Here is a 40,645-nt window from a genome sequence, read left to right on the forward strand (position 1 = left end):
GGCGCAAAGAGGTGAGCGAGCGCGACTCGCTGGATCAGCCCGACTTTGACCGCCTCGCCATCCAGAGCTCACGGGTCGAGCCCATGGGCTCCCAAGAGCAGTACCGCATCGGCAAGAGCCTGCGCAAGAAGGGGGTCAACAGCGAGGCGCTGCTGGCGGAGCTGGCGCAGATAGAAGAGAGGATCAACCAGCAGCTGGCCGACTGGCTGGCAGCCGGTGGCGAGATCCGCCGCAGCCGGACCGGCGAGGCCATCATAGATTCGCGCTACTGGCACTGCATGCTGGCAGGAGCGGAGGTCACCATCCCCTGCGGCGGCACCCACGTCAGCAACTTGGCAGAACTGGGCCAGGTTCGGGTGCAACTGGCCCCCTGCGAGGAAGGCTTCACCCTGGTCACCCGGGTCACTCCTTAAGTCAAACGTCAGGCCGGACGTGTCCCGGCCTGACGTCGTCACCAATCAGCCGAGGCGGATCAGCAGGATACCGCAGAGGATCACCAGCGCGGCCCACAGCCGCACCCGCCCCAACGGCTCCCCCAGCCAGCACCAGGAGAGCAGCACAGCAAACAGCACGCTGCTCTCGCGCAGCGCCGCCACCAGCCCGATGGGCGCCTGGGTCATGGCCCAGATGACGATGCCGTAGGCAAGCAGTGACAGGGCGCCGCCGAGCGCACCGGTTCGCCATGCCGCGAGATCGTGCGCGTGCCAGGCGGTGCGACTCTGCCAGCGCATCAGCAACGGCATCATCAAGGCCGTCAGGGCAAACAACCAGAGGGTGTAGCGCACAGGCGCCCCGGCCGAACGGGCGCCAGCGCCATCGGATAGGGTATAGGCGGCGGTGAACAGCGCCGTGATCAGCACGGCACGCAGAGCTGCAGGCACCAGCCTGATGCCGCCACGCCAGGCCATCAGCAACACCCCGCTGACCAGCACCACAGCACCCGCTACCGCCACTCCACCTGGCACCTCCCCCAGTAGTAGCACCCCGAGCAAGAGGGTCACCAGGGGGGCACTGCCACGGGCCAGCGGATAGATCTGGCCGAACTCCCCCAGCCGATAGGCCCGACCGAGAAACAGGCAATAACCGCAATGTAGCAGGATGGATAGCGCCAGCCAGGGATATTCGGCAGGCACAGGCAGTCCCACCAGCGGCAAGAAGGGGGCGGCAAACAGCCCGGAGCAGAGGGAGACCAGCAATACGCTGACGCGCCCCTCGGCTTGGCGCTTGGCCAGCGCATTCCAGAGGGCGTGCAACAGCGCGGCCAGCAGGATGGCCGCAAAGAGGGTGGGTGTCACGACGGGTTCCTGTCACTAAGAGCGGGACAGACTACCCTACTTTCGGTGCAACAACCGAGATCGGCTTCATAAGATGCTCATCTGACAAACCGGCCAACAGCCGGTTTGTCAGAGGGAGGAGAGCAGAGTGACCTAGCTCAGGCGACGCTGCCAATGGATGGCCAGCAGGATAAAGCCCATCCCGACCCAGAGGTTCCAGACCGGGATCTCGCCAAACAGCCAGATCCCCAGCAACACCACGAACATCAGGCCTGAATATTCGGTTGCCGCAATACGGTTGGCCTCCACCTGCCGATAGGCGTAGATGCAGCTGGCATGGTAGAGCAGTTGCATCACCGCGCTGCCACCGATCAGCGCCAGCAGACGCCAGTCCACCGGCTGCCATTGATTCACCGCTAACCCCGCCGTCAACGGCAACGCCAGCAGGTTGGCCCAGAACAGGGTTGCCACCACAGAGATACCCGCTGGCAACTTGCGGCCGGTCACGTTGAACAGCGCCAGGGTGAAGGCGGTCACCAGAGCACCCAGTCCCGCCAGATGAAAATCCCCCGGCTTGAGCACGAACACGACCCCGAGCAGGCCTATGCCCCCCAACAGCCAGACCCGGGAGTGGATCTTCTCCTTGAGCAACCAGGCCGCCAGCGGCAGGGTCAGCAGCGGAGAGACATAGAAGATGGCGTTGGCCGTGGCCAGCGGCAGCTGGGTCAGGGCCAGCATCATGCCGCCCCCGCCGAGCAGACAGAGGTGACCGCGCAGCAGGTGCCATTTCCAGGCACCCAGTCCCCAAGCCGCTCTCGGCACCCGCAGCATGAAGGGCAGCAGCACCAGCAGGGTCAGCAGCTGGCGCAGGACCATGTATTGGAAGGGGCTGAAACCGGGGCCGATCAGCTTGACCAGCACATCGGAGAAGGCCTGGGCCAGATTGCCCAGCACCAGAGTGATGATGGCGAAGGTTTGCAGGTCCAGAGCGAACCGCTTGCGCAACAGCTCCATCAGCGACAGCCACTCGTGTGGCGAACGCAGATAAAATGGCTCAACGGCTCAATCGCTGAATCTTGTTCAGTATTAATGGGGTAAAAAACCATTTTTAAACATATCCATCAACAGTTGCCGATTAATCATTCAGAGGGTACCCAGTAATATGGCGGCGAGCACCCGTTTTCTTTACTACCTCAAGACATAATAATTTCATTGTTATGCCTAAAAGATATTAAAAGGAGGTCATACCGATGTGGGGAATGTCATCTTCCAGATAGGGCTCGCCCACGGCGGTGAAGCCATGACGACCATAGAAACCCTGCAGGTGCGCCTGAGCGCCCAGATAGATGCTGATCCCGGGCCACAGCAGTTCGCATTCTTGCAGCGCCTGTTGCATCAGCTGGTGACCCAGACCGTCGCCTCTGGCCTCGGGTGCCGTCACCACCCGGCCGATCACCACCTGATGCGACTTGGCCACGCCGGGCGCCATCAGTCTGGCGTAGGCCACCAGCACGCCATTCTGCCAGCCGAGCAGGTGCTGCACGTCGGGACGCTTGTCGACCCCGTCCATATCGAGGAAGACACAAGTCTGCTCCACCACGAAGACGCGGGATCTCAGGGTGAGCAGTTCATACAGTTCGTTGACGTCGAGTTGTTCAAAAGACTTGAGGGACCAGTTCATGGAAGTTCCTTGCTCATGATGAGAAGGGCAGCATAGCCAGCCGCGCAGGCGCAGGCATTAACTTTTGTTAAGATCCTTCAACCGTTTGCGAATACGGCTCAGGCTGATGGGGGTGATGCCAAGATAAGCGGCGATCTGGTGATCCGGCACCCTGGCGTCCAGCTCGGGAAAGCGTTGCAGGAAGTGCTGATAACGGGCCTGAGGGCTCGCGGTCAGCAAGAGCAACTCCTTCTCCTCTTTGATCCGCAACTGCACCGCCAGCAGGTGGTGATACCAGGCAGGCCAGCAAGAGAGCTGACGCAAGTCGCCAAGGTTGAAAAGTTGCAAACGGCAGGGCTCCAGCGCTTCCACGCTGTAGCGGGCAGGTTCACCACTGAGCAGATGGTGGAAATCGATAAACTCGTCCCCCTCCCAGTAGAACTCCTTGATGTACTCACGGCCATCCGCCAGCACCACCTTGGCCCGCAGCAGCCCCTGCTCCACCCTGACCAGCAGGTCGGGCCTGTCGCCCGCATGCCAGAGACAGGTGCGGGGGGTTAATGTCAGCGGACGGGCAAAAGAGAGGAGGCGCGCGGCCTCCTGCTCATTCATGACCCGATCCCGGCTAAATGGGGGTCTGTCCATCCCGTTCGCCTCAGGCGCGACGCTGACGCACGGCTTCAAACAGGCAGACGCCCGTTGCCACCGACACGTTGAGGCTGGAGACGGCCCCGGCCATCGGGATGCTCACCAGCTCGTCGCAATGCTCGCGAGTCAGACGGCGCATACCCTTGCCTTCGGCACCCATCACCAGTGCCATGGGGCCGGTCAGTTTGGCCTGATAGAGATCGTGATCGGCCTCACCGGCGGTGCCAACCAGCCAGACGCCGCGCTCCTGCAGCTCGCGCAGGGTGCGGGCCAGGTTGGTGACCTGGATGAGCGGCACCACTTCGGCGGCGCCACAGGCGACCTTGCGCACCACTGAGGTCAGGCCGCTGGCCTTGTCCCGCGGCACTATCACCGCATGCACGCCAGCTGCATCGGCGCTGCGCAGGCAGGCGCCGAGGTTGTGCGGGTCAGTCACCCCGTCCAGCACCAGCAGGAAGGGCTGGCTCTGTTGTGCCACCAGCTCGTCCAGCAGGCTGGCCAGATCGTGCTCGGCCAGCTTGGGCGCCTCTATCACCTTGGCCATGATGCCCTGGTGATTGTTGCCTTCCGCTTTGTCATCAAGGGTCTTGCGGTTCACGCTCTGCACCTTGAGGCCGAGCGACTCCAGCTCGGTCAGCAGGGGTTGCAGCCGGTCGTCATCCCGCCCCTTGAGGGCCCACACTTCGATGAAGCGCTCGGGAGTGCGCTCCAGCAGCGCGGATACAGCGTGAATGCCGTAGATCAGTTCAGTACTCATGTTCAAGATCCGTGGTGTCGGGTCGCATGAATGCACCCCGAAGAAAAATGGCCGTACCGGCAGCCTGACCACCATGATGCAGGTCTCGTCACCGGTCGCTAAATGATGACGCATCATACCAGAGAGACCTGCATCTAGGGAGGAGGAAGCTGCTCGGCCAATCGCCTGTCGCTATCTCAAGCCCTTCGGCGGCACGTGGCGACAAGCCAATCATGGCGTGTTAGCCGCTATGCTGCGCTCAAAACGATGGGTGTCCCAACTTCACTACCTGACATCGTGAAAGCGATAAATCCGCCCATTCTCGTTCACCTCCGCCACCTTTCTCAAAGCCTCCGCTGGCGACAAACCGAACTTTCGGGTTAACACAACGAACAGATGGTAGAACTCGGATTTCAAATCCGCTGCGAAGATCCCCGGATCATCAGATCCCAGACAAATAGACATAGGCACATCACCTTCAATCACCTCACCCGGCAAACCCATCCAGCGAAAGATATGATGCTCGCTGACATCTCGATACTGGCTGATACGGGTATTGCTGGTCGGAGGGCACTCAATCGCAATGTTTCGGTCTGCCATTTTTGCCATCATCGCCTGTTGCAACGAAACTAACGCCTCATCCGGCAAATATTCCAGGGTGACATCAATGTATTCATTTCGCTGCTTTCGCACGTTGTCATCTGTCAACCATTGCCGATACAACTTCAGCGGCCTTTTCATGCCCGCCACTTTAGCCAACTCTCTAGCGCGCTCGTACTCTTCCAACCAAAGGGATTCGGGCTTTAATGGCCCATCCAATTCACCCAGCAGACCTTCCGATTCAGCCAACACGCCTCGCAAATCAAACACCTGCTCAAGGGTGGTAATCGAGATCTCGTCTTCCAGCGAAAACACCTTATGGGCCAAACGAACCGCTTCAATCGCTGCATCACTGGCGTAACGAAGTAACTGTGGATGATTGCGAAGTTCCCGCCAGATAAATACCAAATCGAGCAATCGCGTCTCTTTGGTCATGGACAGAGACGATGGCAAAGAGCGTTTCCAGATGTTAGGCGTGATGCCAATGGCGGTGCAGTGACCAAGACGGTCACCATTACGCAACGGCAAAAACCTCAAGGCATCATCAATGGAGCGAATACCACTGATCAGATGCGGGAAGTCCTCGCCAACATGATAGGTAAAATGAGCAATACCGGATTTTGCCAGCACCCGAAACAAGGGGCCAAACAATTCCGGTGGCGCGTGCATCTCATTGGCTGCGGCATCCACACCTCGAATCCAGCGGGTCAAGCGTGGCTCATGATTCAGGATCTCCATCAGGATAGCTGCCTGATTTTTTACATCCTTGAACAGCAACGCGTAGGGATAGACTTCATCCTTTTGGGGCTTTTTCTTGATGAAGTGCGGCACCAGCGCTAGCTCGGCACATATACTGTCAGGCTTAACCTGCTCAAGATTATCGAGCACTTGGGTGATATTGAGCGGCTGGGGATGTTCCCAGTCTACGGTCATGTGACCTTTAAGGTATTCCCAATACCCACGCAAAACACTGAAGATCAGTTTTTGCATTTTGTTGGGGTCGCTCTTCGGAGCAAAACGCCCTTCCAGATAACGGACCTGAGAATACACACCAGCCCCATGTGCATGTTTGAAACGAGACAAATAAGATTTCTCGGTCTCTTCCCTCAGCTCCGTCATGGTGTATTTCTGGAACTGATCAAACCCGAAAAAATCGTCTCGCTGAACCAGCAGGGTCAAATACTGATTCTGAATTAGCAGGTAAATCCAAAGCAGTCGTTCCAATCCTTCTGGCGCACCATGCCGCCATTTTTCCAACAACCCGGTTAGCAAGCGAAACTCAGACTCCTGGCTGTATTTGTCATCTGTTGGCCAAACCGTCGTAAACCCGTACTCCAGGTCATTATGCAGAATGGTGCTGTCCGCCAACTGCTGCGGGTGCTGCAATGACACCATCCAATCAGGCAACACCATGCCCTGAGCTACCCGGCAAAGAATTTCACGAATATTACAGGCGATCTGCAAACGATCCCTGAAGATCTCCGGCGTCAAGGAGGGATCAATCTGGGCACAGAGTTGTTTCATCTCTTGATAGCCCCAGCCCTTTTCGAAATCTCTGACAGTCACTCCAGGGTGTTTGAGCGCATCCAGCCAACACTCTTCCGCACTGGTACTGCCATTCAGATGTTGGTGAGTTTCGTGCAGGCGTTCACGGGTAATGTAGTCCTCAACTGTCGGGTGATAAGGGTACAAAGGCCAGCGAAAGCGATATTCCGGACTGGCTGAACCTGAGTTAAATACCTGATGACATGCCATAACTGGCAGGCACGATACCCGGCTCATCAGTGTTTGCCACTCCGAAAACAAAGCAAGATCGGTTTTGGGGCCACCTTTCTCGTTTTTAACAAATTTTTCAGCGATAAAACGCAAAGCCGCAATTGGGCCAAGTTTCATATTTCGCTGTTTGAGTTGTTGTGCCAAGGATGACCAAGCCGATTTGGCTATATGATCAGGCAAGCTACGCGTCTGCTCGTATTGAGCAAGGAACACAGATGACTCCACCCTGTCATCAAGTGATACCTCATCCAACGAGATGTTACTCAGCCGATGCAATAGTACTGTCGAGTTAAGAAGAAACCTTTCCATACCCAATCCTTAAACAATTACCAGCATTATTTATCTGCCACTGGATTAGCTGGGGCATTCTCACTTTCATTCTTCTTCTTTGATTCATATGGTGCAGCAGCAATACCTGAAACATTCAGAAACCTAAATCCCAATACAGGTTTTGAAGAATTTAAAGACTCCACAGCACTAAACTTAACCTTATCATTAAATCCATCGCCAATAATTTCATCTAACAGAGCAAGAAGATTTTTTTCCTGTTGAGAGAGCAAATGATCTGCCGAATTAATACTACCCAAAGGGAAAATAAATGGATGCACTAATGGACACTTCAAAATAGAGTAGAAGATCGGATGAGTGCTGCTTATATTCGAGAGTTCCCCCATCGATTTCAATTTAGTCACTAACTGACCAACTGATGTAATCGGGTTCTGCTTAAAATTCACAGAAATACGCGAAACAGAACTATCGCAAACTCTATGATATGCATCCTCTTCCACTAAAACAGCATGAAGAAAAGCCAATACATTGAAGCGCATAATTTTTGCAGCATTAGTGTGCTTCGCATATTTACCCTCAAACGCCAAGGGATCATTACCCAACAAAGACTTATGTTTTTCTGCAACGTTTGATAGATTGAAAAATAGCCGAGTCCAAATCTTACCTATGAGCATGGATGATGGTTTTATTTTGGAGGATATTCGTCTAACAAGGCGATTCCATTTTATTAGCTGAACTATGGATTCATTGACATCCTGCTCATCAACAACATCCAGCTCCTCAACCTCTTCGCCAGCTCCTTTTTCAGCATATTTAGACCACAACGGAGCAACACAAGTCGGTTTTGCAAGAACCTTTATAACGGCCTTTCTAAATTGTTCATTTTCAAAAATTATTTTTTTATATATATCAGGGAGCTTTGAAGCATCTGTATCAGCTATTTCAATTTCAGAAACACCAGTGTCGACATCTGCAAGGTCAGCAATTGCACCAATGAGATTAAAGACGGACAGAAAATCAGTCGGAGACGGCGTCAAGGCGGAACTCAAAGATGCGGCAAGTGCAACCTTTGCAAGCCCACTCTCTGCATTAATATCAAGCGCACGGTAGTCTGCTTTTTTTTTCTTACTCATGTGAATCATACCAAGATACACACCGGGAGACGTATTCGGACTTCCATCATCAGAAATAACAGCGCAACTTCTATTAGCCCAATTTGTTACGCTTTCACGCCGCCCAATGGACATATATGATTTGAATTCAATATCCGGAGGTTGTCGATAGCGCCCCCCTGATTTCCAACTGATTTTTGAACACTATCAAAAAGACTAACACTACCACAACCGACCAACATTAACTGAAGAAGCTGGGAAAGCCCCCCATCACATAGAGCACTCACTTGGGATGCTAGATATACAGAGCAATTTCTAAGAGCTTCATTACTCGATTGAGGGCGAAGATAAAATCCAGTATTAACCTCCTGATCTTGGAGAGAATATCTAAAAACATCATCACACAACGAATCCATCCCAATACGATGCTGCTCATAGTTCAACCCTGCTCGATATATACTACTAAGCATGGCACCATACAACGAATCCCGCAGGAGCATACTTTTAGAAAGCGTTGAAGCTTGCAACCGAGAATAGTAATCCTGCATAACTTGCATCAACAACCTGACAGGCTGCTTCAAAAGCTCATCAACATACATATCAAGATCGGAGCCAATTCGTATGTTTAGACCATTCGAGACAATATTCTCTAAAGCACTCCGAACCGAATTAACCTTTACTCCATCCTCGCCTTTACCGTATACAACGCTAATGTTTTCGCAGCCTTTCTCTCGCCCTTTTTCGCCAACCAGTTGCAACATAGTTTTGAGCTGTATTCGTTTCTGCACAGGAAACAGCTTCAACAAATACTGCTGTTCAAGATGCTCCACCATATATCCCCGCTCGGCTAGGCGGGCACTCTCTTTTTCCTGATCGAGCAAGGTTTTACTGTAATTTTCGTATTGCTTACCGCGGATCAACTGGGAATACAAACGCAAATCGCCAGTCGCCACCACCACCAACTTCTGACTATTAAAAAACCTGCGAATGGATTCAAGCACATCCCAACCCGTATCAAACTGGGTATCGATATCATCGAACGAGATCAAAATAGCCTTGCAGCCGAGGATCTTACACGCGCATTCAACAAGCCGGTCAAAAATCTCGGCTAAATCCTGACCACCGATGGAGTAGTCAAGCTGGGCATCCAGCTTCAAAGCGTCACTGAAATATTCTGGCTTGTATTCCTTGTCGGTCAGCAAATGCAACCCGCGCTTCAGTTGCCCCAGATGATTCTGCCAACGCTCTTTATGCTCTTTATGGTTATTAGATGACCAGCTCTCTTTTAACTTGTCTGATACCATCTTATTCAAGCGGGCTGTCACCGTGACCAGAATAGGTTCATGACGCGGCAACTTGGTTGGGTCGATGGTCGGCAGACACTTGATGCTCACGCTGGCACCACTTGTGTCACCATTTAGTGATTTGACCACGCTATTGATAAAAGTGGTTTTACCTGCACCACGAGTACCATCAACAAAGAACACATTACGGCCAGACTCATCAATAACCCGTGTTACATTCGTAGGCTTATCAGCATCTGCCGGGGTAACCGAATCTCGAATGCTCTCAACCAACTGATCACGCAGCGCTTTCTGGATCAGATCTCCGTCTTTGGTACTGCCAGGAAGATTGGAGGCGAACAAGTCGATGATGATGTCGTAATTTTCTTGATTTTCAGCCTGCTTGGTATCAGTCATATCGGTATCGATCCAGTCATTTTGTTTTTTTGGCCAGTCTGTACATCAGAACTGGCGCTTTAAATTTAAACAGCATTGACTGCTGCAATGCTCAAGATGGAAAAATGGGGCACCCGCCTTGCTGAGCACCTCGTAGCAGCCCACAGACCAGCAACCTGTCACTCCAGTCACTCCAGTCACTCCAGTCACAGGTGGGCATGGTATTTCCCCCTGTAAATCGCCGAGGCGGGTTGAGCGGGTCAGTAGTAATTAACATGGACACCCATCGTTGTTCGGCAATCAAATCGGGAGGGTTACATTTTGATGAGATGTAATGGGCATTAATCGCTTATCAATTCAATTTGATCTGCGTGACAGCCTCCAGCCTGCTGCTTTGAACCTGCGATGTGGCGCTGGCCTGGCTCATGTTGCCAAACGGCTATGTTAGCGGGCAAAGCGGTGGAGGGAAGAGGGAGATGATGGTTTCCTGAGCAAGATCAATAAATTAATCGGCTAGGGGAGTACCGGAGTAGAGCAGCAATACCGAAGGGGTAAAATGAAAAATGGGACACCCACCTTTCTGAGCGCCGCGTAGCGACCTATAGAATGGCAATCGCGCAGGGATTGTGCTCCTAGCCATAGGCACGGAGCTTAGCCGAGCTCCGCCGAAGGGCTGAGCCCCTCCCCTTTCGCTGACCATAAAAAATCCGAACCCCGGTAACAGGGTTCGGATTTTTTTTGTCTCCGGCACTATCGGGCTCTGGAGGAGATAACCCGGGGCCATCAGCCCCTTACGACCTCAGCCCAGGTCGCTGGACCCAGGCCATGGCCGAAGGGCTTATCCCTTGGCCTTGTCACGAGCCTTTTTGCTCGGTCGTCTGTTGCTGGGCTTGGCGCGGCCACCCTTGTCGGATTTGCCGGTCTCCTTGCCCTCTTTGCGTTTATCGTGACGCAGGCCCCCCTTGGCAGGCTTGCGCACCACCTCTTTGCCATCCTTGCCGGTGAGTGGCGCTTCCACCATCACGAAGTCGATCTTGCGATCGTCCAGATTCACGCCCATCACCTTGACCCGTACCTTGTCACCCAGACGGTAGCGACGGCGGAAGTTCTCGCCGATCAGCTGCATGTGCAGGGGATCAAACTGGTAGTAGTCGTTGGTGAGGGTGCTGACGTGCACCAGACCGTCGATGTGGATCTCCGCCAGACGGACGAAGAAACCAAAGCCGGTGACGCTTGCGATGACGCCGTCGAACTCGTCACCCACGTGATCCAGCATGTACTCGCACTTGAGCCAGTCGGCCACGTCGCGGGTCGCATCGTCGGCACGGCGCTCTGTCATGGAGCAGTGCTCGCCCATCGGGTCCACTTCTTCCAGCTGGTAGTGATAACCACCGCTCGGGGTCCACTTGTGGCGCAGATTGCCCTGCTGCTCCTTGGCCGTCTGGTACTTGATGGCGCGGTGCAGGATAAGGTCAGGGTAACGACGGATCGGCGAGGTGAAGTGGGCGTAGGACTTCAATGCCAGACCGAAGTGGCCGATATTGTCGGCCTGATAGACGGCCTGGCGCATGGAACGCAGCAGCATGGTGGATAGCAGCTCCGCATCGGGGCGCCCTTCAAACTTGGCAGCCAGCTCGGCAAAGTCTTTCGGCTCGGGTTCAAGGCCACCCTTGAGCTCCAGACCCAGCTCGGCCAGGAAATCGCGGAAACCAGTCAGACGCTCTTCGCCCGGACGGTCATGCACCCGGAACAGGGCAAAGGCTTCGTTCTTCTCGATGTAACGGGCTGCGGCCACGTTGGCCTGGATCATGCACTCTTCAATGATCTTGTGGGCATCGTTGCGCACCAGCGGCACTATCTGGTCGATCTTGCGCTGGGCGTTGAAGATGAAACGGGTCTCTTCGCTCTCGAACTCCACCGCACCGCGCTGGTGACGGGCATGTTTGAGCGCCTTGTAGAGGTTGTTGAGCTCCTCGATATGGCCCACCAGCGGCTCGTACTGCTGACGCAGCTTGGGCTCGCCATCCAGGATCGCCGCCACCTTGCTGTAGGTCATGCGCGCGTGGGAGTTCATCACGGCTTCGTAGAACTTGTAACCGGACATGCGGCCGGCGGCTGAGATGGTCATCTCGCACACCATGCACAGGCGGTCGACCTGCGGGTTCAGGGAGCAGAGACCGTTGGAGAGCACCTCCGGCAGCATGGGCACCACGAACTCGGGGAAGTAGACTGAGTTGCCGCGCTGATACGCTTCGGCATCCAGCGCTGTGCCGGGCTTAACATAGGAGGAGACATCCGCGATGGCCACCCACAAGCGCCAGCCGCCACCGCGCTTGGCTTCACAGAAGACAGCGTCATCGAAGTCGCGGGCATCTTCTCCGTCTATGGTGACCAACGGCAGGGCGCGCAGGTCGATACGACCCTCTTTGGCCTTCTCTGGTACCTGTTCGCCCAGACCGGCAACCTCCTTGGTCACCTCTTCCGGCCAGGTATGTGGAATACCGTGGGTACGCAGGGCGATCTCAATCTCCATGCCTGGCGCCATGTTCTCGCCCAGCACGTCCAGCACGGTACCGACCGCGTTGATGCGGGAGGTGGCACGCTGATTGATGCGCACAACCACCACCTGGCTCTGGCGGGCACCCTTGTTTTCCCCTTCGGGGATGATGATGTCCTGGCCGATGCGGCTGTCATCCGGCACCACGAAACCGACGCCATTCTCGACGAAGTAACGGCCGACGATATCCGCCTCGCGGGACTTGAGCAGACGTACCAGACGAGCTTCCTGACGACCCTTGCGGTCAATCTCGGTCGGCTGCACCAGCACGTAGTCGCCATGCATCAGACGCTGCATCTCGCGGTTGTTCAAATAGAGATCCGGTCCACCACCTTCCGGGCGCAGAAAACCGAAACCATCTTTGTGGCCGAGTACATACCCCTTCACCAGATTCAGACGATCCGGCAGGGCATAACATTGGTTGCGAGTGAATACCAGTTGCCCATCACGCTCCATGGCGCGCAGACGACGGCGCAATGCTTCCAACGGCTCTTCGTCGGTCAGCTTGAGTGCCTTGGCCAGCTCTTCCCGGGACATGGGTTTTTCATGGCCCTTGATGAGCTCCAGCAGCATCTCGCGACTGGCGATGGGGTTTTCGTATTTTTCGGCCTCGCGTTGGAGGAAAGGATCTTTTTGAGACATAAGCAGGCCTTAGGGTAGGTAATAACGCAGACATTATATCGAAGGGGGGAGCTAATGGCATCCATCGGCTGCCTTTTGGCCAATCTCTCTGTCATACTATGCAAAGTTTGCAGTCATGATGAGACACGGAACTCATGAGCAAGGACTCGTTTGCCCAATCTGCCGCCTATCTGAAGCAGGCGGTCCCCCTGATGATCAAGTATCAAATTCCCACGACACCGGATAATTACACCCTTTGGTATAACTATGTGGCCGCCAGCATGCCCGAGCTCAATCAGGCTATCGAACAGGCCATCAAGCTACAGGGCACCTGCTCTCTCATCACCTGTGAACGGCTCTATCACCAGCATCTCGCCGCCCAGGACGAGCAGCAGATGGAAGCGATGAAACTCAGTCTGGCCGCCATGGCCAACGAGCTCGGCCATACCATGCAGGACGCCATCTCCGACACCGGCATGTTCCAGGAGATACTCGACAAGAGCTTCGATCGACTAAGCCTCATCGACGATGAGGGGCTTAGCCTGGAGGATACCATGGGTATCTTGCGGGATCTGGTACGCGAGTCGCGAGATATTCGCATGTCGACCATGCATTTTCGCAATCAGCTCAGTAACGCCGAGAAGGAGATCAAGGAGCTGCGTGAGACACTGAATGAGACCCGCAAGCTGGCTAACGAGGATGCCCTCACCTCACTGCTCAATCGGCGCGCCTTCGATCTGGAGATAGACGGCCTGATCCGTAGCAAGCGGCCCTTCTCGCTCATTTTGTCAGACATAGACCGCTTCAAGAGCTTCAACGACGAATATGGCCACCTGCTGGGGGATCAGGTATTGCGCGCCTTCAGCAAGCGACTGCGGGAAACCTGCAAGGAGGGTGTCACCGCCTACCGGCTCGGTGGCGAGGAGTTTGCCCTGCTGGTACCCATGCGTAGCCTGGCCCTGAGCCGCCAAATGGCCGAGAGCCTGCGCCGGGCCATCGAGAAAATGTCCATTCTGGATCGCAAGTCCGGCCGCCGCATCGACCATATCACGGCCTCGTTCGGGGTAGGCGAGTATAATGGCCAGGAGACGGGCGATGCCCTGGTCGAACGTACCGACAAGCTGCTCTACAAGGCCAAGGAGCTGGGCCGCAACCGCGTGATGCCACTGCCCTCCTGATCCTTCCTGGCAACAAAAAGGCCGGTCAATGACCGGCCTTTTTCATCGTTGCAACACTAACCTCAGAGGCTTTTCAACTTCTCTTCCGGCAGGGCCAACTCGTCATTGTGGTTGACGCCAACGCCGCGCTCCAGTACATGACGGGCAATGGCGTGAGCCTCTTCCAGTGAGTGCATGCTGTAGGTGCCGCACTGATACTCGTTCAGCTCGGGGATCTTGGCCTGATCCTGCACAGTAAGCACGTCGCTCATGGCGGCCTGCCAGGCTGCGCCGACACGAGCTTCGTCCGGTGCACCAATCAGGCTCATGTAGAAACCGGTACGGCAACCCATGGGGGAGATGTCGATGATCTCCACGCCGTTGCCATTCAGGTGATCTCGCATAAAACCGGCGAACAGGTGCTCCAGAGTATGGATACCGCGCTCGGAGAGGATCTCCTGGTTCGGCACGCAGAAACGCAGATCGAACACGGTAATGGTGTCCTTGTTCGGGGTCTGCATGGTCTTGGCCACACGTACCGCAGGGGCTTCCATGCGGGTGTGGTCAACGGTAAAACTGTCCAATAACGGCATTTCTGACTCCTGATTTGGTTACCAGAACCAGCCCCCGCTGGAGAGCTGATCCTTGCATTGTCGATACTGGGCGCCGTAGCGCTGGGCACGAGCCTCTACCTTGCGGGAGGTCTTCATCAACCACCCCTTGCTGCGGTAGCTGCCGCGCCGGTAGCCACCCCACCCTTCGTGATAGTTGAGGTACTGGCCATAGGCATCCCACTTGGAGGTGCCGTTCAGCCGCTGGGCCTTGTTAGTGTACCAGCCCATGAAATCGATGGCGTCAGCAAAGTCGTCGCGGCTGCTCCAGCTATTGCCGGTTTCCCGCTGGTAATCGTCCCATGTTTCATCTTTCACCTGGGCATAACCATACGCGGAACTGGCCCGCCCGGTCGGGATGAAGAGGAAATACCCCATCGGCGGCTGGGCGTCATGCACGAAGGAGGACTCCTGATACATCATGGCCATCACCACCGGGATCGGTGTGCCCCACGTCTCGTTCATCTTGAGCGCCGCCTTGTGCCACTCGGGTTTTTCCCGAAAGATCTGGCACAGGTTCTCTGGCTGGGCCGGCGGCCGGGTACTGCAGGCGGTCAGGCTAATCAACAGGCCCGCAGCCACGAAGAGGCGCATCCATGACATCTGAAGGCTTGTATCTTCGTTCTCTTGATCGTTACGAGGCACATGCATCACATCAAATCGCGTCTTCGTTCTCTTCGCCGGTACGAATACGAATGACCCGTTCAACCTCGCAGACGAAGATTTTGCCATCACCAATTTTGCCGGTGCGGGCTGTGTTCTGGATGGCTTCCAGACAGGCATCGAGATCCTCGTCCTGCACCACTAGCTCCACCTTCACTTTCGGCAGGAAGTCGACCATATATTCGGCGCCACGATAGAGTTCGGTGTGCCCCTTCTGGCGACCGAAGCCTTTGACTTCGGATACTGTCATGCCGTTGATGCCGATCTCGGCCAGGGCCTCGCGCACATCGTCCAGCTTGAACGGTTTGATGATGGCTTCAATCTTCTTCATGGTGACTCCTTACCAGTTCTGTTTGCCAAACCCCGACGTAATGGGGTAACGGCGATCCTTACCAAAGTTGCGGGCCGTGATACGGGGCCCGACGGCGGCCTGACGGCGCTTGTATTCGTTGAGATCCACCAGCCGGATCACCTTGCGCACCACAGCCTCCTCGAAGCCTTCCGCCACCAGATCGGCGACCGAAGCATCCTCTTCCACGTAACGCTTGAGGATGGCATCCAGGATGTCATAGGGGGGAAGGCTGTCTTGATCCACTTGGTCTGGCGCAAGTTCTGCCGAAGGGGGACGATCGATGACCCGCTGCGGGATCACATAATCGACCGAGTTGCGATATTCGCACAATTTGAAGACCAGCGTCTTGGGTACATCTTTCAGCACGTCGAAACCGCCCGCCATGTCACCGTACAGAGTGGCATAACCGACCGCCATTTCGCTCTTGTTGCCGGTAGTCAGCACGATACGACGACGCTTGTTGGAGAGCGCCATCAACAGCACACCGCGGCAGCGCGCCTGCAGGTTCTCTTCGGTAGTGTCGCGGGCGGTGCCTTCAAACAGCGGCGCCAGCTGGGTCATAAAGCCTTCGAACATGGGCTCGATGGAGATGATGTTGAACTCCACCCCCATTCGCTCGGCCTGCTCCTTGGCATCTTCCACACTCATCTGGGCGGTGTAGCGAAACGGCATCATCACTGCCTGTACCTTGTCGGCCCCGATGGCGTCGGCCGCGATGGCCAGCGTCAAGGCGGAATCGATCCCGCCGGAGAGACCCAGCACTGCGCCCTGGAAGCCGTTCTTGGTGATGTAGTCACGCACCGCCAGCACCAGCGCCTGATAGGTCTCGGCCAAAGGATCGAGCGGGGCAGCCGGCTCACACTCTTTCACCGGTTCACCATTGGCAAAGCGCACTAGCGCCAGCTCTTCGGCGAAGGGGGCCAACTTGTGGGTCAGCTCGCCCTGACCGTTGAACACCTTGGAACAACCGTCGAAGATCAGCTCGTCCTGGCCACACACCTGATTGAGATACACCAGCGGCAAACCTGTCTGCTGACAACGTGTCGTCATCAGCTCATGGCGGATCCAGGGTTTCTCCTGATCGTAGGGCGAGGCATTGATGGTGAGCAGCAGCTCGGCTCCCGCTGCCTTGGCGGCCAGCACCGGGCCCGGTTGCCACAAATCTTCACAGATGAGCAGCCCCAGCTTGTGACCACGGAACGGCACCACGTGGGTCTCAGTGGCAGCGGTGAAGTAGCGCTTCTCGTCAAACACACCGTAGTTGGGCAAGTCCTGCTTGAAGTAACGAGCAATCAGCTTGCCGTGCTCATAGAGGGAAGCCGCATTGTAGAGAGCCTCTCCTTCACGCCAGGGATGTCCCACCAAAATGGCACAGTTTCCCTGCCATTCGGCAATACGAGCCAGTGCGGAATCGACCCGTATCATCAGATCGGCACGCAGCAGCAGATCTTCCGGTGGATAGCCGGTCAGGGCCAGCTCGGGGCAGACCAGCAGATCAGCGCCTTGCTGCTCGGCCTGAGCAGCCGCAGCGAGCACTTTGTCAGTGTTATCTTCGATGGCGCCTACCGTCAGATTCAACTGGGCAAGCATCAGAGAGAGGGCTTTTGCCATGGCAATGCATCTTAAAATCAAAAATGATGGGGAATGATAAAGAAAAGGGGGGCAATCTGCCAGTTCAAGTCAGGAGTTCTGTGTGACAGCAGGCCCCAAGGGGGATAAGCTGTAGAGATTCATGGAACGACATATTCAGGTTCATATGAAAAATAACGGATTTACCCTGTTAGAACTGATGATCACGATTTCATTACTGGTTATTCTTCTTGGGATAGGTATCCCCTCCCTCAAGAGCCTGCTCAGTGAGAATAGCCTGTCATTTCAATCACAAATGCTGTTAAAGCATATGAGATTTGCCCGCTCACAAGCGATTGACAATCAGCAAACGGTAACCGCTTGTTTAGCCGATGCATCAAATAAATGTGTGCAAAATAATCCGACCTACTATCTCGTCTTCGTAGACAGTAATAATAACAATGAACTTAATTCAGGAGAAATATTACTATCAAGTAGCCAGCAGTTGGCTGACGGGATCACTGCGACAGCAAATAGAATTTCCACTACTTACAGCTTGGATGGCACGAGTATAGGCACTAATGCAACCCTTTCCTTATGTGAAACAGGACAAATAAAAATAAACATTGTCACAGCCCAATCAGGTCGCAGCTCCAGCGCACCTCAAGCTACTGTATGCCCATGAACATCAACGAGGCTGAATTTTTTCTTGGTGTAAAGCTGCATCCAAACTAAATGGACTACTTACAGCCACACATTCCAAGACCTCCTTCACCTTGCTTATCTTACCATTATATTCAAACCCTTTCTTTTTAAAATTCTGATAAATCTCTGATTGATTACTACCTTTCACTGGACTCTGCAACACCACTTTTTTCCCATTATCCAATTCTACATAGCACTTTATATCCGCGGCCATGACAGAAAAGGACAAATGAAGTACGAACAGTCCATATACAGCGTTCATTATTGTACTCCTTCATATATATATATTTTCTTGGGTGCCATGTCCATTTCAGCCTCATCAGCACCTTGAGAACATTCTCCCTCAGCAGTACAACGCTCAGGCTCACCGTTGCCTTCATCCTTCAGGATAACCTCTTCACCTGGCGCACCACCAATAATGCGAACTTTGGAATCATCACCAGCATGAACAACAAGGTCGTCTGCAACTTTATTGTTAACTTCTACATAACGGACTGGGGTTTCATTTCCATCTTGGTCAATAATGTACCTAAATGTAGTACCATAATGCATATCAATCATATATTGACGCATGGCCCCTATCGATTGGATTGTACACTCTTGAAATGACTGAACCTGAGGCAGGAATGAAGTAAAGTAAAGCTTTCCTTGCAATACAACACCAGCACCCATCGATTTCTCCCCAGATTCATTTAACCAGTAAACCCATCCCTTTTTACTAGTTATTGCAGCTCTCATATTTAATATTTCTGAATCAGTGTCCTTCCCAACAAAAGGATCGTTGGTCACATCATAGAGATCAGAAACAACTAATGCAGTCGGGGTATTGGTTTTATAATTCTTGGCCACCACATTATAATCTCGCAGCATGAAGTAGGCATTCTGAACAGTAGACTCAGAGGATGGCCTGTTACGATCTCCACTACCAATCAGTACGGCATCAAATGGGCGTTCCTTATAAGTATATTGATCCTTCCCATTTACTATCGTTCGGGTCACTTCCTTGTTAAGGGTACGAACAATGACTGGTTGAGTAAAGAACCGGCGATCCGCCCCCTGCACAGAATCAGAGCCTAAGCTAGCAAACTTGAAAGCACTCCAGTCAGCCTTGTTGGCAGAAGGAAGATCTACCCGCCAGATATTACCACCAGTATCACCAGCATAAATTCTATCTGTTTTTCCATCACCATCACTATCCAACGTAGCAACAGTACCAGGCATGCTATCTGCCATCTCAGGCATGCTCAGATTAATTATGGAACCTGACGCAGGGGTTACACTGAAAATCAAAGCACCAGTATTGGCATTTACCATATAGATGCCTGCACCGGAGCCATCACTCACTCCCAAACCGATACTGCTTTTGTTAAGATCATAACCCCCAGCAAAGATCAGAACAGGATCAGTAATACCAGGTAAAAAAGCGACTTCTGGTACCGACCAAGTCTGCCCTAACTGGCTAAAACCAGTAGTCTGACTATTGATACTCCACTTCAAAGCTGGCACATCTGGGTTTGATATATTAAATGCGTAGTAACTCTTCCCTCCCCCTCGCAACCCCATAAACAACCAAGCAAAGTCCCCCTCAGAAGACTTAATCACGCCGTTATTATTTGCATCCTTAATTAATGCGACGGGTGAAGAATCAACTCCATAGATGTGGCTTGACGATTCCACATTTTTTCTAAGATCTTGCTGATTCCCCATGAATTCATATGGAATGATAGCCCAACTTTCATCAATACTAACTCCTGAGTCTTTGAACATATGCAAGAAACCAGCATTGGTCCCCATAATAATCCTCAAGTCAGGGCTATCATTTAAATTACCAGAGGGTGGGCCATAGTTAATAACGAGTGGTCGGGAATGCAACGGATCACCAAGAATAAAACGGCGAGTCGTAGTCGTTGTATCAAAATCCTCATCGTCAACATCAACCCCACGAGTCCAGTTAATCAATGTATCTGCCTCCGTTGAGTCAGCCACTTTCAGATGAGTGTTCAATACAGAGGCACTACCTGCAATACTTTCCAGACTTGTTCGATTAAGAGTATCCAATCTTACTTGGGAACGATTGACAACATATAAATTTCTTGAGGGTTTATCTGCCAACATAGCTTGCGCCCCCCCTTTAACCACAACATTCCCATCACGTTCATTTGACCAATAGGTCTGCGCACTCTCAATGATTGAACCATCGGCTTTAATTGCGGGCAGATCATTGACGTCTACAACATATCCTTTATTTGAAAACATAAGCTTTTTGAGATTGCCTTTCCAGCGCGGTCCTGAATCAGGCTCAAACATGGCATAGTAAATATTGTTCAGACTACGTGTGCGATCAAAATTATTGGTTGCAATAGCTGGAGAAACTAGCGATGTGTTAATCCGCAAAATAGCTAATAAAGATGACTTCAAAGCCTGGGTTAATGCAGTTGAATCTGTCGCCGGATAATAAGTTCCACCACCACGGCGGGCTGTCTCAGCCAACAGGTTTCCAGCTCCGCTGACAGCATCATCACCAAACCCTACAGTAAAGGTAGTCACGGTTTGTACGCCAGGTGAACCACTATTAACATCCTTGTGTTTCATATACCCAGCAAGAGCAGCCAAATAGCTTTTACTCCCACTAGAACCATAACCAACTGTCGTACCATAAGCAGCTTTCTCGTCACTACTAAGGGTATTTATAAGACCCTGTACTAATGTATTTGCTGCTGTATCTTGTGTTGGTTCACCATCAGTAATATAAATAACATATCCATTATTAGAGCACTTGTCATAAGGTGACTTATAGGTTCCTAGAGGATTTTCCGCTAACGTATCTCTTTCCGGTTTACGTGAACTATCATCGTCACCATAAAAAACGCTCTGACCACCAAATAAACGGTATGCTTCATATAATGTCTCACACAATGGGGTGTTTGTTTCAGCGCCAAGATTGTCTATTGTTGATAATAGGTTTTGCTCAGCTGTCACCCCTCCTCCCATATCTTCCTCATTACTCAGTATTCGTCTAACTACACGCCCACCGTTCTTGCCACCATTACTATCATTGAAGTTATATACAGCCAATCCAAAATCAACGCCTGGAGTTGATGAGATAATTCCCTTTACCGCATCCTTGGCAATTTTAAGGCGAGATTGAATACTATAACCTGTAGGGCCATAATACCAGCGAAGGTAGTTAGCAGAGTAAAGCGTCACACTAGTATTACTACCCGAAGCAGCATTGGCAACATTAGCTGTATAGTACCAAACACCTGAGTTATTAGCTGTTTTATTTATAGGGTAGCCTGTGGTAATACTGCCTACTGGTAAAGTTCCAGTAAATGGATTTGCTGTATTTCTAACTGTAATATCCTGCTTGCAGTCAACCAAATAAATTTCATTTTCAACATAAGGGGAAACTGAAACCCAGGAGCCTTGCCGTGGCACCTTACTATTATTAAAACTTGAAAATAAATAACTCCAAACCTGAGATTGAAAATACCCTATATTGCTCAGTGGAGTTTTTGAAGAATCACAGGCATTTATTTTATCAGAGAATCGCTTTGTACTGGTAATAACGGGGACAGTACCATCAGTAGAGTAATATATGTATTTTTTAGTATTGGCGCTATCAGGGTCCAGGTTTAATGCAGCATAATTTGTCAGAGGATTATACTCTTCTTTCACTACCTCCATTGTTTGACTCATACTACCAGAATTATCAAAAATAATAAGTATCTTTGGCCTAAAATCACCCGCCTTTGAGAAGTCATAGATAAAAAGTTCAGTATCATCAGAGTAACTATTTGTTGCGATAGCCGGCATGACCGCTATCAGGCAAAAAAATAATGATGTACATATATATTTAAGCATATCCTATGCTCCTTATTCAGATTTGAGCAGTGGTTGCTCAACACCTGCAATCCAATTCAAAGGACGGGCATTTTTCCCATAATTAACCCCCGCCTGCATCTCTATATAACGACAGGAAGGGATAACATTCTGACTACTCGCATTAAATTTACGCTTGCATACTGTTTCTGCACGCCGCGTCATATTAACGGTTGTAGATATATTGTTGCCGTATACACTCAAGGCTGCACTGGCACCCATTGTGGAAATGCGAGTAGATAGACCATTCTGCTGCAAAGCATTCTCAATTATTCCTTCCACTTGATGCTCTGCTTGCTGAACGCTGGCAGAAGCCCCTGCCATTCTTAAATCAATACCACTAGATTGCATTACAACGACAGCAATCAGTGTTAATGGTACTAAAATAACCAGCGCTACAATCAATGCAATTCCATGGATTGCCTTCATTTTCCGCCTCCCGCGATCACCGCCGGATTACGGATAGCTACACTACTTTCCAAAAGTAATCGGCGAAAACCATCATTCCCCCCAGACACTGATATATTACCGACTTGATAAGTATTGTTATTCTTATATTTACTGGAAGCCTGTAGAGAACGAACCAAAATGGATACCCTGGCAGAAATAACACGCCCTTCATTCCATTCTTGTGCCGATACATTGGTAGTCCCAACATATTTATCAATCTGACCATCTTGTACAAGACCGGTGTCTACACCATACAAAACAACAATATATTCAATACCTTCTGCCATTGGACCTGTGATCAAAAAGGAACCGCCATTTGCAGTCAACATCCTCTTGCGTAGCTCTGGAATACCTGTTGTACCAAGTGCAAGGTAATAAATATAATGTTGATACTCCCATATTTGCCGAGTCGGCATCGCAACCTCCGTCGGAGCAACTTCATTTCCACGAAAGATATAGGCAGCTTGAGTCGTTGTGGCCATGTAAAATCGATTGGTATCAAAGCCGCTCTCTAAGGGTGGGCCGATCAATCGTTTAATACTGATAACATCTGAGTTAGCGATCCGTGAGGCTGCGGTAATACATGAAAAGCCACTCATGTTTTTACTGGCATCAACCCGACCCACCCAAAGTGCACGAGTGACAGTCGCGGTAGAAGGAAGACTTCCCTCCCCTCTCTCATCGATACAATCACTGCTAGTAGAAACAACGGCACCAGTGCTCAAACTGACACCGACATCTCTCTGCATCGGCATGCCAGTATAATCGCCCCAAAAACCAGCCCAACGCAGATCCTGAGTAATAAGACGCATCGCTAAACGACCATTTTCCTGTAGCTCACTCTGATCGAATACATCTTCTGTCGTTGCCCGAGAAACAACAAAAACACTTAAAACACCACCTAACAGAAAGATCCCAATAACCATGGCAATCAACCATTCAACGAGTGTAAACCCTCTGGCGTTCATAGTGTGGTCTCTAACATATAATAATGCCGAGACTGAATCATGGCATTACCAAAACCACACAAATTACGAATATTACTAGAGATGGCGGAAGTACCATCTGATAATGCCTCTCGACCTTTCCATGTTAATACAACTGTCATTGCGTTGTTATTACCACGAATAACACAACCCAAAGGGTCTTGAATTGAAGACGAGGATCCTGATACTCCAACACCCAATAATGACTGCTGCCAATTAAACATATCCAAGGTGAATAGGTCGCTTTGACTACAACTAGCCATGGTGCCATCCACATTGCCGCAATTGGGTTTATTAATGGCCGAGCCAGCACTTACCATCCAGGCCTGTGTACTCTGCAACTCCCAGACGGCACGATTGATCCTTGCTCGTTCGACGATATCAGTGGCTAACCAACTGGCTATTGTTCTCTGTCGGGCCTCATAGCCAGAAAATTTCGAGGTCGTCTGCAAAGCAACCAAGCCCAGCAAGCCAAATGAGAGCACCACAGCCGCAATCATCACTTCCAGCAGGCTGAATCCGCTTCTGGGTGGGGCAGTATGTTGCATCATAAGCTAGTCCCAGCAATCACTGTTGGCACTGTTACTGATGTTCTGCGCACTTCTCGTACCATTTTGATCGATTGAAAACACCACGCAGTCACTATCAGCCTCTTGCGCACCGGATGCGGTAGCTGACAACCGGAAAGAGTTGCCAGCGGCAGACAGTTCCAGACGATAGTGGCCAGCATCCGAGCTTTCAGAAAGATTGAGGTCTGCAGCCGAGGAGGTGTATTGATTGAAATCCATAAAGTAGGTTTCCTGCCGGTTGGCAGCGTCCAGCAACATCTTTTTGGCATCAACACGGTGACTGGTCAGCAGGTACTGCTGATAAGAGGGGTAAGCGATGGTGCCAAGGATCGCAACTATGGCGACAACAATCATCAGCTCAATAAGAGAGAAGCCTCGAAAGAACCCAATCATATCCCATCCTTGGTGATTGACGGCTTTACAAGCTTAACGCCGAGCCTGTCACCACGACAAACTCGGCGTCAATATCATCATACTTTATTCTTAAGCCTTCCTGGCTGCACTCAAATAATTATAAGCTCGGGCGGCACTTCCAACACCACGCTCTCTTCACGACCCAGGAGCTAGACGACCACCCAGCTCGCGCCGATGGGCAGTCACGTTTTGTACCAGCACCTCGGGTACAGATACACCAACAGTGGTAGTGTCGATCGCCTTCACACCTTCCAACCAGCCTCGATCATCGACGTATCGTCGATAAGGTAGGCTTTGACGCCCACCTTCTCGGTCAGCTCGTGCAGACGGTTGGAGTTGGAAGAGTTGCGAGCCCCCATCACCAGCATGACGTCCACCAGCCCCGCCATCTCCCGCACCGCATCGATCACGTCAGAAGTCTCATCCATGCTCAGAGTGGTCTGAGTAACGAAGCAGGGGTCAGGATCGTCCCGACCCCCTTCAGTTTGGTGTCGTGTTTGTACGAACGCGTTATGTGCGGTAGTAGACAGGTACAGTAGAGCCCAGAACCTAGGTAGAGTGTCATTTGGTCCAATCATGTCAGGATGGCTTCATACAAAGCCAATTGAGAGGTACACTCACCCATCCCAAAATGACTTTTTGATAAGTAATATGAAGTCATAATTTTTTTGGCATCTTGCAATCACGCCAGATCAGAACCGATTGAACCACATTCAGTTCACGAAGAGAACGCTGGGAAACTCCAGATACCATTAAATTGGAAGTAGCACTTTTATACAAAAACCACGGGTTGATATCGTTACAGCAGAGATAAAAAATGAAAGAGAAGACTCATTTCCAACGCATCGATGCGCTAGGTGGCGTTGATATGCTTCAGGCGCGCTATTACAAGCAGCGCTTTGCTCGGCATGTCCATGACACTTTCTGCATTGGCGTTATCGATCAGGGAGCACAGCGATTTTACCGTTCAGGGACAGAACACGTTGCACCGCGCGGGGATATCATCATTGTCAATGCAGACGATGTGCATACTGGTAGCTCGGAACTGGAGCAAGGGTGGGGCTATCGTGCCATCTATCCCCATCCAGAGATGCTACGCAATATTCTGCGACAAACACCTGACAACACAGATTTTATCCCCTGGTTCCCCGATGCAGTTATTCACGATGCCGGTCTGTCGGAACAGCTACTGCTTACCTTCGATATGCTGGGAAAAGAAGGCAATCACTTGCTTAAAGAAAGCCTGCTGCTCTCTTCACTCATGCTGCTGAGCCTGCGCTACAGCAAAACGCGTAAAACTCCGGCGACGCTGCCAGCCACTACACAACCGATCCTTCTAGCTAAAGAGTTGATGGACTGCTGCCCACAAGAGGAGCACACACTGACACGGCTCGCGGAGCTGGCAGGCCTGAGTCAGTGGCATTTTCTCCGGCAATTCAAGGCAGTAACTGGCATGACACCACACGCCTATCTGGTACAGGCGCGCCTTCGAAAAGCCCGTGCCTTACTGCGTCAAGGCTCCACCATCCTCGACACAGCCATCCTCTGTGGCTTTACCGATCAAAGCCATTTCCACCGCCATTTTAAAAATTCTGTGGGTCTGACTCCCGGCGAATTCATCAAGGCCTGACCTCTCGAAAACAAACAAAAGTTGTTGTTCGACCCAAGAAGCACAACAGGCCACCGCCTCACGACAGTGACGACAAGGGCATCAAGCACAGATCGCCCCCACCCGCCGCTCTACCCGCTCACTCAGTCTGAATTCGCCTAATCTCACTACCAGTAGCAAGATCATTCAATACTGCCGACTCCGCGACCGTTAATGTTACCTACTCTTTTTACTTACCTAATCCGTGAGAAAAGCAATGATTGAATCAGGCACCTGTTCCTCTCCTTCAGAACAGTCATCTTCGAGCTCATCGTTTATGCGTGGGGCTATTGAGATGCTTCCACTGTGCGTTTCCGTAATCCCATGGGGAATATTGGCGGGGTCAATGGCAAAACAGGCCGGTTTAACCTTCTGGCAAAGCGTAGCAATGTCGGCCATTGTTTTTGCCGGCGCGGCCCAGCTGGTTACCTTAGGCATGATAATGGCAGGAGCAAATTTATTTACAATTCTTGTTTCAGTATTTTTCATCACATCACAGCACTTCATATACGGCCTCACTCTCAGAGAGTTTGTGTCCTATCTTAAGATTAAGCTCCGCCTTCCTATTGGTTTTTTGCTCACCGATGAGCTGTTCGCCTTGAGCGAGACAAAAAACAAAGAATCTGAGTTGACACCCAGTTATTTAATCGGTGCCGGACTGACTTTCTACCTCTCTTGGAATGCGTTCAGTTTGATGGGTGTTTTAATGGCTTCCTCGGTACCGGACCTTGAAAAATACCATCTCGATTACTCTATTGTCGCAACCTTTATCACCATTGTGGTACCTATGGTGATAAAAATGAGCACCCTGGTTGGTGTCGCTGTTTCACTGTTGCTCTCCATGCTTCTTAGCTATTAGCAACTAGAGGGCGCCATTGTCATCTCCGGGCTCTGCGGCATGTTCTCTGCAGTACTGGCATCTGTACTACTGAATGAAGAGCAATCTCAAGAATGACTCAATAAGGATAGAAGATGAGTTGGTTTCTTATTTTAGCACTGGCAACAATTGTGTTTTTTAATCGTTATATTTTTCTTGAACCTAACGTACCATTAAAAATACCTAACCTTGTCAACCGGGCGCTTAAGTATTCTGCACCATGCCTCATGACTGCGATATGCGGCCCAATTATACTCATGGAGCATGGCGCCATAAGGGAATTCCCTAATACCCCGTATTTTCTGGGCGCACTGATCAGCATCGTTATTTCATTTTACATTAAGAACATCGTCAGCGCCGTCTTGCTAAGCCTTGCTGCCTTTTACACTATTAACTATTTCATCTAGCCCTGCTATCAGAGGATAACGTATGGACCGCGTGGCAAAAGATTATCATCACTCAACGGAAATAAGAAAGAGCTACGAAACATTACCCCTCCAGGGAGTATGGAGTTGGCTGACAGGAAAAGAAATACTGGGGCGCAAACCGCTTTGGGAAAGTAATTCCTCAGAGTTGATTTTCTGGTCAGTACTGTGGATATTCATTGGCGTGTGGTTAACCAGTTCAGCCATTTTTTATGCGCCCACACTTAGTGCATCGATAGCCTTGTATATTTGTTCTCCACGGCTGGTGCACGCTATATCGTGGCAACCATTATCCACCATGGGGTCCATGGTCATTTATACAAGTCACAAAAGGTGAACAAGACACTGTGTGAGATACTCTCGACACTGCTCATTGTGCAGCCATACGAATCTTATCGCCAGTTCCATGTCTATGAACACCACGGTCGTGCATTTTCGACCTTTGAGGACAAAGATCTGGCGGCGATCTACCAACTGGGCTTCACGCCAGGTAAGAGCAAAGCCGGACTCCACATACATCTTTTCCTGACACTGCTCAGCCCCAAATTCCACCTCGTGTTCTTCTATGGCCGCCTAAAATCCAATCTGGCTGGGGTACCCTTCTATCGCTTGGTGATGACTCTCGGCTGGTGGGCTTCCCTGACAGGAATCTGTACCATTGTGGGCACCTCGAAGCCATCCTGATCCTGCTGCTGCCATTCGTGGTGTTTTATCAGATCGCATCACTGCTGCATCTACTGACCGAACACGTATGGATTGTGCGCGGTGAGGGAGAATCTGTGCGGGATAGCCACATCAATAACACTCTTGCCCGTTTCTGTGGGGAGAGATGCCCAGAAAGCTTTGCGCCCAAGTACGCCGCGCAATGGGCCAAGTGGCTGGCGATGCATCTGCTGGTCCACCTGCCAAGCCGCATGCTGATTGTCCAAGGTTCCTTGGTCTGCCATGACTGGCACCATCGCTACGGAACCGTTCGACAGTGGTATAACTATGCCAGGCTGCGCGAGATGCATGCCCACACACTCTCGCTAGAGGAAAATTACGACTATCACGATATCTGAGGTGTCCATAATGCACTGGACTATGTATTCACGTTGCTGAGTCAACAGGAGAAAAGCGAACAGGAAACCGGGCAGCTCGCATATCGACTGAACTGATAATATGCCTCTTTCGTTACTATCTGTGCCTTTCACTATGGGTCGAAGAATATTGTTCTAAGATATTGAAAATACATCCGTTGACAGCAAAATCCCCGTTTTTATTCTTAACGCCAGCATTCTGCAGAAGGCTGAGCAGCCATAATGGAAAGGAAATTGGCGTATTAATCGGGCAAGGACGTTATGGTCAGACACAGCAAGACTAAAGAGATAATGTTATATAGCGGCATGAATGCAAAGAAATAAGGAGAGCGCACACAAGGCCAGCAGAGCAGTCACGACCACGTAGCGAAAAAGCACGATGACCAGAGAACGCTCTCTATGAAAAAATGCCGGCACCAGAACTGTAACGCAAGTCAGTTAAGATAATTTGAGTCCCAACCCGCGGGGTATAAAGTCTAAGAATGAGGGAGGCATGATGCCTCCCTCTTTTTATTGCATGCCAGTCAGGACAAGGGTTGGAGCCAAATTGACTCTTTAATCATGGAGACACTTTGGATATTCAACATCTCGAGTATTTAGTCACAAAAATGCTTAACTAACAGGCATAGGCTCCAAAGCCAGCACTCTTCTAGAGGATCCGCAGCTCGGGCGGCACTTCAAACACCACATTCTCTTCACGACCCGGGTGCTCGACGACCATATTGCCACCCAGCTCGCGCAAACGGGCGATGACGTGCTGCACCAGCACGTCCGGCGCCGAGGCGCCAGCCGTTACCCCGATACGCTCGACCCCCTCCAGCCAGCCGGTTTCGATCATGGAGGCATCGTCGATAAGATAGGCTTTGCTGCCTACCTTCTCGGCAAGCTCGCGCAACCGGTTAGAGTTGGAAGAGTTACGAGACCCCACCACCAGCATGGCATCCACCAGCCCCGCCATCTCCCGCACCGCATCCTGACGGTTCTGGGTGGCGTAGCAGATGTCGTCCTTGCGCGGCCCCTGGATCTTTGGGAACTGCTTGCGCAGCGCGTCGATCACATCCGAGGTCTCATCCACACTCAGGGTGGTCTGGGTGACGAAGCAGAGGTCATCCGGATTCTTCACCTTGAGTTTGGCCACATCGGCCGGTGTCTCCACCAGATACATGCCACCCTCGCGATTCTCGTACTGCCCCATGGTGCCGATCACCTCGGGGTGGCCAGCATGACCTATGAGCACGGCCTCGGAGCCCTTGCGGCTAGCGCGATGAACCTCCATGTGCACCTTGGTCACCAGCGGACAGGTGGCATCGAATACCTTGAGGGCGCGGGCCTTGGCCATCTCGCGGACCGTCTTGGCCACGCCGTGGGCGGAGAAGATGACGATGCTGTCATCCGGCACCTCGTCCAGCTCCTCGACGAACACGGCCCCCGCCTCTTTGAGCTTGTTCACCACATAGCGGTTGTGCACCACTTCGTGGCGGACATAGATGGGGGCGCCGAACTTCTCCAGCGCGCTCTCGACAATGCTGATGGCACGATCAACGCCAGCGCAGAAACCACGAGGATTAGCGAGCAGAATATCCATTAGTGCACCTTCTCCTCATCATCAACACCTAGGATCTCCACCTCGAAGGTGACGGTATGACCGGCCAGGGGATGATTGAAATCGACCGTCACCGACATGCCTTCCACCGCCCGGATGATCCCTGGCAACTCGCTACCGTTGGGCTGGTCGAACAGTATGATGGTGCCGACCTTGGGCTCCACATCGGCGCCAAATTTGGCACGGTCGAGATGGTAGATGTTGTCGGGATTGGAGAGGCCAAACGCCTGCTCCGGCGCCAGCGTGAAGCTCCTGCTCTCGCCCTCGTACAAGCCCAGCAGGCACTGTTCGAAGGTGGGCGTCAGGCTGCCATCGCCCATCCGTAAACGGGCCGGTTTGCCGTGCAGCGCCGTGCTGTCGGCAACCGAGCCATCTTCCAGCTTGATGGTGAAGTGGAACAGCACGCTGCTGTTGGCCGTAATCCCGGTGGCGATAGGCTGACTCATGCCATCTCCTCCTTCTTCTTCTCGGAACGGAAGCCTTCCAGCACTATCATGGCGGCCCCGATAAAGATGAAGCTGTCGGCCAGGTTGAATGCCGGCCAATGGGAACGCTGCCAGTAGAAGTCGAGGAAATCGACCACATGGCCCAACACCAGTCGATCAAACACGTTGCCAAGGGCGCCACCGATGATGAGCGAATAGGCGATGCCGCTCCAGCGCTGGGTGACGGATTGCTTGCGCAACCAGTGGATCAGCAAACCACAGATGGCAAACGCCAGCACGGCGAAGAACCAGCGCTGCCAGCCCCCCTGATCAGCCAGGAAGCTGAATGCGGCGCCCTTGTTGTAAACGTGGACCAGATTGAAGAAGGGAGTGATCTCCACCCCCGGGTAACCAAATGGCAGCAACTTGACCACGGCGAGCTTGCTCGCCTGGTCCAGTACAAAGGCCAGCACCGCCAGCCACAGCCAACGCAGGCCGGTTTTGTTATGCATAGTGTTGTGAGTCATGTTCATCAGGCAAATTGACGAGTTTCGCCGTCACCCTCAACGTTGGTCACACAGCGGCCACAGATCTCTTCGTGACCGGCAATGGTGCCCACGTCTTCCACATGGTGCCAGCAGCGATCGCACTTGGCAGCGGCAGACTGGGCCACGCAGAGCCAGAGGTCATCGCGCTCGGTCGCAACGGAACCTTCCGGTGCGCTGTCAGCAGTAACGACCTTGGCCCTGGAGGTGAGCAGCACAAAGCGCAGCTCGTCTGCCAAGGCATTCAGGCACTCGGCCAGAGCCGGTTTGGCGAACAGGGTCAGTTCGGCCTGCAGGGAACCACCGATGCGCTTCTCGCCACGGGCCGCTTCCAGCGCCTTGTTCACTTCACCTCGAACGGCGAGGATCTCGGCCCAGAAGGCATCGCCCATCTGCTCGCCGGCATCCAGCCCGAACAGGCCGTCATACCACTCTTCGGTGAAGACGAACTCACCGCGCTCACCCGGCAGCAGCGCCCAGATTTCATCAGCGGTGAAGCTCATGATGGGTGCCATCCAACGCACCATGGCCTGGGCGATGTGATAGAGGGCGGTCTGGCAGGAGCGACGGGCCAGGCTATCAGCCTTGGCGGTGTACTGACGGTCCTTGATGACATCCAGATAGAAGGAGCCCATCTCGATGGAGCAGAACTGCATCAGCTTCTGGGTCACGCCGTGGAAGTTGTACTCGTCGAATGCCGTCACGATCTCGGCCTGTACCGCCTTGGCACGACCCACTGCCCAGCGGTCCACCACCACCATATCGGCAGGTGCCACCATGTCGGTCACCGGATTGAAGCCGTTCAGGTTGGCCAGCAGGAAGCGGGCAGTGTTGCGGATCCGGCGATAAGCATCGGCAGAGCGCTTGAGGATCTCGTCAGAGACGGTCATCTCGCCGGTGTAGTCAGTGCTCGCTACCCACAGACGCAGGATGTCGGCACCCAGCTTGTTCATTACGTCCTGCGGACTGACCACGTTGCCGATGGACTTGGACATCTTGCGGCCCTGACCATCCACGGTGAAGCCGTGAGTCAGCACCTGGTTGTAGGGAGCCTTGTCTTTCATGGCCACGCCGATCATCAGGGAGGACATGAACCAGCCGCGATGCTGGTCAGAGCCTTCCAGATAGAGGTCGGCGGAGTGCCCGTTGAACTCGGGACGAGCATCTACCACGGAGGAGTGGGTTGAGCCCGAGTCGAACCAGACGTCCAGGGTGTCGGGCACCTTGTCGTACATGTCCGCGTCGCTACCCAGCAGCTCGGCCTTGTCCAGATCCCACCATGCCTGGATACCGGACTGCTCGACCCGCTTGGCCACCTCAAACATCAGGCGCACGGATTCCGGGTGCAGCTCCTGGGTCTCTTTGTGGACGAACAGGGAGATGGGTACACCCCAGGTGCGCTGACGGGAGATACACCAGTCAGGACGGTTCTCGACCATCGCCTGGATACGGTTTTTACCCCAGGCAGGTACCCAGCCGCTCTGGCCGTGCTGTTTGATACCGTCTTGCTCGATGCGCTCGATCTCTTCCAGCGCGCGTTTGCGCAGACCCTTCTGTTCCATGCTGATGAACCACTGCGGGGTGGCACGGAAAATGATAGGGGTCTTGTGACGCCAGCAGTGCGGGTAGGAGTGGTTGAACACCTTGTGATGCAGCAGAGCGCCGCGCTCGGTCAGCACCTCGACCACAGAGGCATTGGCCTTGAACACGTGCTGGCCGGCAAACAGTTCGGTATCTGGCAGGTAAACGCCATTGCTGCCAACCGGGTTGGCTACTTCCAGACCGTACTTCTGACCGACCACGAAATCTTCCGGACCATGGCCAGGGGCCGTGTGTACGGTGCCGGTACCGGCATCCAGCGTGACGTGGTCACCCAACACGACCGGCACGTCGAAGCTGTAGAAGGGGTGATTGAAGCGCAGCAGCTCGAGTGCCGCGCCCTTGGCGTAGCCCAGATTGTGGAACTTCTCGATACCGGCACGATCCATCACATCCTTGACCAGCTCGGCGGCCAGGATCAGACGCTCGGGATGCTCACCTTCAACCTGCACCAGCGCATAATCGAGGTCGGCATGCATGGCGATGGCACGGTTTGCAGGCAGGGTCCACGGGGTCGTGGTCCAGATCACCGCAGAGATCGGGCCTTTACCGGGGTGGCCTTCGGCGCAGTCAAACTTGGCGACAACGGCAGCTTCGTCGACGGCCTTGAAGCGCACGTCGATGGAGGGGGAGTTCTTGTCGTAGTACTCCACTTCGGCTTCAGCCAAGGCGGAGCCGCAATCGGTACACCAGTGCACTGGCTTGGAACCTTTGTGCAGGTGACCGTTTTCAACAATTTTGGCCATGGAGCGGATGATGTTGGCTTCGGTGCCAAAATCCATGGTCAGATAGGGGTGCTCCCAGTCGCCCAGCACACCCAGACGGATGAAGTCGACTTTCTGCGCGTCGATCTGGGTCTTGGCGTACTTGCGACACTCGGCGCGGAACTCGGCAGCAGAGACTTTTTCACCCGGCTTGCCGACCATGCCTTCCACTTTCAGCTCGATGGGCAGACCGTGGCAATCCCAACCCGGCACATAGGGGGAATCGAAACCAGAAAGGCCCTTGGACTTGATGATGATATCTTTGAGGATCTTGTTGACCGAGTGACCGATGTGAATGTTGCCGTTCGCATAGGGGGGGCCATCATGCAGAATGAAAGAAGGCTTGCCCGCTTTGGCGCGGCGAATAGCGCCGTAGAGATCCTGATCGTACCAACGTTTCAGCATGTTGGGTTCGCGCTTGGCCAGATCACCACGCATCGGAAACTCGGTTTCCGGCAGATTCAGGGTGTGTTTATAGTCGCTCATCAGTCCTGGGTTCCCTTCTTTTCTAAAAGAGTGCTGGGTAAATTGAATTGTGGCAGCCCGAACCAGGCTCGGGCCGCCAGGGCATCTCGTTCGATCTGCTCTTTCAAGGCAGTGAAAGAGGCAAACTTCTGCTCTTCGCGCAGCTTGTGGCGAAGCAGCACCTTGACCTGCTGACCATATAGATCACCAGAAAAATCAAATAGATGTACTTCCAATCTGGCTTGTGTACCGCTCAAGGTCGGCCGTACACCCACATTGGCAACACCGGGGAAGGTCTTGCCGGAACATATCACTTCCACCGCAAACACGCCACCGACCGGGATCACCTGACGCTTGAGGGCCAGATTGGCGGTAGGAAAACCTATGGTGCGCCCCAACTTGTCGCCGTGGGCCACCCTGCCGCTGATGGTATAGGGACGGCCAAGCATCAACTCCACCTCGGCCATGCGGCCCGCCTTGAGGGCCTCACGTACCAGGGTGCTGCTGACCCGCTGCCGTTCGAGCTGGAAGCTCTGGGTGCTGATCACCTCGAAGCCGAAGCGCTGCCCCGCCTCCTCTAGCAGGTGGAAGTCCCCTTCCCGCTCCTTGCCGAAGCGAAAATCGTCACCGACCACCAGATAGCGCACCCCGAGCTTCTCCACCAGCAACTGCTCGATGAAGGTCGAGGCGACTTGCTCGGCAAAACGGTGGCTGAAACGCACACAGAGCATCCGATCGATATGCAGCCCCTGCAGCGCTTCGTACTTCTCCCGCAACCGGCTCAGCCGGGCAGGGGCCTCGCTGCCTGCGAACAACTCCAGCGGCTGCGGTTCGAACAGCATGACGCAGGCGGGCAATCCCAGCTGGGCCGCTTTCTCCTTGAGACGTGCCAATACCGCATGGTGACCCTGATGAACCCCATCAAAGTTGCCAATGGTTAATACACATCCCCGGTGACGGGGCTTGAGATTGTGAATGCCGCGAATAAGCTCCATCAGTGCCTTGTGCGTTGCTGCCATGGAAATCGGCGGATTATATATCAGCCGGCAGGCAGGGTCAGCCCTCATGGCCCGATTTCAGGCATCCAGGCCAAATTCCGAATGCCGAGCGCCATCAGGACTATCCCGCACAGGGTTCACCTGCCCATTAAGACAGGGTCACCCCTGCTACTGACCCGATCTCAGGTGTCTTGGCCGAATGCCAAGCGCCAGCAGGATGACGCCATACACGGCCCCCCCCAGACAGAGCAACATGGTCAGCTGCAGGCTAGCCTTGCCCATGCCCCAGGCGCCCCATTGAGCGAGATCCGGTGACAGATAGCCAAGCAGCCCCCCCATCAGCACGGTGGCCACCAGCAGCTTGAGGCAGAAGATCCCGGTATTGCGGGATGGACGGTAGACCGATTGCTGATACAAGCCCTTGAACAGCAAGGCCGCATTCAAGGTGCCTGAGCAAGCGGTCGACAGCGCCAACCCAACATAGCCGAGCGGAAAGATGAAAATGAGGTTACATACCATGTTGGCAACCATGGACATCACCCCGATCCGCACCGGGGTCCGGGTATCCTGGCGGGCGTAATAACCCGGCGCCAGTACCTTGATCAGCATCAGGGAGAGCAGGCCAGTCGTGGAGGCCAGCAGGCTGGCACTGGACATGCTCACCTCATGCATGCCGAACTCACCGCGCATGAAGAGCACTCGCAGTATGGGCTCGCGCAACACGGCTATGCCCACCATGGCCGGCAGGCCGAGCAGCATCACCATGCGCACCCCCCAGTCCATGGTGCGGGAGAAGTCGGCAGGGTCTTCATCCACATGCTTCTTGGCCAGCGCAGGCAGGATCACGGTACTGATGGCCACCGCAAACAGGCCGAGGGGGAACTCCAGCAGGCGATCCGAGTAATAGAGATAGCTGATGGCGCCGGTGGCGAGGAAGGAGGCGAGCATGGTGTTGATCAGCAAGTTGATCTGGCTGACCGAGACGCCAAACAGCGCCGGGATCATCAGGGTGCGGATCTTGATCACCCCGGGATGATGCCAACCCCACTTGGGCCACACCAGCATGTTGATCTGGCGCAGGAAGGGATACTGGAACAGGAACTGCACCAGACCGCCCAGAAAGACACCGATGGCAAGGGCTATCTCTGGCCGCTCCATCAAGGGCGCGATCCACCAGGCCGCCGCTATCATGGTGAGGTTAAGAAACACCGGCGTGAAGGACGCGACGGCAAAGCGGCCAAAGGTGTTGAGTATGGCCCCCGCCATGGCGGTGAAGGTGATGAACCAGAGATAGGGGAAGGTGATTTTGAGCATCAGGCTGGCCAGCTCGAACTTTTCGGCTGCTGGCCCGCCATGTAACCAGTCCCAGAACCAGCCCCAGCCGAACAGGGCCGTCAGCACGCCCGAGCCCAGCACCCCGAGCAGGGTGACTATGGTGACTATGCCACCGAGCGTACCCGCCACGGCAGCCAGCAATTCGCGCACCTCGCGCTCATCACCCTTCTTCTTGTACTCCGTCATCACGGGAACAAAAGCCTGGTTGAAGGCCCCTTCGGCGAACAGCCGGCGCAGAAAATTGGGAATGCGGTTGGCAAAGAAGAAGACGTCTGCAGCCGCCCCGGCGCCGAGCAGATTGGCGATGACCACATCGCGAACCAAGCCCATCACACGGGACGCCAGCGTCATTACGGACACTATCATGCCGGATTTGATCAATTTCTTACTCAAGACGAAGCCTCTGGAACTGTCAGAATGGAAAGAATGCTGGTAGAATCGGCCGACAGTTTAACCGCCTCCCAACAGACACACCACCGGGGGGCGGTGTTTATTTGCACAAATCATTTGACAATATGTGGTTGAGAAGGCATATTTCCGGGCCTTTTCAATACACTCGCTAAGACAGTTTTAGGAGTTTTACCTTGGCTAATATCAAATCTGCTAAGAAGCGCGCGATTCAGTCAGAGAAACGTCGTCAACACAACGCCAGCCGTCGTTCAATGACCCGTACCTATCTGAAGAAAGTAATTGCTGCCATCGCTTCTGGCGACAAAGCTGCTGCTGTTGCCGCTTTTGCTACCGCTCAGCCGATCATGGATCGCATGGCTACCAAAGGCCTGATCCACAAGAACAAAGCTGCTCGTCACAAGAGCCGCCTGTCTGCCCAGATCAAAGCTATGGCTTAATCAGCTTCGGCTGCATAAAGCTAAAAAAACCGGCCTCAGTGCCGGTTTTTATTTATCTGCGCTGCAGTAAAGTTTGTGCAGCAGGGCAATCATTTCGCGTACCTCATGGCTGCGCAGCGAATAGTAGACCGTCTGGGCCTCTTTTCGCGTCTCCACCAACCCATCCCGCCGAAGCACGGCCAAGTGCTGTGACAGGGCTGACTGACTCAACCCGAGCACCTCGTTGAGTTCCCCCACCGACAGCTCCCGATCCTGCAGCTGACACAAAATAAACAATCGTCGTTCGTTGGCCAGTGCCTTGAGCAGTGCCACAGCGCGGCTCGCATTCGCCTCCATCTCTTCCAGTTGCATCTCATCCCCTCTCGTCCGAGGCAAGAATCATACTCTGTGACCCGTCGATTTAAAATGACAGGGTTGCCGGTTGAATCGTGGTGAAGTCCTCTTCCCCGGCAAACAGGAAAGAGAAATCGCTCTCGCACACCCGTTTTACCGCCGGATGCTGGATCATTCGCTCGGCAAAGATGACGTAATACTCCTCCATCAGATCCTGAGTCTCCCCGAGCAGCCTCACCCCCTCCCCTTCCAGGATCTCCTCCCGATAGATGGTGGGGGCCATGAAGATGCCCTGGTTGAAGAAACCGAAGGCCTTCATCAGGGCCGCATCGTCGAACTCCCCAAGGATGCTGGGGGAGATGCCTTGCTGCTCGAACCACTGGGTCAGCTGGCGTCCCATGGCGGTACGGCGCCCCGGGATCAGCAGCTTTCGCTCCCCCAGACAGGCGGGAAAGGGTTTCTCGGGCAACGGCACCTTGCAGAAGAAGCTGACGCCACAACCGCCGAGCCGCTTGGATAACAGGCCCGCATGCTGGCCTGAGTCCACCGGGCAGTCGGAGAGGATCATGTCGAGCTTGTGCTCGCTCAGCTGTTCCAGCAGCAGCTCGTGGGTCGATTCGAAGCAGCGCAGGTGGATGGAGCCATCGTTGGGAATGACGGAGAGCAGTACCCGGCTGGCAAGGCGCTTGGAGAGCGCATCGGCGATGCCGACGTCAAACAGGATCTGGCTCTCCTTGCGGTAGTTGACGATATCCAGCATCTCGTAGGAGAGGCTGAACATCTTGTCGGCGTAGCGGAATACCAGCTGGCCCAGTTCGGTCGCTTCGAGAGAACGCCCCTTGCGCTTGAGCAACTTGCCACCGAGGCGCTGCTCCAGCAGTTTGATCTGGCCGGTGACTGTCTGCGGGGTCAAAAAGAGGGCTTCCGCCGCTTGAGTGACGGAGCCCTTTTTCTGAGTCATCCAAAAATAATAGAGATGGTTGTAATTAAGGTGTGACATCCGATGGGGTTCCCGCGGTACGCGGACTCCGATAGCAGCTGAGTTCAACCGCCAGAATGTCATACATGTCGCTGATCGAGTCAACCTTGTTTGCGGTGAACTGCGTCTGCAGGTTGGCCTTGAGGCGCGCCTTGTCAGGCATCCGTTCGCCGCAGTAGCGCTTGTTGGACTGCTTGACCCGCTCACCGGCCCGGCTACTCAGGGCCCGCTCGGGGAAGGTCTCACCGAATTGGGCCTTGGCCTGTTTGTCCCCCAGCATGACGGCGCTGTCGACCACGCCATTGAGGTAAGCAGAGCAGCTGCTTGATGCCGGATCCTGCTGACAATCTTCCAGACTGGCCGCCCAGAGCCCCGGGCTCGCCAACATAACCAACCATACCAGTCTTCTCATAACCCCTCCGTGTTTTGATCCGCTGCACGGTTGGGAAGCGACATCCGCAGGGCAAAATAACCGACCACTGCCGCCAGCGTAGATCCCACCAGGATCCCGAGGCGTGAATAGCTGCCGTAATCCAATCCGCCGTACTCGAACGCCAGCGATGCAATGAACATCGACATGGTAAAGCCAATGCCACACAGTATGCTGACCGCAAAAATCTGCTTGAAGTTGACCCCGGCCGGCAACTGGGCGATACCCAGCTTGACCGCCAGCCAACTGATGGTGAATACCCCGAGCGGCTTGCCCACGAACAGCCCCAGCATGATGCCAAGGGGCACAGGGCTCAGCAGGGACGGCAGGCTTATTCCGCCCAGTGGAACGCCCGCATTGGCAAAGGCGAACAGCGGCAGTATCAGGTAAGCACTCCAGGGATGCAGCGAGTGCTCCAAATGCTTGAGCGGCGAGGCATAACGCTTGCCGTTGAGCGGTATCATGAAGCCCACGATGACGCCAGCCAGGGTCGCGTGGACACCGGACTTGAGTACCGCGACCCAGAGCACCAGACCCACCAGCATGTAGAGGCCGATCCTGTCCTCGCCACGCCGATTCATCCACAGCAGGGTCAGGATCGCCAGGATACTGACCACCAGCGCCGTCAGCGACAGCTGCTGGGTATAGAAGATCGCAATGATGATGATGACCCCGAGGTCATCCATGATGGCCAGTGCCAGCAAGAACACCTTGAGGCTGACCGGCACCCGCTTGCCCAGTAGCGCCATCACCCCGAGGGCGAAGGCGATATCGGTCGCGGCGGGGATAGCCCAACCAGCACGCGCCACTTCATCCGAGAAGTTGAAGAAGGTGTAGATGAGCGCGGGAGCCAACATGCCGCCGACCGCAGCTATGGCCGGGAAGGTCGCCTGCACCCGGGAGGAGAGCGCGCCTTCCAGCATCTCGCGCTTGACCTCAAGCCCGACCAGCAGGAAGAAGATTGCCATGAAACCGTCGTTGATCCAGAGCAGCAGCGGCTTGTTGATGTCGAGAGCGGCGATGCGCACCTGCACCGGCGTGTCGAGGAATGCCTGATAGCCACCGGCCAGACCCGTGTTGGCCAATACCATGGCCACCATGGCTGCCATGATCAGAATTATTCCGGAGGCGGCCTCCAGCTTCAGAAACTTCTTTATTACGTCGTTCATGGTTAAATTATCCGCAGAATTACTTTAGTTTAAGTCTATATCCCATAACAATTAATGGAAAATCGTTTCTTACTGCTGAATACCACGAGAAAACCGAAGTAAGAAACAGAAGATACCTGCTATAAGCAGGCTTCACTGTGCTCCGGCGCCCTTGATGACGCAATCAATAAAATGAATTTTCAGTTATTTTTATGCATAAAAAAGGCGCTTCACGGCGCCTTTGACATTAGATGGCGACGGGCGCCTTGATGCCGGGATGGGGGTCGTACCCCAGGATCTCGAAATCCTCAAACCGGTAGTCGAAGAGGGAATCCGGTTTGCGCTTGATCGCCAGCTGCGGCAAGGACCGTGGCTCGCGGGAAAGCTGCAGCGCGGTCTGCTCCATGTGGTTGGAGTAGAGGTGCACATCACCACCAGTCCAGACGAAGTCGCCCACCTCCAGATTGCACTGCTGGGCCATCATGTGGGTCAGCAAAGCATAGCTGGCGATGTTGAACGGCAGGCCGAGGAACACATCACAGCTGCGCTGGTAGAGCTGGCAGGAGAGCTTGCCGTCTGCCACATAGAACTGGAAGAAGGCGTGGCAGGGTGCCAATGCCATTTTATCGAGCTCGCCCACGTTCCAGGCGGAGACGATGATACGGCGCGAATCCGGATTGTGCTTGATGTCATCCACTGCCCGCTGGATCTGATCGATGACGGTGCCATCGGCCGCCGGCCAGGAGCGCCACTGGGCGCCATAGACAGGCCCCAGATCGCCATTCTCGTCGGCCCACTCATCCCAGATACTGACGCCGTGCTCTTTCAGATAGGC

General features: G+C 53.6%; 38 protein-coding genes and 2 pseudogenes. 9 read left to right on the forward strand and 31 right to left on the reverse strand.

From position 1 onward, the window contains the following. Positions 1-413: pseudogene (locus tag AAC083_RS05810) on the forward strand (hypothetical protein); the annotation flags it as partial. Positions 414-458: 45 nt separating this feature from the next. On the opposite strand, the gene AAC083_RS05815 reads toward AAC083_RS05810, so the two are convergent. The 9 genes from AAC083_RS05815 to rnr all read right to left on the reverse strand — a co-directional run bounded on the left by AAC083_RS05815 (position 459) and on the right by rnr (position 12,972). Beyond that, positions 459-1,295, reverse strand: a complete 837-nt coding sequence (locus tag AAC083_RS05815; RefSeq protein WP_042038861.1) for a DMT family transporter — start codon at positions 1,293-1,295, stop codon at positions 459-461. A 132-nt stretch (positions 1,296-1,427) separates the two neighbouring features. After that, complete coding sequence (locus AAC083_RS05820; protein WP_042038859.1) at positions 1,428-2,288, reverse strand: DMT family transporter; 861 nt, start codon at positions 2,286-2,288, stop codon at positions 1,428-1,430. A gap of 217 nt (positions 2,289-2,505) precedes the next feature. After that, positions 2,506-2,955 (reverse strand): GNAT family N-acetyltransferase, encoded by a 450-nt coding sequence (locus AAC083_RS05825; RefSeq protein ID WP_108535397.1) that lies wholly within the window; start codon positions 2,953-2,955, stop codon positions 2,506-2,508. 57 nt (positions 2,956-3,012) lie between these two features. Continuing rightward, positions 3,013-3,579: a Crp/Fnr family transcriptional regulator gene (locus tag AAC083_RS05830; protein WP_108535398.1), complete on the reverse strand. Its 567-nt coding sequence runs from the start codon at positions 3,577-3,579 to the stop codon at positions 3,013-3,015. Between the two features lie 10 nt (positions 3,580-3,589). Beyond that, the gene (rlmB, locus tag AAC083_RS05835; RefSeq protein WP_108535399.1) at positions 3,590-4,339 is read right to left on the reverse strand and encodes a 23S rRNA (guanosine(2251)-2'-O)-methyltransferase RlmB; all 750 of its coding nucleotides are present in this window, start codon (positions 4,337-4,339) and stop codon (positions 3,590-3,592) included. Between the two features lie 264 nt (positions 4,340-4,603). Further along, entirely contained in the window at positions 4,604-7,003 is a 2,400-nt protein-coding gene (locus tag AAC083_RS05840) for an adenosine deaminase (RefSeq protein WP_108535400.1), read from the reverse strand. A gap of 26 nt (positions 7,004-7,029) precedes the next feature. After that, positions 7,030-8,115, reverse strand: a complete 1,086-nt coding sequence (locus AAC083_RS05845; RefSeq protein WP_219927846.1) for a hypothetical protein — start codon at positions 8,113-8,115, stop codon at positions 7,030-7,032. An 86-nt stretch (positions 8,116-8,201) separates the two neighbouring features. Continuing rightward, positions 8,202-9,794, reverse strand: coding sequence for a hypothetical protein (locus AAC083_RS05850; protein WP_219927847.1), 1,593 nt, complete (start codon positions 9,792-9,794; stop codon positions 8,202-8,204). Between the two features lie 817 nt (positions 9,795-10,611). Beyond that, positions 10,612-12,972 (reverse strand): ribonuclease R, encoded by a 2,361-nt coding sequence (gene rnr, locus AAC083_RS05855; protein WP_042038847.1) that lies wholly within the window; start codon positions 12,970-12,972, stop codon positions 10,612-10,614. A gap of 134 nt (positions 12,973-13,106) precedes the next feature. On the opposite strand from rnr, the gene AAC083_RS05860 reads away from it, so the two are divergent. Next, entirely contained in the window at positions 13,107-14,129 is a 1,023-nt protein-coding gene (locus AAC083_RS05860; protein ID WP_181364584.1) for a GGDEF domain-containing protein, read from the forward strand. A gap of 62 nt (positions 14,130-14,191) precedes the next feature. On the opposite strand, the gene luxS is transcribed toward AAC083_RS05860, so the two are convergent. The 4 genes from luxS to AAC083_RS05880 form a co-directional block, all read right to left on the reverse strand. Then, on the reverse strand, positions 14,192-14,701 hold the full coding sequence (luxS, locus tag AAC083_RS05865; protein ID WP_042038845.1) for an S-ribosylhomocysteine lyase: 510 nt from the start codon (positions 14,699-14,701) through the stop codon (positions 14,192-14,194). An 18-nt stretch (positions 14,702-14,719) separates the two neighbouring features. After that, positions 14,720-15,313, reverse strand: coding sequence for a transglycosylase SLT domain-containing protein (locus tag AAC083_RS05870; RefSeq protein WP_280136046.1), 594 nt, complete (start codon positions 15,311-15,313; stop codon positions 14,720-14,722). A gap of 61 nt (positions 15,314-15,374) precedes the next feature. Then, positions 15,375-15,713 (reverse strand): nitrogen regulatory protein P-II, encoded by a 339-nt coding sequence (glnB, locus tag AAC083_RS05875; protein WP_005308848.1) that lies wholly within the window; start codon positions 15,711-15,713, stop codon positions 15,375-15,377. A 9-nt stretch (positions 15,714-15,722) separates the two neighbouring features. Then, entirely contained in the window at positions 15,723-17,345 is a 1,623-nt protein-coding gene (locus tag AAC083_RS05880) for an NAD+ synthase (protein ID WP_108535401.1), read from the reverse strand. Positions 17,346-17,466: 121 nt separating this feature from the next. Here AAC083_RS05880 and AAC083_RS05885 point away from each other — a divergent pair, with 121 nt between their 5' ends. Beyond that, complete coding sequence (locus AAC083_RS05885; protein ID WP_258224558.1) at positions 17,467-17,988, forward strand: GspH/FimT family pseudopilin; 522 nt, start codon at positions 17,467-17,469, stop codon at positions 17,986-17,988. A gap of 3 nt (positions 17,989-17,991) precedes the next feature. On the opposite strand, the gene AAC083_RS05890 is transcribed toward AAC083_RS05885, so the two are convergent. From AAC083_RS05890 to ispH (AAC083_RS05920), 7 genes and pseudogenes are all read right to left on the reverse strand, one after another. Continuing rightward, positions 17,992-18,270: a TapY2 family type IVa secretion system protein gene (locus AAC083_RS05890; RefSeq protein WP_108535403.1), complete on the reverse strand. Its 279-nt coding sequence runs from the start codon at positions 18,268-18,270 to the stop codon at positions 17,992-17,994. Further along, the gene (locus AAC083_RS05895) at positions 18,270-21,872 is read right to left on the reverse strand and encodes a pilus assembly protein (RefSeq protein ID WP_108535404.1); all 3,603 of its coding nucleotides are present in this window, start codon (positions 21,870-21,872) and stop codon (positions 18,270-18,272) included. The genes AAC083_RS05890 and AAC083_RS05895 overlap by 1 nt, the downstream gene beginning before the upstream one ends. Positions 21,873-21,884: 12 nt before the next feature. Next, complete coding sequence (locus tag AAC083_RS05900) at positions 21,885-22,319, reverse strand: pilus assembly PilX family protein (RefSeq protein WP_084204706.1); 435 nt, start codon at positions 22,317-22,319, stop codon at positions 21,885-21,887. Next, positions 22,316-23,308, reverse strand: a complete 993-nt coding sequence (locus AAC083_RS05905) for a PilW family protein (protein WP_108535405.1) — start codon at positions 23,306-23,308, stop codon at positions 22,316-22,318. The genes AAC083_RS05900 and AAC083_RS05905 overlap by 4 nt, the downstream gene beginning before the upstream one ends. Further along, entirely contained in the window at positions 23,305-23,877 is a 573-nt protein-coding gene (pilV, locus tag AAC083_RS05910; RefSeq protein WP_108535406.1) for a type IV pilus modification protein PilV, read from the reverse strand. The genes AAC083_RS05905 and pilV overlap by 4 nt, the downstream gene beginning before the upstream one ends. A 3-nt stretch (positions 23,878-23,880) precedes the next feature. Continuing rightward, positions 23,881-24,288, reverse strand: a complete 408-nt coding sequence (tppA, locus tag AAC083_RS05915) for a type IVa pilus pseudopilin TppA (protein WP_042038838.1) — start codon at positions 24,286-24,288, stop codon at positions 23,881-23,883. A 110-nt stretch (positions 24,289-24,398) separates the two neighbouring features. Continuing rightward, positions 24,399-24,782: pseudogene (gene ispH, locus AAC083_RS05920) on the reverse strand (4-hydroxy-3-methylbut-2-enyl diphosphate reductase); the annotation flags it as partial. A gap of 344 nt (positions 24,783-25,126) precedes the next feature. On the opposite strand from ispH (AAC083_RS05920), the gene AAC083_RS05925 reads away from it, so the two are divergent. The 5 genes from AAC083_RS05925 to AAC083_RS05945 all read left to right on the forward strand — a co-directional run bounded on the left by AAC083_RS05925 (position 25,127) and on the right by AAC083_RS05945 (position 28,320). Further along, on the forward strand, positions 25,127-25,939 hold the full coding sequence (locus tag AAC083_RS05925) for a helix-turn-helix transcriptional regulator (RefSeq protein ID WP_108535407.1): 813 nt from the start codon (positions 25,127-25,129) through the stop codon (positions 25,937-25,939). Between the two features lie 235 nt (positions 25,940-26,174). After that, entirely contained in the window at positions 26,175-26,816 is a 642-nt protein-coding gene (locus tag AAC083_RS05930; RefSeq protein WP_219927848.1) for an AzlC family ABC transporter permease, read from the forward strand. 113 nt (positions 26,817-26,929) lie between these two features. Beyond that, entirely contained in the window at positions 26,930-27,241 is a 312-nt protein-coding gene (locus tag AAC083_RS05935; RefSeq protein WP_108535408.1) for an AzlD domain-containing protein, read from the forward strand. 297 nt (positions 27,242-27,538) lie between these two features. Next, a complete protein-coding gene (locus tag AAC083_RS05940) occupies positions 27,539-27,943 on the forward strand; it encodes a fatty acid desaturase (protein ID WP_181364585.1) in 405 nt (134 codons plus the stop codon). Continuing rightward, positions 27,889-28,320, forward strand: coding sequence for a hypothetical protein (locus AAC083_RS05945; protein WP_146181533.1), 432 nt, complete (start codon positions 27,889-27,891; stop codon positions 28,318-28,320). The genes AAC083_RS05940 and AAC083_RS05945 overlap by 55 nt, the downstream gene beginning before the upstream one ends. Positions 28,321-28,987: 667 nt before the next feature. Here AAC083_RS05945 and ispH (AAC083_RS05950) read toward each other — a convergent pair. The 6 genes from ispH (AAC083_RS05950) to murJ form a co-directional block, all read right to left on the reverse strand. Beyond that, complete coding sequence (gene ispH / locus AAC083_RS05950; RefSeq protein ID WP_042038834.1) at positions 28,988-29,923, reverse strand: 4-hydroxy-3-methylbut-2-enyl diphosphate reductase; 936 nt, start codon at positions 29,921-29,923, stop codon at positions 28,988-28,990. Next, on the reverse strand, positions 29,923-30,375 hold the full coding sequence (gene fkpB, locus AAC083_RS05955) for an FKBP-type peptidyl-prolyl cis-trans isomerase (RefSeq protein ID WP_181364586.1): 453 nt from the start codon (positions 30,373-30,375) through the stop codon (positions 29,923-29,925). Before fkpB ends, ispH (AAC083_RS05950) begins: the two co-directional genes overlap by 1 nt. A gap of 8 nt (positions 30,376-30,383) precedes the next feature. Then, positions 30,384-30,899, reverse strand: coding sequence for a signal peptidase II (gene lspA, locus AAC083_RS05960; protein ID WP_042038832.1), 516 nt, complete (start codon positions 30,897-30,899; stop codon positions 30,384-30,386). After that, positions 30,899-33,760 (reverse strand): isoleucine--tRNA ligase, encoded by a 2,862-nt coding sequence (gene ileS / locus AAC083_RS05965; protein ID WP_108535411.1) that lies wholly within the window; start codon positions 33,758-33,760, stop codon positions 30,899-30,901. The genes lspA and ileS overlap by 1 nt, the downstream gene beginning before the upstream one ends. Beyond that, positions 33,760-34,734, reverse strand: coding sequence for a bifunctional riboflavin kinase/FAD synthetase (ribF, locus tag AAC083_RS05970; RefSeq protein ID WP_042038830.1), 975 nt, complete (start codon positions 34,732-34,734; stop codon positions 33,760-33,762). Before ribF ends, ileS begins: the two co-directional genes overlap by 1 nt. 171 nt (positions 34,735-34,905) lie before the next feature. Next, positions 34,906-36,465, reverse strand: coding sequence for a murein biosynthesis integral membrane protein MurJ (gene murJ / locus AAC083_RS05975; protein ID WP_108535412.1), 1,560 nt, complete (start codon positions 36,463-36,465; stop codon positions 34,906-34,908). Positions 36,466-36,656: 191 nt separating this feature from the next. On the opposite strand from murJ, the gene rpsT reads away from it, so the two are divergent. Then, on the forward strand, positions 36,657-36,920 hold the full coding sequence (rpsT, locus tag AAC083_RS05980; protein ID WP_005892298.1) for a 30S ribosomal protein S20: 264 nt from the start codon (positions 36,657-36,659) through the stop codon (positions 36,918-36,920). A gap of 48 nt (positions 36,921-36,968) precedes the next feature. On the opposite strand, the gene AAC083_RS05985 is transcribed toward rpsT, so the two are convergent. From AAC083_RS05985 to AAC083_RS06005, 5 genes are all read right to left on the reverse strand, one after another. Beyond that, entirely contained in the window at positions 36,969-37,271 is a 303-nt protein-coding gene (locus AAC083_RS05985) for an ArsR/SmtB family transcription factor (protein WP_042038827.1), read from the reverse strand. Positions 37,272-37,320: 49 nt separating this feature from the next. Further along, positions 37,321-38,253 (reverse strand): transcriptional activator NhaR, encoded by a 933-nt coding sequence (gene nhaR, locus AAC083_RS05990; RefSeq protein ID WP_108535414.1) that lies wholly within the window; start codon positions 38,251-38,253, stop codon positions 37,321-37,323. Then, positions 38,240-38,620, reverse strand: coding sequence for a hypothetical protein (locus AAC083_RS05995; RefSeq protein WP_181364587.1), 381 nt, complete (start codon positions 38,618-38,620; stop codon positions 38,240-38,242). The genes nhaR and AAC083_RS05995 overlap by 14 nt, the downstream gene beginning before the upstream one ends. A 20-nt stretch (positions 38,621-38,640) precedes the next feature. Next, positions 38,641-39,831: a Na+/H+ antiporter NhaA gene (gene nhaA / locus AAC083_RS06000; protein ID WP_108535416.1), complete on the reverse strand. Its 1,191-nt coding sequence runs from the start codon at positions 39,829-39,831 to the stop codon at positions 38,641-38,643. A 226-nt stretch (positions 39,832-40,057) separates the two neighbouring features. After that, positions 40,058-40,645 (reverse strand): thymidylate synthase (locus AAC083_RS06005; protein ID WP_108535417.1); only part of this gene is annotated, 588 nt, incomplete at its 5' end.

Source organism: Aeromonas sp. HMWF014 (genome assembly GCF_963878295.1).
Taxonomy (GTDB): domain Bacteria; phylum Pseudomonadota; class Gammaproteobacteria; order Enterobacterales; family Aeromonadaceae; genus Aeromonas; species Aeromonas popoffii.

Bases quoted from the DNA above. Each gene is read 5' to 3' on its own strand.
- nhaR (WP_108535414.1), bottom strand. From the start codon at position 38,253: ATGTCACACCTTAATTACAACCATCTCTATTATTTTTGGATGACTCAG.
- nhaA (WP_108535416.1), bottom strand. From the start codon at position 39,831: ATGAACGACGTAATAAAGAAGTTTCTGAAGCTGGAGGCCGCCTCCGGA.
- AAC083_RS05880 (WP_108535401.1), bottom strand. From the start codon at position 17,345: ATGGCAAAAGCCCTCTCTCTGATGCTTGCCCAGTTGAATCTGACGGTA.
- rlmB (WP_108535399.1), bottom strand. From the start codon at position 4,339: ATGAGTACTGAACTGATCTACGGCATTCACGCTGTATCCGCGCTGCTG.
- AAC083_RS05825 (WP_108535397.1), bottom strand. From the start codon at position 2,955: ATGAACTGGTCCCTCAAGTCTTTTGAACAACTCGACGTCAACGAACTG.
- rnr (WP_042038847.1), bottom strand. From the start codon at position 12,972: ATGTCTCAAAAAGATCCTTTCCTCCAACGCGAGGCCGAAAAATACGAA.
- pilV (WP_108535406.1), bottom strand. From the start codon at position 23,877: ATGATGCAACATACTGCCCCACCCAGAAGCGGATTCAGCCTGCTGGAA.
- lspA (WP_042038832.1), bottom strand. From the start codon at position 30,899: ATGAACATGACTCACAACACTATGCATAACAAAACCGGCCTGCGTTGG.
- AAC083_RS05890 (WP_108535403.1), bottom strand. From the start codon at position 18,270: ATGAACGCTGTATATGGACTGTTCGTACTTCATTTGTCCTTTTCTGTC.
- AAC083_RS05830 (WP_108535398.1), bottom strand. From the start codon at position 3,579: ATGGACAGACCCCCATTTAGCCGGGATCGGGTCATGAATGAGCAGGAG.
- AAC083_RS05850 (WP_219927847.1), bottom strand. From the start codon at position 9,794: ATGACTGATACCAAGCAGGCTGAAAATCAAGAAAATTACGACATCATC.
- ileS (WP_108535411.1), bottom strand. From the start codon at position 33,760: ATGAGCGACTATAAACACACCCTGAATCTGCCGGAAACCGAGTTTCCG.
- AAC083_RS05925 (WP_108535407.1), top strand. From the start codon at position 25,127: ATGAAAGAGAAGACTCATTTCCAACGCATCGATGCGCTAGGTGGCGTT.
- AAC083_RS05820 (WP_042038859.1), bottom strand. From the start codon at position 2,288: ATGGAGCTGTTGCGCAAGCGGTTCGCTCTGGACCTGCAAACCTTCGCC.
- AAC083_RS05840 (WP_108535400.1), bottom strand. From the start codon at position 7,003: ATGGAAAGGTTTCTTCTTAACTCGACAGTACTATTGCATCGGCTGAGT.
- ribF (WP_042038830.1), bottom strand. From the start codon at position 34,734: ATGGAGCTTATTCGCGGCATTCACAATCTCAAGCCCCGTCACCGGGGA.
- AAC083_RS05985 (WP_042038827.1), bottom strand. From the start codon at position 37,271: ATGCAACTGGAAGAGATGGAGGCGAATGCGAGCCGCGCTGTGGCACTG.
- AAC083_RS05870 (WP_280136046.1), bottom strand. From the start codon at position 15,313: ATGCGCCTCTTCGTGGCTGCGGGCCTGTTGATTAGCCTGACCGCCTGC.
- AAC083_RS05885 (WP_258224558.1), top strand. From the start codon at position 17,467: ATGGAACGACATATTCAGGTTCATATGAAAAATAACGGATTTACCCTG.
- AAC083_RS05935 (WP_108535408.1), top strand. From the start codon at position 26,930: ATGAGTTGGTTTCTTATTTTAGCACTGGCAACAATTGTGTTTTTTAAT.
- AAC083_RS05930 (WP_219927848.1), top strand. From the start codon at position 26,175: ATGATTGAATCAGGCACCTGTTCCTCTCCTTCAGAACAGTCATCTTCG.
- glnB (WP_005308848.1), bottom strand. From the start codon at position 15,713: ATGAAGAAGATTGAAGCCATCATCAAACCGTTCAAGCTGGACGATGTG.
- luxS (WP_042038845.1), bottom strand. From the start codon at position 14,701: ATGCCGTTATTGGACAGTTTTACCGTTGACCACACCCGCATGGAAGCC.
- AAC083_RS05845 (WP_219927846.1), bottom strand. From the start codon at position 8,115: ATGAGTAAGAAAAAAAAAGCAGACTACCGTGCGCTTGATATTAATGCA.
- ispH (WP_042038834.1), bottom strand. From the start codon at position 29,923: ATGGATATTCTGCTCGCTAATCCTCGTGGTTTCTGCGCTGGCGTTGAT.
- AAC083_RS05860 (WP_181364584.1), top strand. From the start codon at position 13,107: ATGAGCAAGGACTCGTTTGCCCAATCTGCCGCCTATCTGAAGCAGGCG.
- AAC083_RS05905 (WP_108535405.1), bottom strand. From the start codon at position 23,308: ATGAACGCCAGAGGGTTTACACTCGTTGAATGGTTGATTGCCATGGTT.
- AAC083_RS05895 (WP_108535404.1), bottom strand. From the start codon at position 21,872: ATGCTTAAATATATATGTACATCATTATTTTTTTGCCTGATAGCGGTC.
- AAC083_RS05900 (WP_084204706.1), bottom strand. From the start codon at position 22,319: ATGAAGGCAATCCATGGAATTGCATTGATTGTAGCGCTGGTTATTTTA.
- tppA (WP_042038838.1), bottom strand. From the start codon at position 24,288: ATGATTGGGTTCTTTCGAGGCTTCTCTCTTATTGAGCTGATGATTGTT.
- AAC083_RS05995 (WP_181364587.1), bottom strand. From the start codon at position 38,620: ATGTTGGCGAGCCCGGGGCTCTGGGCGGCCAGTCTGGAAGATTGTCAG.